This window comes from Paenibacillus silvestris (genome assembly GCF_009882985.1).
Taxonomy (GTDB): domain Bacteria; phylum Bacillota; class Bacilli; order Paenibacillales; family NBRC-103111; genus Paenibacillus_E; species Paenibacillus_E silvestris.
Window position 1 is genome coordinate 57,943 of record NZ_WTUZ01000002.1, and the last position, 57,671, is coordinate 115,613.

The window sequence follows — 57,671 nt, forward strand, 5'->3', positions numbered from 1 at the left end:
CCGGCCAGCAGAGAATAAAGACAATTTCGAAGTGAAGAATGTACGCCTCGTTTTCGCTGACGGTACGGTCGTCTATGACCCGAAATATAGCGATCCTAACAAGGTAATTAAAATCGGGGATTCTTCCGGTCTGTCACCGGTGATTGATTTTAACTTCAACATTCCATCTACGCAATTGGCTTCCAAAGCACATGATTGGAACACGACTTTAACAAGTGATGGCGATCATCAAGTTACGGTTAGTGAGACGACATACGGTTCGGTTACTTCCAACATTAAGGTGGATAATACAGCTCCTGTTGTGGTGCCTTCTATTGAGGAGAAAATGTACCGTGGCAATTTCACGATCGATGCGAACGTAACGGATGCATTGGCCGGTGTAGACAAGGTTGAAGCTACATTAGACGAGCAACCGATTACGCTGCCGATGGCTACTTCATCTGCTCAACTGCCGAGTGGAAAGCATGTTTTTAATGTTAAAGCAACGGATAAAGTTGGTAATGTGAAGGAAGTAACTGTTAATTTCGAAGTGCCCAATGAAATGCCGGATATGCCAGTACAAATTGGTCCGGGTCAAGGAGCGTTTGGTTTAGAAAACTCAGCTTCACTTAGCGTAAAAGTAAGCGATCCGATGAATGATGACTTGAAAGTCACGTTCAATCAAGGATTCAAATACGATGCAAGCACACAGGGAACGTTCAAGGGCTATCGCGGCGCTGCAGATACAGAGCCTCCGAAGCAAGAGAAGCCTGCAACTGAAGCGGCTATGACGCCTGAAGATTATAGCAAAATTAGCAGCGTTGACGGCAACTATCTCACCGATGACGCTGTCGAGAAATTCCCGTATCAACGTTTTGAGATTGCGTTAGACCCTGCGGTTCAAAAAACGGATGAAGTGGTCGTCGACTGGAAAGGGAAATCCCTGGAAGGCCGTAAAGTTTCCTTGTACGCATGGAGTCCAAGTAAGCTGGAATGGAGTCAACTGAAAACCGTTATCGCGGGCAGTGCGGATTTCGAGCTGAAAGCGAGCGTCCTGGCGGGTGATTATGCCAATAACGGGAAAATTCAAGTGATGGTACAGGATGAGATTGCCACCGTTACACAGAATCAAGCCGCTGATAGCGACTATGATTTCTCCTTCGTGTGGATGTCCGATACCCAGTATTACTCCAAGAGCTATCCGTATATCTACCAAAAAATGGTGAAATGGATCTCCGATCACAAAGAAGACAACAAAATTAAATACGTCATTCATACCGGCGACATCGTCGATAATGCTGATCAAGAGTATCAATGGGTTGAAGCCGATAAAGATATGAAAGTTTTGGAAGCGGCAGGAATCCCTTACGGGGTGCTTGCAGGTAACCATGACGTAGGCCACCAAGACAATGATTACAGTTATTACAGCAAGTGGTTCGGTGAGGATCGTTTCAAAAGCCAGCCTACTTACGGCGAATCTTATGATAACAACCGCGGTCACTATGACTTAGTTTCCTCGAACGGTAATGATTTCATCATCGTTTACATGGGTTGGGGTTATGGAGATAAAGAGATTGATTGGATCAACGAAGTGTTGAAAAAGTATCCGAACCGCAAAGCGATTCTGAACTTCCATGAATTCATGCTTGTTTCCAATAACCGTGCACCAATGGCAGAAAAAGTTTTCGAACGTGTTATTAAGCCGAATAAGAACGTAATTGCTGCTCTATCTGGTCACTACCACGACGCTGAGCTGAAAGTCGATCCGATCGACGATAACAACGATGGCGTTCCAGATCGCAATGTGTATCAAATGTTGGCAGACTACCAAGGCGCGCCTGAAGGTGGACTAGGGTATATGCGATTGATGCAATTTGATCTGGCGCATGGCAAAATCAACATGAAGACTTACTCACCGCATTTGGATGATTACAACTTCTATGATCCGGCAGAATATCCTGGGAAAGATGAGTTCAGCCTGGATCTGAATCTGGATGCTGTAATCAAACGCGTAGCTACGGATTATATCGGAGTGAACGTGTATACGAACAAAACGATCGGAAGCGTGGCGAGTGTGAAAAGCGGGGACACTGCCTCAGTAACATGGCCGAACCTTGCTCTAAATATGACCTATCAATGGTACGCTCTCGCAGAAGATCAATATGGTGGATCGAGACAATCTGATATTTGGAAATTCAACACTAGCCATCAAGAAGAGTCAAGCAGTGGCGGTGGTGGCGCGCCAGCGTTGCCTTCGGAAGCAACGATTCCAGTGGACGGTGGTGCAGTAACTTTGGAAGGCGCTAAGATTGTCATTCCAAAAGGTGCGATACCAAGCGACATTAAGGTTACAGTAGCTAAAATTTCCGATGCAGCTTCGCTGCCAGTAGACCCATCATCTAAGCTGATTAGTGATGTGTTCGAAATTAAGAAAGATAAAGATGGTACATTCAGTAAAGCTATCGAAATCACCTTGCCTTATGATAAAAGCAAAGTGGATCTAGAAAAGTCAGACGTAAGCTTGTACTGGTTTAATGAAACAACCAAAGCTTGGGTCCAACTAGATAACATTGCCGTTGATAAAGTGAACGGTACCGTAACTGGTTCGGTCACTCATTTTACGAAATTTGCTGTTATCTCTAACCCGAAACAAGAAACAAAACCTGATGCTGGTGCCATTAAGTTGACTGATATCAAAGGACACTGGGCAGAAAATAACATTCTAGAACTAGTTAAAGCGGGTTCCATTAACGGCTATGAAGATGGCACATTTAAACCGGAAAACCGCATCACACGAGCTGAATTCGTTTCAATCGTTGTGAAATTCCTGAAATTAAACGAGCAAGGCAGCAGCAATAAGTTCGCTGATGCAGCGAATCACTGGGCGAAGAACGCAATTGCCACAGCTGCAGCGCAAGGCATTGTTACAGGCTACACAGATACAACTTTTGGTCCGGATGATTTCATTACCCGTGAGCAAATGGCAGAAATCATGGTTCGTGCCGCTCATTTGGACAAAGTGGCAGGCAATACGAGCTTCACCGATAGTGCTGCAATCTCTGATTGGGCACAAGCGGCAGTAGCTACGTTAACCTCCAAAGGGTTCATGAACGGTTATGAGGATGGTACATTGAAACCGCAAGGATTAACAACTCGCGCGGAAGCATCTACCCTTATTCTAAGAACACTGAAAAAGTAATAATGAAAAGGCTCCTTCGTCTTAAAAGACGGGGAGCCTTTTTTTCGTCACAGGGTCTCGCGGAGAGAAAGGGAACTGCAGGGCGCTATTTTGTCCAAAACAGCGTTTTTAACAGGGAAGGGGAACTGTGGTCCGTTATTCATCCATGCTGGACGGATTGTTGGACGCAGGAGCAGAGATAAGATCCTGTAGTTCCCCTTTGCGCTGTGAAACTCCACATTTCGCCTTAATAAAGGAACGGAGTTCCCTTACGATAAGATTATCTGCGTTTACGCTTAGCTGTTCCGGATTTGGAACCGCCTTTGCGTCTGCGGGCTGGACCGGATTTCTTCCGGCGTTTGCGCTTCGGTTTGAACACTTCAATAGAATCTCCCGAGGCTACTTTCCCTTTGCCCAAGGCCCCGAAGATCGTTTTCACCATTGGAGCCATTTGCTGAAAGCTGGACATGAACTTCTGAACCTTGCCCATCGTGCCGAGGATGCCGTCGATGCCGCCCATCCGCTCAACGAAGCCGGAGATTTGCTTCATGTTGAGGCCGCTCAGCGGGTTAGAGCTGCCGCCTGCAGCGGCGCCACCACCACCGCCTCCTCCGAGGAGGTTGCTGAGGAAGTTACCGCCACCGCCACCTCCTGTGGCACCAGCATTGCCGCCGCCGCCGAAGAAGCCGCCACCACCACCGGCATTACCACCGCCACCGCCGAGTAGTCCACCACCACCGGCATTACCGCCACCGCCGCCGCCAAAAAATCCACCGCCACCGCCGGTATTACCGCCGAATAGATCGCCGCCTCCTTGGAAAGGAGTAGGGAAGCCTCCGCCTTGAGAGAAATCCGAGAATGGATTGCCGCCGCCTAAGCCTGGGTACTGGCCGAATGCGCGATCATCACCAAGTTGTGGGGGTAAAGTTGTGATGCTTCTTGTATGCACTTCAGGACGCTTACCGCCATTACCAATGATTTGTCTAGGGTTATTCACTGGGATTCACGATCCTTTTTATCAGATTTGTCTCCTACAGGATATGTCACTTGCCTAGCATTGGTATGGACGAATGTCACGGGTCCTAGATATTTGTCACAATTCATCCCATTAACGCATAGAAATTTTAACGTTTCGCAATCCTAAAGGGAGGATTTAAAGCGGGCGTGTCGAATGTTACTCTGGAGCTTACTATAATAAGCTAACATGCTTTTCTACCAGGAGTTGATAACGTATGCAATTAAAAAAATTGAATGATAAAGCAATAGACCAACTTTTTGAGGCCATACTGACCCTTAAGGATATAGAGGAGTGCTACGTCTTTTTTGATGACCTATGCACTGTGAACGAGATTCAATCGCTTTCCCAGCGTCTAGAGGTTGCTCGTATGCTGCGCAAAGGGTGCACGTACAATCAGATCGAAGCGGAAACAGGTGCATCTACAGCTACGATTTCCAGAGTTAAGCGCTGCTTGAACTACGGCAATGACGGCTATGTACTGACATTAGATCGTTTAGGACGTTAATTATTCGTATTATAAAAGAATTCAAGATCCTGCATTACCAAGTGTAATGCGGGATTTTTGCTGTTTATTGAGGGCTCAATTGACATGTGGGAACACATTCGTTAGCATAGGATTGTAGCCATGGATAGAACGGGTGGGGAGAACATAATGAGTAAGGTTGGTGTCCTGGTTATAAGCCATGGATCAAGGGATAAAGGCTGGGTTGACCTCGTTGACGAAGCCGTAACTGCGGTTCATTTGCCGGCAGACGTTCCTATTTATGCCTCATATCTGGAGCTGGTGGAAGGTCGGTTGATTCAAGACGGTATTACTAGCTTAGAGGAGCAAGGTGTAACGGATATCATCGTCGTTCCGCTGTTCGTGTCCTCTGGAAGTACACATATTGATGAAATCAGCTACGCCTTAGGAGTCATCGAGCAGCCGCTGCTGGAGACTGACATGAAGCCTTTTGATATCAAAGCACGGATTCATTGTACATCGCCGATTGATGACGATCCTGTTATTGCTGAGATTATTTATGCCAAAATCAAGGAACTGTCCGACTCGCCAACGCAGGAAATCCTTCTGCTGATTGGGCACGGAAGTCAAGAAGAGGGCTTTCATCAGAAGTGGCTTCAAGGCTTAGAGCAGTTAGCAGAGCGTTTGAAAGCTCTAGGCGGCTATGACGAGGCGGATGCTGCTATGCTGTTGCCGGATCAAGTGCATGCGAAAATGACAGAGTGGGCGGATAAGAAGCCTGGACATACTGTTATTGTGGCGCCGCTTTTTCTGAGTGAGGGCTATTTCACGAGTCAAGTAGTCCCTTCCCGTTTGAAGGGATTTGCATATAAATATAATGGACGGGCGCTGTTGCCAAGTCCGCTAATTTCCAAGTGGATGGAGAAGCAGATTGCTTCCGCAAATTCGAGACGGTGAACAGGTGATGAGACACAATGGTCAAAAGAGCAAGACTGATCTATAACCCGACTTCTGGACGGGAAGAAATGAAGAAACGCCTGCCAGAAATCCTTCAGCGCCTAGAGCGCGGCGGCTTCGAAACATCCGCTCACGCGACGATCGGTGAAGGGGACGCCACACTTGCCGCGGCCGAGGCCGTGAATCGTGGCTTTGATCTCATTATCGCCGCAGGCGGAGACGGTACCTTGTGCGAAGTCGTGAACGGGATGGCCGAGAAAGAGGGGCGGCCGCCGCTGGGCATTTTGCCGCTGGGGACGACCAACGATTTTGCCCGCGCACTCGGCATTCCCAAGAATCTGGAGCAGGCATGCGACCTGATCATCCAGCAGTATACGACCGACATTGATGTAGGCAAAATCAACAACCGCTACTTCATTAATATCGCTGGCGGAGGCTCGATGACGGAGTTAACGTACGAAGTCCCGAGTAAACTCAAAACCATGATCGGTCAGTTGGCCTATTATATGAAGGGACTCGAAAAGCTGCCTAGGCTCAAGCCTATCGAGCTGTACGTCAAAGCTGGCGATCTCGAGTTTCACGATGAAGTCATGATGTTCCTTGTTGGCAACACGAACTCCGTCGGCGGCTTCGAGAAGCTCGTTCCGGAAGCCAGAATGAATGACGGGTTGTTTGACGTTTTGATACTGCGCAAGTGTAATCTTGCGGAGTTTATTAGAGTGGTCACACTCGCGCTGCGCGGGGAGCATTTAAGTGACCCGAATCTGATTTATTTTCAGACGAATCATATCGAAATTAATTCTCCGGACTACGTCCAGTTGAACCTGGATGGCGAATTCGGCGGCACGCTGCCCTGCGTCATGACGAATCTGAAGAGTCACCTCCAGATCATCGTCGATGAGTCGGGTCAGTCCATTTATAAGAAGACGCTGATTGAGACGTTGACGACGCCGTTTCATTTGAAGGAACGGCAAAGTGATGAGGAGCAAGAGGGGAATCATCCGCATCAGCCTAGGGAGTAACGGCGCGGAATTTTGGAGATACAGGGAAAGAAGACTTGGCGATACAGGGATAGAAGAGATAAGTGAGGGTATTATGAGCGTAAAAGATAAAAGGACTGCGAAGTCCAACCGTGTAGGAACTGCGGATAGAGGAGCGGGGAATTCTGCAGGGCAAAGAGCAGGTAAACCTACGGGACAAAGAGTAAGGAATACTGCGGAACAAAGAGCAAGGAATTCTGCGCCTAAAGCGGCGCCGGCCTGGATGGCGGATCTGCCGGTGCAGATCGGGCAGCAATACGAGGCTGAGATCATTGGGATCAGCCATGATGGGGAAGGGGTGGGCCGTGTGAACGGCTTTACCCTTTTTGTCGCTGGTGCGCTGCCTGGTGAGCGTGCTCTGGTGCGGGTGGAGCATCTGAAGAAGCAATATGGGCATGCGCGGCTTGTTGAATTGATGGAAGAGAGTGCGGAACGTGTTATGCCGGTTTGCGGTATATATGAGGAGTGCGGCGGCTGTCAACTGCAGCACCTCAGTTATGAGGCGCAGCTTCGTGTGAAGCGGCAGCAGGTGGTGGATAATTTGCAGCGGATTGGGAAGCTGGAAGTGCAATCAACTTCCTCCTCCTCCGAATCTTCATCGGATAAGGGGATAGAAGGGATAGTTGTCCATCCCACTCTTGGGATGTCCGATCCGTGGCGGTACCGGAACAAGGCGCAGGTTCCTTTTGGGGAAGAGCGCGGCGGCCTCATTGGTGGATTCTATGCGCAAGGAAGTCATCGCATCATTGATATGGAGGAGTGCCTGATCCAACACGAAGCGAACGACGAGGTCGTTGCCCGAGTGAAGGAGATTGGTGCTCGGCTGGGCATTCGTGCTTATGATGAAGAGCGTAATGCCGGACTGCTGCGCCATGTCGTCGTCAAAGTCGGCTTCCGCACGGGCGAGATCATGGTGGTCTTGGTGACCAATGGCAGCACGATTCCGCGTGTGGACGAGTGGATTGATGGTATTAGGGCTGCGCTGCCTTCAGTGAAGAGCATTTGTCATAACATTAATGTGAAGCAGACGAATGTTATTTTTGGGGATGAGACTCGTGTCCTGTGGGGCAGCGAGGTCATCTATGACTATATCGGCGATGTGAAATTTGCCATTTCCGCGCGATCCTTCTTTCAAGTGAACCCCGTCCAGACGGAAGTCTTGTACGGGAAGGCCTTGGAGTACGCCGGGTTGACCGGCGATGAAGTGGTTGTCGATGCCTATTGCGGCATCGGGACGATCTCCCTGTTCCTGGCGCAGCGCGCGGGACAGGTCTATGGCGTTGAGATCGTCGAAGAGGCGATCGCGGATGCACGGAAGAATGCCGAGTTAAACGGCATGACGAACGTGCATTTCGAAGCGGGCCCAGCGGAAGTGGTCCTCCCCGAGTGGACACGTCAGGGCATTCGCCCGGACGTGATCGTGGTGGACCCGCCCCGCAAGGGCTGCGACGCCGCGCTGCTCGCGACGATCTTAGAGCTGCAGCCGCGCCGCGTCGTCTATGTGTCGTGCAGCGCATCGACACTGGCTCGCGACTTGCGCGTGCTGGTTGATGGGGGCTACGGCGTCGCGGAGGTGACGCCGGTGGATATGTTTCCGCATACGGTGCATGTGGAGTCGGTGGCTTTATTGAAAAAATAACCACGTAATAATTCATCTTTAAGCAAGTAAAATATATTAGGATTGATAATGATGAAAAAACTTATAACTAAATTAAATGTTTCAAGAAAAATGGAGTCAATCAGAAATAAAGCAACTTGCGGACTGGATGAGAAAAATAAGAGCTTATATGAACAATATTTTACAAACTATAAGACTGCGCGTCTTATGTCTAGCATGATGAGAAGTGTGAATTTAGATGAGATAAGAATCTTAGATCCAGGAGCGGGTATAGGAATATTAACTACAGCTTTAATTGCTAAAATTTGTTCAAAAAAAGTCTTGCCAAAAAAAATAACAGTTTTTTTATATGAAATAGATAACACATTGGAACAATTTTTATATGAGTCTATGGAAATTTGTACCTCAATATGTAATGAAGTAAATGTTGGATTCGAATTTAATATAATATTAGAAGATTTCATAAGTGTTCTTGATAATGAACAAAATAAATTTAATATAATTATAATGAATCCACCTTATAAAAAAATTTCAAGGAATTCAGAAATAAATAAAAGGTTATCTAAGAATGGAATTAATGTAACGAATTATTATGCTGCTTTCATGGCAATTGCTAAAGGAATGTTACAACCGAAGGGCCAATTAATCGGGATTACACCTCGTAGTTTTTGTAATGGGAGATATTACACTGAGTTTAGATTAGATTTCTTATCTGAAATGAGATTTACATGGATTCACTTATATAATTCAAGAAATTCAGTTTTCTCTGAAGATGGTGTATTACAAGAAACGATAGTTTTTCATTGTTATAAAGATGATAGTAAAACTCGCTACATTAGAATAACCTCCAGTGAGAGCGAAAACTTAAGTAAAATAAGGTCGGCAAAAATTCCATATTTTAAAGTTATCTCTCCGGAAGACCCACAAAAGAATATATATATTACAAGGAATGATTTAGAGCAAAAAAATAGAGAGAAAATCGAATATTTGTCTAATACTCTTGAGGATATAGGTATCAGCGTTTCTACTGGAAAAGTTGTTGATTTTAGAGAGCCGCCCGATTGTTTGTCCAAGAAGAACCATTTTAATGGGATTCCCATAATATATCCAGATCATTTCACTAATATGTCGATAGTTTGGCCGCGTCTTAATATTAAAAAGTATAATTATATTAAAATTAATGATAAAAATATTAATCGTATATTACCTTCAGGTAACTATGTCCTGATCAAGAGATTAACATCAAAAGAAGAAAAAAGACGGTTGGTTTCCGCGGTCTATGAAGGTCAGAAATTCAGTGAAGAGGGAGTTGCTTTTGAGAATAAATTAAATTATTTTCATGTAAATAAGAAAGGATTACAGATCACTTTAGCTAGAGGGTTAAGCTTATATTTAAATAGTTCATATGCGGACAACTATTTCCGTTTATTTAGTGGAACAACTCAAGTAAATGTTAATGATTTAAAAAATTTTAAATATCCAAGTTTAGAGCAACTGCTAAATATCGGATCGGAATATAGCGGTGAAATAGATCAAAGTGAAATAGATATGATTATAAAAAAATATTGTTTTTTTTAAAAACATAGATTCTACTAGAATCTTGTTTTTTTTATTGTTATATAATATATAATTGAGAGAAATATCCAATATCGAGGTGAGTAAATGGGGAAAATACCTTTTTTTGTATCTGCAAGAGCTGCTAGATTAATAGGTAGAGAGAATGTTAGTAATGCAGAAGGAGCAATTATTGAATTAGTGAAAAATTGCTATGATGCAGATGCTAATAATGCAATTATTTTTATTGAAAATACGTATACTCATACTCCCGAAGAATTAAATATAACCGAATATAATAATTTGTATAAAGGATTTAAGAGTCTGTCAAATTATTACATAAAATCGGATGATGAAACATTCATTTTGAGTGAAAAGTCTCAGAAAAATACTGACCTTCAAAAATACTTATTTAGTTTGAATAATGTGTATATTCTTGATGATGGTAGCGGAATGAGTGATGAAACAATAAGGTCAGCTTGGATGACTATTGGCACAGATAACAAATCAATAAATTATCAAAGTGAGATGGGTAGAGTTAGAACAGGAGCTAAGGGGATAGGAAGATTCGCATTAGATAGACTAGGTCAATCCGCTGTAATGTGGACAATGGAGAAAAAGTCGAATGATGGTTTTAAATGGTTAGTAAACTGGGGAGATTTTGAAAAGCAAGACACAGTTATAGGAGATGTATACGCTGATATAGATATCTTCAAAAAAGAAGAGTTTAAAAATATCGTAGATGAAGAGCTATTTAGCAAAATAGATTTTTCTAAAGTCGATCCAACTGTGAAAAAGAATTTGTTAGATAGTAAATTCAATAAAGGAACTTTACTTAAGATTTCAGGGTTAAGAGATTCATGGAACGATAGGAATATAAATAAAGTTTATTCTAGCTTGGATTCACTTATTCCGCCTAAAGAAGAGAAGATATATGACATATACTTATTCGCCAAAAATTCTAAAGAAAAGTATGGTGCAGTGAGTTCGTCTGTATGTGATGACTTTGACTATAAAGTCGAAGCAAGCATTGATGAAAAAGAAATTGTTAAAATAAGAGTTACGCGTGATGAGCTAGATCTTAGCAAACTTGATTTTGATTTATTTAATGATGAGGAATTTAAAGCTTTTCCGTTTGATAAAGAAACTTTTCTTAAAAAAACTTTCGAACAACACTTCTCTATAAAAGAGCTTATTCCTAAATATGAGAAAGAAGATCTAATTGATTTAACTAAATTTTCATTCTCCTTTTACTTTATGAAGAGAGATTATGAGGAAGAAAGTAAATTCGGATACAAAACATTTAATGTTTCAAAAAGGAAAAGTTGGCTAGATAGGTATGGTGGTATAAAAATCTTTAGAGATTATTTTCGAGTTAGACCATACGGAGAGAATAACTCTATTTCCTATGATTGGTTAAAGTTAGGGGAGAGATTTAGGCGTAATCCTGCAGGTATTGGTAATGAGAAAAGTCCATGGCATGTTGGTCCCAATCAAATCTCAGGTAATATTTCAATATCGAGGCTTCATAATGTATTCGAAGATAAATCGAATCGTGAAGGATTACAAGAAACAGAGAGTTTTGAATTATTACAAGAGTTAATAAGAAGTATAATTAACTATTTTGAAAGAGATAGACAGAAGACTATGAGAGCTATAAAAAAACTCATGGATGCAAAAGATGAGAAAGAAATTGTACGCCAAGAGGGTAAAAAAATAGCGCAAAAAAATTTGTCGGATGAGAGTAATAAAGATACACAAATAGATATTGAGGATTACAATATTGAAGAAAAATTACAAAAGCTTACAAATGATAATTTAATTCTATCTAAATCATTGCTCACTTATGATGAAGTAATAGAGGAAAAGGAAAATGAGCTGAAATTAATCAGAGCTCTAGCTGGAACGGGGATAGCATTAACTTCATTAGCTCATGAAATAAAGCATCTTAGTGCGCCACTTGTGACTAGGAATACATACCTAAAGAAACTGATATCTAAAGGAAATGTTAATGAAACTCTTAACTTTGTAGAAATGATGATAGAAAAAGATAAAGCACTGAAGGGTTGGCTTGATATATCATTAAACATTGTGTCAAAGGATAAAAGAAAGAGAAAGAACATCAATTTTGTAGAAACCCTTAATAGAATACTTGAAGGTTGGAGTCCATTATTAGCAGAGAAACAGATAGTAGTAAATCTAATTAATAATGTTGACGATGAAGCAATAATGCGTGCTTTTGTAATAGATTTAGAAAGTATTTTTAATAATCTTATTATAAACTCTATATTTGCGCTATTAAGTAAAGAGCAACAGGGGGATAGAAAAATAGATATTGCTGTGACACAACTCGAAAGTGAAGGTATGCTTGAAGTCATATATACCGATTCAGGACCTGGACTTTCAAAAAGTATATCTAATAAAGACATTATTTTCGAACCCTTTTTTACTACACGTGAAGATGGTACTGGTCTAGGTATGTGGATACTAAAGTCTACAATTCAAGAGTATGAAGGTTCTGTTAAAGTTTTGGACTCTAATTTAGGATTTAAAATAAGACTATTGCTACCAATTAACATGTAGGAGAGTTTATTATGTTTAAAGTTGGATTAATTGAGGACGATTTAATGATCCGTGAATTAATAATTGATAAAATGAGTCGTAAATATGAAGAAGATTCTCTTGAAATAAAGGTAATTGAATTTTCTGGTATAACAATAAACCAGATTATTGACTATATTTTTGAAGAAAAGCTTGATGCTGTAGTTGTTGACCATAATTTGAATGGGAGCATTGCAAGAGTAGATTACGACGGTACAGATATTGCATTAGCTCTAGAACAGATGCTTTATTTTTATCCGATATTTATTTTAACCTCATATGATGTAGATGCTGAAAAAAGTGATTATTCAGATGTAAATAAAATTTACAAAAAAGACAAATATATAGAAGATGAAACAGGCGAATTCGTCGACAATATTAATACGAAAATAATTAATCAGATTAAACATTATAAAAACAGATTAAACTTATATGAAGTAGAATTACTTGAACTCTCGAGGGTTGAACAAGCACGAAAACTAAGTAATGCAGAAAAGGATCAGCTTCTATTGATTGATCACCTGTTAGAGACTAGTGTTTGTGGAAGACATGTTACTCCGCTAAACTTAAAGAGAAAAGATCAGGAGTTAGAATTAATAATGAAATTAGCAAAATCATTTATGCAAAATACAGAGAGTGATTCATAGTGATGACAATGAGTAAAATCAAATTTAGAGTTAATGATCCAAAAAAAAGAGAACTTCCATATGCCCCAGAAAGGTCGTATAAATCCTACAGGTCTGAGTTGATGGAAGATTTTCAAGGTAGATGTGGTTATTGCAATTCATATTTTGGAATAATAAAAAAAGATTATCATATTGATCATTTTGTACCTCAGAGGATTATTTTAAAATCCCGAACTCATAATCATCTTTTAAATGACTACAAGAACCTTGTGCTGTCTTGCCCAACATGTAATGGAAGTAAGTCAGGGAAATGGCCTTCAGAAGATCCAGATAAATCTATTGTTTCTGAACAAGGTTTTGTTGATCCATCAGATCAGAGCTATAGCGATATGTTCTTTCGTGATAATAATGGAAGAATCCATCCTAATGAGTCTAATTTAGCAAATTATATACATAAAGAACTAAAGTTGTATCTTAGAAAACATCAAATTGTCTGGTCTATAGAAAATGTGATTTCTATTCTTAAATCAAAAGAATTAAATGATGAAAATGAAATGTTAACTTTGTTATTGTCATTGCTTACGGAACATTTTGAAATAGACAAATTCAATTAAGGTTCTTAACTCTATGCGGAACTGAATATCCACTGTTTTCTAAAAAGTCCAAAACTGAAGAGATTTGGATATGCCCTCCTCCCTCACTTTCTATCCGCACAAGATATTCTAAAGTTGGATCTAAAGGAATACTTATTTTGATTTGTTCTAAGTGTGAATCTTTAGCTGAGTCAGTCATATAAGCCCTCATTTTTAAATTTTAAGTTACATGTATTTTATTCCAAATAATAAGTGATTATACAAATGTGATTTTATTAAATAGACCGTTTCATGACGGTCTATTTTTATAAACATAAAATCTTCAAACTGAAGGTGTAACATGGGAATATCCATAGACATTAAAAATAGTTTTATTCATAAACAAAAATCTTATAAAATAGTGCTCATACTAGCACTCTTAATAGAGATGAAAACCACTGATCAAAGTGAAGTTCCATTACAGCAAATAAAACAACGCTTCCTCTCACTCCTACAGGAGAGAGAATCAAACGGCCTTCCAGTCGATCAACCACCAGAAAAGGCCGGAACAAGCTGGAATAGCATGACCGTTACTAACGTACAGTCAGTAATCACAACCCCAATCGCAGCACTTTCCTCCATCTTGGAGCAAACGAGCGATTCCATAGCTTTCAAGAAAGAACTATACGAGTCGTGGTCTGACGATGTATTAAGTGAACTTTATCACTACGCCCAAACTGAACTGGAGAACTATTATAATCAGCAGAACCAGAGTACTTTATCATTAAAGGAAGCACTATCCGATATTTTATCCACCTACCTAGTTGCAAAAAGGGAAACCTTTGCGGCACATAGATTAGGTAATTTAGTACGTCAATTAATCCCCACTGAACTCAGGAAACTCCCGTTCATGCACCCAGATCTAAAAATCCAAGGATCAGTCGGCCAAGGCAACTGGGCAACGATCCCGTGGATCGCCATCATGGATAAGCGAATCACCGAGACAACACGTCAGGGTGAGTATCTGGTCTATCTTTTCGCGGAAGATATGAAATCTGTGTACCTCACGTTCATGCAAGGAGTAACTATCCCTGTCGAAGCAAAAGGGAAACAAGCAGCCTACCAATACTTCAAACAAAAAGTCCAAGAGATCCGCGACCTACTCCCACTTGAGGGAATGACCAAAGATGATGCCATTTACTTAACATCTGGCGGTCTAGGTCAAGATTATCAAGTATCTACCATCGCGTATTATCGGTACGATATTGATCTTCTGCCAGAGGATGAGCAGCTAATCTCTGATCTTAATAATGCTGTTACCAACTACAACGAGTATGTAAATAAGAGCATCAACTCCAATGAAGAACCAGAACGACTAGTAAGCTTTAACTACACGATAAGCCATCTGTATGCTGGGCAAGGTATTATCCATTACCTATATCACAACGGACCAGAATCGGTCACATTAGATGAACTAATCTCAAACCAAGGCTCAATTCTTCTCTCTGGGGATGATGTCAAGCATCCAAAAGAGCGAATCCGTCATTTAGGAAGAGCTCTACAGGACTTGGGTTTACTTAATATAAATGAGAATAACTTCTCATTAACTGATTTAGGAAAAGAATATGGCAACCATTTTAACGAGAATAAATGGAAACTTAGCAATCCACAAGTTAGGCTAATCCGAGATCAGCTAAGTCGCACTGGAAACCAAACGCCACTTGTAAGAAGCATCAATAAGGCTATAGAGATCTGCCAGCAACTAGGTACTTTCGCATTAGATCAGTTCGTACCGATCTTTATTGATGTTCTCGGCATGCAGCAAACTTGGGGCGAAGTCACCCAGAAGCAACGCTCTATTTTCATGCTCAACTGGGTAGAGATCCTAAAATTCATTTCAAAATCTGGTCAGATGTACATGTACACCGAGTGGGAGGAGACACCTCTTGTGGATTCATTAACTGTGAGTGAGCGAGTAGCCACTATCAAAAATTTCATAGCGAGCAAAGGGTTCATGTATCCAGACCATTGGATCGAAAACTTTTTCCTGTCCCTAAAAGCAAAGCCATTCGTTATACTGGCGGGTGTATCCGGCACGGGGAAAACGAAGTTAGTCAAGCTATTCGCTGAGGCAGTGGGAGCAAGGGCAAGTAATGGCCAATTCTCATTAATTCCAGTCAGACCGGATTGGAGTGATCCTTCAGACCTTTTGGGATATAAAGATTTGTCAGGTGTATTTCGCCCAGGGAAGTTAACGGAAGTGTTGGTTGAGGCCTCGAAGCCAGCCAATCAACATAAGCCTTATTTTATATGCTTAGATGAAATGAATTTGGCCAGGGTTGAACATTATTTCAGCGATTTGCTGAGTGTGCTTGAGACGCAAGAGTGGCACAACCAACGGATTGTGACAACGGCACTCATACATAGAGACTCGTTACAAAGTGAGGCAGATAAGCAACTGTACGGCAACCTCTATCTGCCAGACAATGTGTACATCATCGGAACGGTGAATATGGATGAGACGACGCATCCTTTTAGCAAAAAGGTATTGGACCGCGCCAACACCATCGAGTTCAATTATATTGAGCTTGGTCAATATCCATCTGTTGAGGAAGCAAGTAATACCGAGGTGGCTACTGTTCCTCCTAACTCAGTGTTGCGAAGCGAATATTTGCAGCTTGTCGATGTGTATCGAGACTATAAGCTACTGACGGAAGAGACAACAGAGTTGCTGGTGAAAATAAATAGCATTTTGGAGCAGATTCACTCTCATGTTGGATTCAGGATTAGGGATGCAGTGTGTTTCTATATGATCTATAATGAACGGTTTGCTTTGCTGAGTAAGGAAGCAGCTTTTGATATGCAGTTGTTACAGAAGATTCTGCCTCGCATTCAAGGAAGTAACTTGTCGGTGAAAAAGGCATTACTTCAACTCATGCAGGTTGCACAGGAGCGCAGTTTGCCTATCGCGGAGTATATGGAGGATGCCTCTAAACTGTACCTTTCATACGAAGCATTGGCAGCCTCCAAATATCCACAAAGTGCAAGGAAAATCGCCTTCATGCTACGGAGGTTAGAAGAAGATGGCTTCACTTCATACTGGCTCTCCTAATCAAAGCAGAGAATTGCTGCGGATCGAGACGAATTTGTTTAATCTCTACATTCAGGGGAAACCATTTCACCCAACTGTGGAGACTCTGAATCTTCATCGGGATGAAAGTGAGACCTGGGTGGATGCACATTTTCATGCTGCTACGCTGAAAGATGCGCTTACCATTGAGACAATTTCACTATTTTCACATGAACATGCGGATCTAAGAAATTGGAACTTAGGTGATGCGTGCGCGCCGACGTTTTACGAAACACAAGCTTACGAGCTAGTAATCGAAAAGAAAGCAGATATCTCCCTAACTTTTTATCATGATAACATTCATGTGAGACAGGCCGTTAAGCCGCTTGGGAAGATGATCTTGTCTGGGATTCTTAATTTTCAAAATGAGGTCGGCCACTCAGAACTTGAACTTCGATTGAACGGAGAGGCTGTTTTTCGTCTGCAGTTGGAGATTTTTCCATCCAAAATTGACTATAAAAACGACTACCAGATGATTCTTAATGACGTTAATGAACAGATATATAATTTATCTTTTGACTTTCTTCGCAAGACCTATAACATGACAGGATTAAAAGAGACGAATCATCAGAGTTTAACAGAGTATTTTACAATTCTTCAGCATATTTTTACGCTGCTTGTTCAGGCCGTTGAGCGAATTAAGTTGTCACCTCATTCCAAGCTTCAGAGAGAGAACCGACTTGTAGATGCCGCACGTGTAAAAAGAGCCGGAAAAGAGAACATCGCTTTTCTAGCCAAGCGTCCACATCTTATAGCGAAAGATTCGGTGAATGGGGTTATTGAGGTGGGAGGGCAGCGTTTTACGCCAACGCATTTGCTGGAGAGCAGACGCCATGTTGATTACGATACGGCTGAGAATCGTTTTGTAAGATGGGTACTTGCTCGCGTTAACCAGAAGTTGAAGGATATCAAAATCCGTCTAGCTGAAAAGGGACGTACCAAAGACCCGGAGCTTATGAACAAGCTCAATCGGATGCAAAGTCAGGTGCAGCGGTCATTGCAGCATGATTTTTTGCAAGTTGGTGAGATGCGGCAGTTTTCGATTTCGTTGGTTTTGCAAATGGCATCGGGTTACCGAGAGGTGTATCGCTATTATTTAATGCTGTTAAAAGGTTTGTCGATCCAGAATGATCTGTTCCGTCTATCGATGAAGGATTTGGCTCAGCTCTATGAGTATTGGTGCTTTTTGAAAATTCATCATCTTTTAAGCAAAAAGTATGAACTGCTCAAACAGGATATCATCCGTATCAATCGGAGTGGTTTATTCGTAACATTGGACAAGTCGCAGCAGGCGAAAATGGTGTATAAAAACCCAGTGAATGGGGAGATTTTTACACTGTTTTATAATGCCCTTCCGAAGGGTGATCGGAGCCAGACACTAGCGCAGCGGCCAGATAACGTACTGACTTTGAAGAAGAATGATGCCGCGGCGGAATATAAGTATATTTTTGATGCGAAGTACAGGATTAATCCTGCCTATGAGGGGACGCCTTATTTTCAGAAGTACCAGACGCCTGGCCCGGAAGAGGATGATATTAATACGATGCATCGCTATCGGGATGCGATTGTGTATTCAGAGGGGCAGGGTAAAGAGTACGAGCGGAGCATGTTTGGAGCCTATGTACTATTTCCCTATCATGACGAGGATCGGTTCGTGGATCACAAGTTTTATAAAAGTGTGGAGTTCATTAACATTGGGGCCTTTCCGTTCTTGCCGAATTCCACTAGTTTGATGGAAAAGTTTTTGGACGAGATCATTATGGATAGTCCGGAGAAGGCTTATGAGCGGACAACGCGGCCGCGGGGGACGAAGGAGTATTATGGGAACAAGTTGTCTGGGAAAAATGTGTTGGTTGGGGCTTTGAGTAAACAGTCTCAGTTGGACGCTGCTTTGGACCATGGTTTCTACCATACACCACTTCGTAATATAACCGATCATAAGGTGCTGACGAGATTGGAATTCGTCGCTTTGTATCAGTCGATTCGTTTGTTTGGTTCGGAGGATGCGGGTATATCTTGGTATGGAAGAGTGAAGGATTGGAAGGTTGTTCCACGCTCCACGATAACAGAGATTCCTTCTAACAGGGGCGCTACGGACGAGCTTTATGTGAAGTTTGAGGTAGAAGAATGGGTGAAAAAGAAGAAGGCAATTATTCCCGCGGGGCATGGAATTTATAGGATTTTGTATACGACGGATTATATGCTTAACAGGGCGAATGAGGTTTCGGAGCTGCGTTTGGAAACGGAAGAAGAGTTGAGCGAGTGGAGAGAAAAGCGGCGTGCGGGTAAGGTTCGCGTGACGCTGGATCGGGAGCATTTGGATTTGGGTAGTGCGGTTTTGGGGATTGAATTGAATTAGAGGAAGGAATCTACAAACATGAATAGTGAACTAGGACAACTGATGAATCAAGCTTTACTTTATCCCGTGGTATTTATCGCTGTAAGCATTGCGTTATTTTCACTAATAGGAGTTTTTATTTATTATCGAATACTTGCTAAATGGATACCAGAAAAACTTGCATCTATGATTTGGTTTATAGGCGCTGTTTTTATTTTGATTAAATGTACAGACAACTACGCTGAAATACAAAACATGACTAAAAGCTGGACTGTAGCCAACATTATCATTGGGTTTATAGGTCTGATTGTCTTGATTAGTATAAGTGTAGTCTTGATACCTAAAAAGAAGAGAAGCAAAGGAAAGAAATCCGTAAATAACTCTAGTAGCTCCAATAATACGCAACGACCACGGATGGCACAAAATAGATCAGATGATGAAATCTTGCATAGTTCATTTGATCGCTTATCTGGCGCAGAGTTCGAACGGTTGCTTGCGCTATACTTTCGTGATCAAGGCTACAAGGTTCATGAAGTAGGTGTGGGAGGTAAGGATGGTGGAGTGGATCTTGTAATTATTGACCAACGTGGAGAGAAAACAGCCGTGCAAGCAAAATGCTATGCTGAGCATAACAATGTAGGTGTACAGATCGTCCGAGAGTTAGTTGGGGCTAAGCGGAATCATGATTGCATCCTTTCCCTACTAATCACTACATCAGATCTAACGGATCCGGCTAAGAAAGAGGCGGAACAATTCAAAGTTGATTATTGGCATGGAGCGTTGGTAGAACAGAAACTAAAAGCATGGGGTAAATGGCAGCCAACCAATAAAAAGCAGAAAGCGCAACCCGTAAAACAGATAGCACGAGAGGAAATACAAAGTGCTCAAGCACAAGCTTCTTCTTCGAAAGAAACGATTTGTTCTTGTGGTGCCCCTATGGTTATGAGAAAAGGCAGAGAGGGTAAGCAGTTTTTTGGTTGTTCTACATTTCCTAAATGTAGGCATACGAAATCAGTATAAATTGGAACCCTAGGAGCTCAACGCTGCTAGGGTTCTTTTGATTGTTCTTTAACTTAATTTAATTATTCATCAACCTCAACCATATCAATAATCTCCCGAATATCCTGCAGCTCTAAAGCCTCCGCGATCCTCACAATATGACTGAAATTAATATTCTCCCGTTTCCCATTCGCTAGCTCACTTAGGGCGGCATGTCGCACGTCGGAGAGCCTAGACAACTCACGCAAGGAGATTTTGTGCGTTTTAGTAAGTTCAGATATTTTAACGATTACCTTTTTTGCCATGGTTAGATCACCTTTCGAGCAATCATGTTTTGTTATTGACTATACGCAATAACGTACCATATAATATTTTTATAACTGGTACGCAAATACGTAATAATGGAGGTGGAGGCTATGCATCAAATCCAAACCAAATACGAACAAGTCCTACAAGAAGAAACCGTCCTTATTCAAAGAATCGGCCTCTGCAAAGAGTTCATCGACATCATATTAGAGTATACCTCCCAAAAAGCCGATTCTATACACATCCTCACGGCAGAAGACATCGTCACTGCGGTGCATACCATCGGGCAGGATTTGGATACTGAGCTGCTTCATCTAAGGCTGGAGAAAGGGATACTGGAGAACAAGCTAAGAGGCCTAAGGTCACAGCAAGAATAGGCATTAGTCTTAAAATCATGCTTCCCTCAGGCACATCATGCTGCCCAGTACTCCCGGTTTTTAAAGCGGTTTTGAAGGATTTTATTAAATTTTAACAAAATAAAAGGAAAATTATTCCTTGTGACGAAGTCAGTAGACTTGGTGTTGAATTTATCAAGCGAAGATTGAGTTAGTTTCTTTTGAGACTACAGTAAAGAGGAAAGGTGTGAATCGAAGTGCCAGAGAAGAATAGTCATCTGACTACGCCGGACCCGATAGTAATGAACAAAGATGTATGCGAAAGTATTGTGTATGATTTTTTAAAAGAGAAGGGTTTTCAGTTTAAAGCGGTAGATTCAAGAAATGATGCAGATTTATGTGCTCTGAAATCCGGGTATAAGCTGCTAGTGGAGACACGCGGCAACCAGGCAAAGGCTCACAATGCGGATACGGTATTTGATTCTGCCCAATTATCTATTCATTTAGCAGAACAAGTTCAAGTTCTTTTGAAATTATTCGATCCCGAAAGATCAATTTTAGTATTGGCAAATCCGGATATTCCTCGCATACAGAAACAAGTCGCTAGCATATATAAGGCATTAGAGCATTTGAAAATTGTCTGCTTTTGGGTTCAACCAAACGGAACTATTAGAGTTCAATATCCAACAATTCTAAGTGAGTACATGAGGCTCTTAGATTTGTCATGAAGGGAGCGAAATATGCCGAAAGCGAGGGTCTACAAAGAACAAGTTGTTGCAGAAATGAGAAGATTGAAATTAGAGCAACGGATTGTTCTGCTAAGAACACGGACCAAAATCATATTCAGTAAAGATGATGTTATGCTAGGCACCGTTATCATGACTAATCCGGGGTCTTTCAAGATGGGGAGGCATCTCCAATGGGATGACTTTTCAAAGGGAAAAGGGAATCAAGATATTATTCAAGGTATAGGCACACCCGATACGACTATGCAAAATTTGATAGAGGTCATTCTTAAAGCATTTGAGCCCAATTATCCGAAGGGGTATCTCTCTGTTTTGAATATTACAGCTCTTGTTGAACCAGATGGAGAGAAGATTGTGTCATATCATGGGAAAATGTTAGAGGAGCTTCAAAGGCTTGGTAATGATACCTCGATCTTGTATGACAGTGAAGTTTATCACAAGGATATGTTTCAACAGCATTGTGAGTACTCCCCATTTATCATGATGGGGTTTTTAAATGATATTTTTCATGGTGAAGTCCTTCGTATCAGGGAATGGAGTAAACATTACGAGAGTAAATTGGTTTTTGCATTGGATAAACAAGGGAGATTAGTGCATCCTTTTTGTTGGCGGTTAAAGCCTGAATATAAAGAACAAGCTATAAAACGTTTGAAGGCAGTATTGCAAAATGGGAGCGGGTAGCCAGCTGATTTGTGAGTTACACGGCACGATTCATGTGGTCCGATGCAATAGCAGTTGTAAAATAGGAGGTGCCGTGGCACCTCCTTCTTTATTGAGAATTTAAATTATAAATAATGCAATGAAGCATGTCGTAGTATTAACCCACTAATCAACCAAAAATATTTGTTACGATTTATCTTTTTTTCCAAATATGATAAGATGATATAACTTGTCGTTCTTTATTAAGAACAAAAATACACCCAATGGAGACAACGCGATGCAACTACTCATCTTCTTTATAGCAGTACTTTTATGCATGCTATTAACACCAATTGCGAGAGTCACAGCACTGAGACTAAATATTATTGATTCCCCTAATACGAAATTGAAAACTCACAAGGCACCTGTTCCCTATTTAGGCGGAGTGGCGATTTTCGCTGCGATAGGAATTTCTATGGCGCTTTTCATGGTGGACTCAAACATCTTCTTAAACTCCCAACAGCGTGGTTTATTGTTTAGCACCTTAATAATCTTGGTCGTAGGCTTAATTGACGACATCAAAGGAATCAGACCCGTTATCAAACTCAGCTTACAATTGTTTGCGGCTTACATCGCATGGTTTCATGGGATAAGTTTCATGTTGTTTGATCAATGGTATTTGAATATGGCAATTACGTTGATTTGGATCGCAGCCATGTCAAATGCTATCAATTTGATAGATATTATGGACGGTCTCGCCGCTGGCGTTGCTGGTATATGTGCGTTGTTTGTTGCTCTATTGCTTCACCTTTCTGGAGATCTATTCAGTAGTACATTAATGTTTGTTCTAGCCGGTTCGTGCCTAGCATTTCTTATTTTTAATTTTAAGCCTGCAAGGATCTACATGGGGGATACCGGAAGTTTGCTGCTAGGTTTCTTACTTGCTTGTACGGTAGCACAATGGGCTAGTGGTCAACAATCCGGCCAGCATCTCATTGTACCTATTTTGATTCTCGGAGTTCCGCTATTTGAACTTTTTTTCGTATCGATACTTAGGATGAAAGCTGGGAAGTCCCCGCTTATGGGAAGTCAGGATCATTTCGCCTTAAGGCTTATTAGGATGGGGTTTTCGGTTAAAAGAACGGTCCTTCTAACCTATGCCTGCTCTGTCGCTTTTGGGGCTATTGCTTTTCTAGCTTTATTTTTTCATCGCTTTACTTACGTTCTTGTGGCGCTTACTTTAACGGTTGTGTTCTTCCTAGCACGCAGATTGAGCCAGGTAAAATAAATAAAGCTTAACTTGAGGAGTCGAACTGGATGGCTAAAATTATGCTCATCGTTCCATATGCCAAGTATTACTTGAACTTTTACTGGGATCTTATAGAGTCCTTAGTGCAAGATGGGCATAGTGTGACGGCGGTGGCACCAGATACGGGAGTGGAAAGTGCTTTGGCTTCTATAGGTGTGAGGTTTATTCAAACCCCGATAAAGAATACAGGGCTAAATCCGTTTTACGATATACGCAGCGTTTTCTATTTGACCCGAATTTTACGGAGCGAGCGTCCGGATATCATTTGCTGCTACTCCATCAAGCCTATACTTTATGGCTCTTTGGCCGCTCGAATTACTAGAAGCAAAAGGTTATATGTGACTGTTACAGGGTTAGGCTATTTGTTTACAGGACGAACATGGAAGCAGCGGTTGCTGTTACCTTTTGTCACAACCTTTTATCGTTTTGCTTTTCAGCATTGTGAAGGGGCTTTTTTCGAGAACCCGGATGATTTGCGGTTATTTAAACAGCTTGGCTTGATCAAACAGGACAATACGACAATTATTAATGGCTCGGGTGTTAATCTTGATAAATTTACAATGAAAGCAACTCGCCCGGCTCAGGCCGAAGTACCCTTAACTTTTATACTCATAGCAAGGATGATTAAGGACAAAGGAATTTACGAATACGTCGAGGCGGCGAGGATTTTGAAGACCAAGTATCCTGATGTACATATGTGCCTCTTAGGACCCTTTGACTCGAATCCGAGCTCGATCAACAAATCTCAAGTCACGAAATGGATGGAAGAAGGCGCCGTCAGTTATCTGGGGGAGGCCGTGGATGTACGTCCTTACTTAAGGAATTCCAATATTTTTGTTTTACCGTCATATCGCGAAGGCACACCCAAATCCACCCTAGAAGCGATGGCAATGGGACTGCCTATTATAACGACGGATGTACCTGGTTGCCGAGAGACGGTCATTCAAGGATTTAACGGGCTGATCGTCCCGGTGAAGAATGGGGGAGCGCTCGCCGCAGCGATGGAACGTTTTATCCTGAACCCACAAATGGCAGAAGTCATGGGAGCAAACAGTAGAGAGTTGGCGGCGTCTAAGTATGATGTTCGTAAGGTAATCGGGCAAGTGCGGGGTACTATACAGATTTAGTAGAAAAGGGGAAGAACATGTCCATTTACATCATCGGAGCTGGGGTTACCGGATTGTCATTCGCGTCGGCAATAGGAGGCGGGACTGTGCTGGAGAGGGCTCCAGAGTTAGGAGGGAAAGCTTCCTCGTATTCTGTTCATACATCCGTCGGCAAATTCACTTTCGATATAGGGGGACACTGGTTTCATCTTCAGAATGCGCCCAAAGTCATGCAATTACTGGAGGGCCTTCCTCTTAAGAAACATGTACGCCGAGCATTCGTATATTGGGATGAGGAGTGGTTTGATTTCCCGATCCAGCAGAGTTACAGAACACATCCCGACAGTCGTCTGGTCGATCAAATTGAGCACGAACTAGCTGCCGTTGAGAACGAAGCTGCAATTAGGAGTCATAACTACCTGAATTATTCGGACATGCTGCTCAATTCCTATGGACCAACCTTATTTGAGCATTTCTTTAGAGATTATAACGTGAAAATGTATGGCGTACCGAATCTCTCCCAGATCCAAATCGGCAAATATGAAAAGGTCAGAAATGTTCGCACGAACCAGAGCATAGAGGGTTATAATCATTACTTTTACTATCCGCAAGGTAATTTAGGGGCATCGGAGATTCCTAAGCACTTGGCCAAAAATAAGCAAATCCGATATAATTCCCACGTACAATCGATAAATTTGAATAAAAGAACCATGACCATAAATAATCAGGTCTCGTCTTGGGAAACAATTGTTTCGACTATTCCACTGCCTAAATTGATAGATACCATCGCCGATGTCGATAGTGAGATTGCTCATTTATCCCAGGAATTGCAATCGAGTAGAGGGTTAATTATCAATATGGGCGTTAAAAGAAATCCGATGCATGCCAACAAAAGCTGGATTTATATATCCGATCTGAAGTATCGTTTTTACAGAATCGGTTTCTATAGTAATGTTGAATCCGAAATGGCGCCTAGTGGCTATAGCTCCATGTATGTAGAATGCTCGCCGCTGTATTTTAAGAACCAGCATGAGGCTTTGAACTTAGTGCCGGAAGTCATAAATGACCTGATTGAGATCGGTATTATTGAGGATAAACGGGATATCATGACCTTAAAGCCAATCTATTTGGAGCATAATTACTGTTTGCCGGATATTGAGGTCACTACTCACATTCAAAACTACTTGCGGCAACATGGCATCTACAGTATTGGCAGGTACGGAAGCTGGCATTGGTCTAGTCAGCACGAGGATATGCAGCAGGCGATTAGTCTGGCTGAGGAGTTGGGCGCATATCAAATTCTGGGAATTTATTAGGGTTACAACGAATCTCGACTGAAGCTCTGTCCTAAATAAATGCTGACTGAAAAGTAATGGATCTATAATTAAAAAGAAACGACTAGTACCCAAAGGGGAACTAGTCGTTTCTTTTGGTATCAATTCATCAAACCCCTCTTGCATAGCAAGTTGTATTTATTATGATATCAATGCAGTTTCTAGTTTGGATTTAATGGTATAATGTACCAATTGGGATGGTGAGGTTAGTTATGAAAATCAAATTGATCATTAAAAAGGCGGCCAAGGACATTGAAATTCAAATTCAATAATAATCCTGTATGGTTTAATATAGTCATTGCTCTAACTGTAATCATTCAGATCATTGGATTGTATCATGTACAAAACCAATACTATCGAAGCTTAGGCCAATTTACTATGGCTATTTTTTGTATTTCTTACTCGATTAAAGAAAGAAAAACCAATCTATTTTATGCTTTGTTTTTTTGTATCATCGCTATTGTCTTTCTTTATTTATCATGGAGTACTCTACAACTTCCACAAAAATAAAGATGCAAGAAAGAGAGGTTTGAGAGATGAGCTATTCATTTTCATTAATAACAGCTTTAATGCAAGTAATTTCCTTGTTAATAGCCGTATTGCTGATCGTTGCGTTGATTAGTGGCATAAGGTACTTTAGCTGGAAGAAGAAACATGATGTTGAAATGGCAACGAAGCTTGATAAGGTTATAGAATTGCTTGGTAAGGATGCCTGTTGACCTGTATCGTGTAATAGGTCTCTACATATCAAAACCCAGCCTTCATGAGGGCTGGGCTCTTTGTCTATGCGCGGCACCGGTATCTATCACTTTTAATTGTCCTGCTACGCTTATATTTTCAAACAAGTGCATATATAGTTATATCCCTCCATATTAAACCCTCTTTTTCTATTATGTAGCAGTATCATCACTAATTTAACAATTGATTATTAAATTTGGATAAAGGCAGAGGGGAATTCCTCCTTCTGGCGAAGTCATTAGACTTAGGGGTAAAAAGTCTGAAGTACTGCTCGGTTAATACCAGATAAAGGGTTACATATGAAGGTTAGAAAAGTCGTACTGATTAGCCCAAACTATATATAATTCCAACAGACAATATTGCCCGACCTTACGGCAGAAAGGGAATCGCAATGAGAATATATTTTACCGTAAAAAGCGTCGGCAAAAGAAAGCCCTTCTTAACAAAGAAGGAATACATCCTCTCCTCCGCACCAAGTACTCTCAGAGAGTTGATTACCGAAATCGTCGCTCATCACGTACGAGAATACAAGGAGCGAGCGGAGGAAAGCCAGCTCATAGCATTTCTATCAGAAGAAGAAATTAGCACGAAAGCGACCCAAGGGAAAGTAGGTTTTGGCTCCAAGTATGATGATAGGCAGGCGAACGAAGAAGCATCCATTCAAACGGCTCTTTTAGCTTTCGAGGACGGGTTGTACCGGGTGTTCCTGCATGAAGAAGAGGTGTCGGAACTGAGTTCCAAGATTGACTTTCAGGATGGGGATGACATCACGTTTATTAAATTTACGATGCTATCTGGAAGACTATGGTGATGGAGGGGATTTAGTTGTTATCTATTCAAAGGGAAGATGAAGAAGCCAAGCAACTGGAACAAATAATAGTTGAGAAATTGGACAAGGAGCCTAGAGAAAGGCGTTTGAACTATCAAGAGATCGGTGCACTTCTCGATCATATTCATGCGCAAAGAGCAGGCGATGCTTATTTTGCCCCTTTCATTTCTATCCTCCAACAAAAGGCCGGTGACTATCCCGCTGAGATCATGCGCTACTTATCCACACATATTACTGAGTACCCCTACAGCGTTGGGTATTATCGCAGGCCATTTCGTACGAAGAACCCTCGTGTTCATGTGGAAAATATGGTTCGCAAGCTATTTGCCCTCTACGATCTCACTAGGACCAACTTCTCGCTTATAGAGTACCTCACGACACAAGTCAACCAAATTGATAGTTCGATGGTTTCCTATATACTTGCTTATGAACTAGATCATAACAATCGTGAAGTGTTCGATGCGCTTAAGGAGATTATATTTGGAGATAACAATACGGCCCTGCTGAATCGGGCTATGATACGTGGCATTTTCGTCAGTCATCAAGAAGAGGCCCATCAAATGCTTGGCCAGATGCTGATCGCCGCGAGACTGCAGGAGGGTTTGCGCCAAAGTATCGTTGAGTCCATGGATGAGGGCACGATTGAGGCTTTTATCTATTTCCTGAAAATTATTATCGACAATGACTTCATCCGGTATAGTTCGGTGATTCGAGCACTGGATATATGGACAGGACTTGCACTTGAAGCGGCTAATACTAGGGTCGTCAAGCAATGCATCGAGTATGCTCATACCAGCTTGAACGATGAGGATCTGTGCCAGGAGTGGTCGGAGAGTAAGGATGTCCATAAGCTGTATTTCTCCCTCTGGGCTACGGCTGTCAGAGAAGAGGGGAGTCTACATGACCTAATCCGGCACATTATGGAAAATGGGGCTACCCACCAACAAATCGCAGCTCAATACTTCTTGTCACAAAGTCAGAATGATGAGGTTCGTTTTTTCCTTTCCGTTCCCTATATAGCTCAATCCGATTTGGAGCTGCAGTCGCTTGTCATTACCAATTATGTGTATAAGTGGTCAAGCATATGGAGAGGTCATCTGGATTATGACGCTATCAAGAATAAGCCAATCGTCGAACGAGTCGCCATGTTAGAGGGGAAAGAGGAGAGGGTCAGGCAATTCGAGCTATTTAAAATCATGCTGATCCAAATGCCGAAACTTGAGGTGGCAGAAAAGTCGAGGGTTTTTGAATGGATGGGATACTCTCACTCCACGGATGCAATCGCGAATAAGATGCTTTATCTCGCGGCTTATGATCTGGATGCTGATATGATCGCTCAGATGATTAGCCTTAAAGATCGGGTCAGTCCCGACCTTCGTGGTGCTCTGATTCGCTCCTTTACGAGCGATGTAACCAACTCTGTGCAAAGACAATATTTGTTTGATTCCTTATCGGACAAGAGTGTATCCAATCGAGAAGCGGCGTTAACTAGAGTTGGCGAAATGAAGCTTACACCGCTGGATGCTGAGATGATTCATGGGCTTTTGAAATTAAAGACTGGAGCCCTTCGGCAAAGCGCAATCATAATTCTTCTTAAGCAGGAGTTGGAGCAGCTTGACCATTCCATCGAAACGCTACTCGATAGCCCAGCTGAGCTGCAGCGTCTAGGCGCATTGGAAATGCTCTGTGTGTTGAAGGAGGATGACGAGCGAGCTGACCAATTTGAGCGGGTAAAGGCTCATATTGCCTCTATCAAGGAGCCTTCGGATAAAGAGCGTACGCTGATCGATCGTTTGCTGCTGAAGGAGCAGAAGGGTCTCCATAACGGATTCGGTTTATTCGACCCCAATAGGGAGCAGGAACTCTACAAGCTACCGGACTATCCAGATGTTCGCGTAAAAGACTTTTTTGATATGCCGTTTGATAAGGTCAAAGCATTTCTACAAGGTTTATCTGATTTGGTCCATAAACATCGGGAATTTGAATATGTCGTGGAAAGGTATGCTGGCAGTAAGGAGAATAATCTGCTGGGAGCAAGGTTGTATCGCCTGAATGGGTATCAGAAGCAAGAGCATGAAAAGACACATCTGGAAGGATATCCGCTTGCAGAAGTATGGGAGCGTTACTTAGAAGATAACGCGTGTATACCTCGAGAACTTGCTCAGATCACTTTTTATTTTGCAACAGAAGGCCTTTATAAGTACTTTACAAGTAAATTGGAGAGCTGGGAGATAAGTCGCTATAAGTCATTGGAAGGGTGGGGGAAGGACTTCTTATCGGAATTGTATCCGATGGATACAATCCTTGCTTTCTATAAATTTATTGAGGACCTGCCATACCTCCAACAAGTTCGGCAAATCCTTTTTGCCTACTTCCATGATAGTGATACGGAAGAACGGTTCTCTATGTCCAGCAAAATTTTAAATAAAATCTTCACCGCTTTACTGAAAATGGAGTTAGAGGAAAACTCCCATGCGTGGTCTATCCTTTCATCACCATGGAGCTCTTGGTCAGGCAGTCTTATTTATGATGATCATTCGTTCATTGAGTATTTCGCTATGATGCTGAATCTCGATAGGCTTACTCTTTATGATAATTTTCACCCAGAGCTACACGAGTTTGTTAGAGCACATAATTTAGGACTCATTCATGATGATGAACTTTATGAAGAACTCATGACCCGAAATCGAAGAAGTCAACAGCGTATTAGAACGATCACCGAGAAAAGGGTGGATTTCGTGAATCAACATCCCTCGATCCAGCGGTTTAAGGAGAAAGTCCTCTCCGTGATCCTCGAATTGGAACTGAATCGTGGTGAATTACCAACGGATGTATCAGACCTAGCGATGGGAATCACTTATTATGAGGGAATCGAATATTTCATTGCGATTCTATCTGCCCTTGATCAGGATACGTTTGTGCGCGGATATATTTATGGCAGTCGGACTAAGAAGGAAGCACTTAGCTATCTCCTTCGCGTCTGTCATCCGAAAGAAGGCGACGATGCCCGGAAGCTGGCAGAAATGCTGAAAGGGAAGCGTATCTCGGAGAAGCGGCTGCTAGAGGCAGCGATGTACGCCCCGCAATGGATCGAGCTTGTATCCGAGCATTTGGAGTGGAATGGACTGCGAAGCGCCGCGTGGTACTTCCATGCCCATGTGAATGACAGCTTCTCGGCAGAAAAAGAAACGATAGTCGCCCACTATTCACCGATCTCGCCAGTTGAATTCAACGATGGTGCATTAGATATCCGTTGGTTCATGGAAGCTTATCAGGAATTGGGCGAGCAACGATTCGACGTGCTGTATCAATGTGCCAAGTATATTTCGGCAGGGGCCAATCACCGCAGATCACAGCTATTCGCGGATGCTGTTCTTGGCAAGTTGGACCTGAACGAAATCCGGGGTTCTGTGGAGGCTAAGCGGAATAAAGACCATTTACTATGTTACAGCTTAATTCCAATCGGCCAAGATCAAGACCGGGATGTGCTCGGCAGATATGAGTATATTCAACAATTTCTCAAAGAGAGTAAGAAATTCGGTGCGCAACGTAGTGCAAGCGAAGCAAAAGCAGCAGCTATTGCCCTCGATAATTTATCCCGCAACGCAGGGTACCAAGATGTAATTCGGCTCAAATGGGATATGGAAGCGCGCAAAATGGAAGAGATCCTTCATCTTCTCGAACCGATGGCGATTGAGGATATTGAGGTGAAGCTCGTTATCGACGATTCAGGTCGCGCTGACATGGAGGTGGTTAAGCAAGGTAAGATACTGAAATCTTTGCCGTCCAAGTACAGCAAGCACCCGTATATTGTTTCTTTAAAAGAAAGCATCGCTAGTTTAAGGGATCAATATAAACGGGCGAAGAGCGAGTTCGAGAAATGTATGGAATCGGAAAGCACTTTTACCTATACAGAGCTTATGAATTTAATGAAGAATCCTACGATTGCTCCGCTTCTTCGCACACTTGTCTTTAAAGCTGGTGACAGATTCGGGTTCTATGAAAACGGTCAATTAGTCAGTGTTGATGACGATGAAACCTATGCTTTGTCCACAGAGGATATCCTTTGCATTGCGCACCCCCTCCATCTGTACAAAAGTGCGGAATGGAGCCTGTACCAGAAGTTCCTTTTTGATAAACAAGTGAAGCAGCCTTTCAAACAAGTATTTAGAGAACTGTATTTGCCAAACAAAGATGAGCTCGACAGCGGTACTGTTTCGAAACGCTACGCTGGCCATCAGATTCAGCCGAAGCGGGCAGCTGCTCTATTGAAAACGCGTCTTTGGACTGTTAGTTATGAAGAGGGATTGCAGAAGGTCTATCATAAGGAGAATATCATTGCTCAGGTGTATGCCTTAGCGGACTGGTTCTCTCCTTCTGATATCGAGGCGCCTACGCTTGAGACTGTATCGTTTATAGATCGCAAGACATATAAGCCGCTTGAACTTAGCAGTATTCCTGGCATTATCTTCTCGGAAATTATGCGAGATGTGGATTTGGTCGTGAGTACAGCGCACGCTGGAGGTGTTGATCCTGAGGCGAGCCTAACAACGATTGAACTTCGAAAAGCAATTGTCACTGAATCTTTGAGGCTTATGAAGATTACGAATGTACGTCTAGAAGGGAACTTTGCCCGAATTGCAGGTACTCTTGGCGAATACGGAGTTCACCTTGGAAGCGGTACGGTGCAGAAGCAGGCTGCTGGTACTCTGTATATACTACCAGTGCATTCCCAGCATCGCGGCAAGTTATTCCTACCGTTTATGGATGAAGACCCCAAGACATCAGAGATCCTGTCCAAAATCGTCATTCTAGCGCAAGATACGAAAATCAAAGATCCACATATTCTAGACCAGCTTAATGGGATACAGCACGTTTAAGAAACCGCGGAGCGGGTTAAACATTACTCGCTCTTTTGTGTTGCGCAGGTTCATATACAACCATTATTTAAGCTTATTAATTATCGGTAAGGAAGTGCACATATGTCGAAACTGTTTTATTATTTTGCAGGACTGTTTTTTATAATCTCTCTTTTCACTATGAATCCAGGGAATATCAGAGCAGAAGATGCTCCTATTCGCGTGGTTCTTGATGCATATCGAGTAGAGTTTAGTGCTCCTCCTGTTATTGAAAACGAGTCTACGCTTGTTCCATTTAGGCCTATTTTTGAAAGGATGGGTCTAGAAATAACTTGGGATGCAGCTACTCGCACGATAACAGGTCACAAACCAGACATTGATATCGAATTACAAATTGACAACCCTATCGCAAAAGTGAATGGCAAATTGATCATGTTATCCGCGGCACCGAAGATAAGAGATGGTAACACTTTTGTTCCCTTGCGTTTTATTTCAGAGGCTGTTGGAGCTAAGGTAGAGTGGGATGAGGTTCAACGAACTGTAGTAATCTATAGCAAGAAAGAGTATACCAGTATGGATAATAAGTTTCGCTTTACTGCTTATGGTCTGTGGGGAAACATGGCTGGAATTGATCAAATGAAACCCGAAGTGGATGAGAGGGTTCAGGATTTCAGTACCGTTGAGGATATGGAGAACATCCAGATAGCTATGCGATATTTCAACTTCACCATGTTGTTTATCTCTACTGAGCAAAAGGTGAACGAGACGAAGGACATGAGTTTGATTCAATACTTGGACCGTGCTAAGCAAAAGGGAGCTATTACAAAAGAGGATATTATTGATGAAAAACAAATGAAATTGTTTGGATTCGACGCTTTCCAATTAACTTATGTAAATAATCGTGATTGGGACAAAAGAATTGATACTTTAATTATATTCAAATCGGGATCACAATTTTATAGCATTAGAAATTCTTCCTATGAAGTTACATATAAAAGTTCAATTCAGGATTTTCAAGGTTTACTGGGGAGCATGAGGTTTAACGATAAGGAATAAAATGTTGACGGCAACGAATTTAATATGTTTGTAAGTAAAAAAGCCTTAGAGAGTATTCTCTGAGGCTTTTTAGCCTGGCTTAAGGTTTTAACAAAAATTCGGATAACCCCGCAGTCGCTCTTTTCACATTCACACAACACCAAACCTCCACATATAAAAATAGGTGAATCACACTTACTTCATTATGAGGAGAAGCTCATGATCTTAATCGAAGGTACCAGCTATATAACCTTTGGAGAAGGAACGCTGACAGAGTTAGAACTGGCTATTTTTAAAAAGAAGCAAACCAGCCCCTATGAGTATCAGTATGACTCGATTCATGCTCTGCTCTTTGAGCTGCACATGCGAATGCAGATTATGAAATCTGCGAAAGCGCTGAGTAGAGCAGGTGTCTATTTTGCGGGGTTCGAAAGAACGCTATGCAACCCGTCCTATTGGCACTTAACGGATGAAGGCAGGTTCCAGCTGAAAAGTGGAGTGGCTCCGCAGGATGCGATAAGGGATATATTCACAAATGGCGGTTCTTACGGCTTCGAATGTTCCATGGCTGTCATCGTTGTTTTGTATCACGCATTATTACAATCGATAGATCCCGGTCAATTCGACCTATTATTTGCGGATCTCTTATTATTTGATTGGGATTCCAATAGCAAATTGAACCTCATCGACCGGACCCATACCGAGGAGGCTGTGATGGGGGATGTGCTTTATTTTGAAAATCCCGACGTTGAACAGCTGCTGCCTTGGTGGAAAGGGGAGAACGTTGTGTTGCTGGAAAACGACCTGTTTTATGGACATGGTCATGGCCTCGGTATTGCTTCTGGGGAGGAAGTCATTAATGTCCTAAATAAATATAGAATCCCTGGCAGCATGAAATCCGCATTTCTGACGGATCGTTATGTTCATCCTGATTTCTCCTGCTTCTCAGAGTATCAGCGTCCTTCAAAAGAGAGACCCATTACGGCGAGAATAGGTGATTGGATTCATGTCCGCAAAGTTGGATATCTAATAAATTAGGATGAATGAGCCCAATTTCTATAGACATATACCCTAATTGAGAAACCATGCATAGGATGACGTATTGACATATGCCTATCTCAGGAGGGACCAAGAAGATGCCAAAAGACAGCAGATCAACAGAGGATAGCTTACCTATCTATCATGTCGGAACAAGAACGGAGAAACTCCATCCCGTTCAAAAAGCGCAACCGGTTCTACCAGCTCAACCCGTGCAACCGGTGCAGCCCGTACAACCAGTTCAACAAGCACAGCCTGTGCAACCAGTTCAACCCGTGCAACCCGTGCAGCCAGCTCCGAAATGGACGGGAGATAACCTGCCTATCTATCAGCAACCTATCGTAGCACCCGTAGTTCATTCTCCAGCGCAGCCGCATCATACGCATACTCAAGCTCAGGCTCAGGCTCATTACGTTCAGCCTCATCAAGTTTATCATCCGCAGCATCATTATGCTCATCACCCGCACCATGTCTATCATCCTATGCATCATGTTCCTTACCACCCGATGCATCATTATGTTGCCTATGTTCCACATCCTTATCATGCTTATCTGCACCATCATCCGATGCACCACCAACAGCACCACCACCAACAACACCATGGTCAGCACACTCAACACACTGGGCAGCATCATAATACGGGGCAAAATCAACAACACTATACGCCTACACAATCCAATTAGTGCGGGCATGAAATACCAAATAAACCCTGAGGCGCTAAGCTTCCAGGGTTTTTTCCATTCACGAACCGCTTACTCCGACAATATTCGAGGGAAATGATAGAAAAATAGACAAATTTACTTTCTTCCACTTTGCATAAAAGCTAGGATCTGATAGTATATAAGAAATACCCGATGGATTTAGTAAGAATTAAAAGGAGGCACCTTTCCATGCAAAAACTGATGCTTGATTCCATACAAGAAATGACGCATCTGGATCAACTCGAAGCTGAAGCGATTTATATTATCCGAGAAGTAGCCGCGGAATGCGAAAACCCTGTGATGCTGTATTCGATCGGGAAGGATAGTTCCGTGATGCTGCATTTGGCGCTGAAGGCTTTCTATCCCGAGAAGCCGCCATTTCCTTTCATGCATATCGATACAACATGGAAATTCAAAGAGATGATCGAATTCCGCGACCGCAAAGCCAAAGAATTCGGAATCAAGATGATCGTTCACTCCAATCAAGAGGGAATTGATCAAGGAATTAACCCATTTGATCACGGTTCCGCGTACACAGATATTATGAAAACCCAAGCTCTGAAAGAGGGATTGGACAAGTACGGGTTTACGGCAGCATTTGGCGGCGGAAGACGTGACGAGGAGAAGTCGCGCGCGAAGGAGCGGATTTTCTCATTCCGGAATAAGAATCATGCCTGGGATCCGAAGAACCAACGGCCGGAAATGTGGAAGCTTTTTAACACAAGAATTAATAAAGGCGAAAGCATTCGTGTCTTCCCAATATCCAACTGGACGGAAAAAGATATTTGGCAATACATTCGCAGAGAAAACATTGATATTGTGCCTCTCTATTTTGCACAGGAAAGACCCGTTCTTGAACGCGATGGCCATCTCATCATGGTCGATGATGATCGCTTGAAACTCGAACCTCATGAGAAAATTGAAATGAAGAAGATGCGATTCCGCACACTAGGCTGCTATCCTCTTACTGGCGGAGCCGAGTCGGAAGCGGATACGCTGGATGCCATCATCGAGGAAACGCTTGGCGCTGTTTCATCCGAACGAACCACTAGGGTTATTGACCAAGAAGCGGCTGGAAGTATGGAACGACGCAAACGGGAGGGTTATTTCTAAAATGAAAAGTCTGCTTAAATTTATTACATGCGGAAGTGTAGACGACGGAAAATCCACCTTAATTGGACATATGTTATATGAAGCCAAGCTTCTATTCGCTGACCAGGAGAGAGCTCTAGAGCTAGACAGCAGACTTGGCAGTCGCGGCGGCAAAATTGACTATTCCTTGCTGCTTGATGGGTTGCTGGCTGAGCGTGAACAAGGAATAACGATTGATGTGGCCTATCGGTATTTTACGACGGATCACCGTTCATTCATTGTAGCGGACACGCCGGGGCACGAAGAGTATACACGTAATATGGCAGTAGGCGCATCCTTTGCGGATCTTGCGGTGATTCTTGTGGACGCTACCAAAGGAATCATTACCCAAACGAAGCGCCATACCCGAATTTGCGCACTTATGGGCATTAAACATCTAGTCTTAGCTGTGAACAAAATGGATTTAGTTCATTTTGAACAAAAGATTTTTGAAGAGATTAAAGATGCGTTCTTCCAAACAGCTGGTGAATTTCATTTCCAAAGCATAGAGGTTATTCCTGTTTCTGCGACAGAAGGGGATAACATTACGAAACGATCAGAACATACCCCTTGGTATGAGGGCCTTCCTTTATTATCTTACTTAGAAAATGTGGATGTTCTTGAAACGAATGACGCGAAAGCGTTCATGATGCCAATTCAGCGTGTATGCCGACCGGACCATACGTTCCGCGGTTTCCAGGGCCAGATTGAGGCTGGACGTATCGCAGTCGATGATGAGTTGACCATTCTGCCAAGTCGTGAGAAAGCGAAAGTCAAACGCATCTTAGTGACAGATCAAGATAGAGAATCGGCCTATGCTGGACAACCCGTAACCATACAATTGGATCGGGAAGTCGACGTTTCACGCGGCTGTGTATTCACGAAAGATGATCAAATTAAAGAAGCTGATCGCTTTACCGCGACCATTCTTTGGATGGATGATTCCGTACTGACCCCTGGTAAGAATTATTTGGTCAAAGTAGGAACGAAAGTCCTGCCTGGTACCGTGACGGCAATTACGCATAAGATCGATATTAATACAGGAAATACCGTTCCAGCCGATCAAATTGTCAAAAATGAAGTGGCGAAATGCGAGTTTTCTTTATCGGACGACATCGTTTTTGATTCTTTTGAACAGTATAAAAGCATTGGTGGATTCATTCTGATCGATCGTGTCACGAACATGACCTCCGCTTGCGGAGTGATTGACCAAGCTCTGCAAAGCTCCGACAGCGTTGTACGTTTAGATGCGGAAGTCACTAGAAACGTACGTGCTGAGCAAAAAGGACAAAGTCCGTTAACCCTTTGGTTGACTGGTTCAGTTGCGGATAATTTAGCTGTAGCGAAGGATGTCGAGAAACGTTTGGTATCGACAGGCTACCATACAATGTTGCTCGAGAATAGCCAAGGCGAATCGTCGCGGCGTATAGTCGAGGTTGCCAAATTGATGAACGATGCGGGACTTATTGCCGTGGTATCGAATGATTCCACTGGCGATAATGATCGAGAAGCTGCGCGAGACATCATTGGTAAAGAGTTTATGGAAGTTGAGATCGATACAAGCAAGCATTCGATTGAAGTGGTTGCGAGTGATGTTGTGAAGCAGGTTATGCGGTATTTGATTCATTAGAAGTAAACATTAAAATCGAAAAAGTATCCCTACATCTCTGATGTAGAGATACTTTTTTTGTTTTCGCGGCTTGGGGTTTGTTTGTTGCGATAAGCACCGCGTAATTTCGAAATTATTGTCATTTTTTATTGTCGATTATTGGGTAATGAATTATTAATTTTTTACAAAGTTAGAGGATAATTGGTGGATGTAACGAACTCATTAGCAATTGACATAGCAATCAAGTCTGCTTATTCAGGGAGGAAACGCACAAAATTTAATCTTGAAGGGAGATGCAGTCTCGCAATTATAAGATAAGCTGGATAATTTGTAGTAAATAATTTATAAAAATAACTTTAGAACAATGTTGTCGGAGTTCAAAGTAGGAGGATCATTTTTCATGCATTCTAGAACGTACAAGAGGTTATTAAATAAAAGAATATCTATAGTCCTATTGGCTATCTTGTTGGTTCTTTCATCTGCTTTACTCCCTGAGATAAAAAGTAAAGCTTACGCCGAAGCATCTCCGTCAAGCACTACGCTGCAGAAACCGATCCGGGAATGGATAATGGATGAAGCGAAAGGATATATCTATGCTGTCTCTAGTGAGGCTAACAGTTTACTTTTTATTCGAATGAGTGATCTTCAGATAGAGAAGCAAGTCACGCTTACTGCACCTTCAGATTTAGTACAATCTGGCGGAAAGCTTTATGTTGCTTTGTCAGGAACAACGGCCATTGCTATTGTAGATATTGCGCGAAAGGAAGTAACTGGCTCGATAACAACGTCCATAAAGCCTTACGATCTGGCTATCGACGGTGATAAGCTGTTTTATGCAGAGCTCCACAGTTGGTCTAGTGTAGCGGCATACAATTTAACAACGCAAACAGAGACAGTGCTGAATGGGGCGATTAACGGTGAATTTAGTGATCCTGATCTAGCCATTGATACAGCAAACCATATTTTATTTGTTGGTGAGTCGGGATCGAGTGGTTCCAATCTTTATTCATACAGCAGTTCTACTTTGCAACCACTTTCAAGAACTACGTATGACAAAAACTACGGATTTGGTTATCCTGACAGAAAAGTAATTGTTGATGGCAATCAGGTTTTTTATGCGGGCTACCGATTTAAGAATACTGATTTAGCCTCTATTCAAGGTACTTATCAAGATGACGCGATGTATGTTAAAGGCAACGCGGTGTTTACCAGCCATGCTTTTAATTCCGGAAATGCCGCACCAGACCATAGCTACGTGTATGATCGAGAAGGATTTACTCAAATTGCAGAACTTCCTGTGGCATCACGAAAAATTTTAATGGATAGTAAGAATCATATTTACTCGTATACGGGATCTGATGCGTGGAGCTCTAACATTCCAAATGTTATACAGATCATTAATGTGAATCTGGTGCCCTCCACTCCTCCTATATCATGGCAAACTGTCGGTCAAAAGCTGACTCTGGATAAATCGGTGACCGATCTCGTATACAGCAATGATGGTGAGAGCCTGTTTGCCATTTCCTCAGCTAGCAATCAGTTGATGAGAATTCGAGCAAGTGATATGACCGTTCAAGAAACCAGAACCATAGGATCTAACCCTAATTCGATATTTATTGATCATGACGAGCTATATATTAGTAATGCATCAGCCACACAAATACTAAGAGTAGATACACTTGGGGGAACAAGTGTCAACGGAACTGTCTTTTCATGGGATGTCGGCAGCTTTGTCAGCCAAGTTGTATATGGCAATCAAAAGCTGATCTACACGGCATCAAATATGAGTGTTTTTGGTTATCCGGGGATTCAAGTCCTTGATACTGCAACTGGAACTAAGGCTAATTACGCTGAAAACCTTAATCAAGGTCGTATGGTCCTTAGTCTAGATGACAATGCCTTATACTTCGGAGAAAAGCCGAAGTATTCCACAAGTACGGCTTTTAAGTTTAATCTAACTAATTTTTCACAGCAAGCCGTTTCCCAAGTATACAGCAACGCAGTAGGCGAGATCACAATGAGCGGAAATGATCTATACTATGCGAGTAATCTTTTGAATAAAAATACACTTGTTCAGATTCCGGCATGGAAGAGTTATTTCGGAGCTGCAATTATTGCGGCTAAAGGAGCTAATGTTTTTGCACAGGACACCGTTTGGGATCGGGATTCGTATACCATGCAATACCATCTGCCATTCATCGCGAAAAATGTGCTGACACTGCCAAGCGGTCAAATTGTTATGCTTTCTGAAGATGGGAAAACCATACAGAAGTTCAATTCTATGCAGGCACTTCACGATAGCGCACCAGAATTTAATCCACCAGCGCTTCAAGTGTACGATGTTTATTTTAATGATAACGACGCTACAGCTGGGGAGATAAGCGGAAACATTAGTTGGTACACCCCTTTGAGCACCTTAGTAACCAGTTATACCGTTTATTTCTTAGATCAAAATAAGAATAAAATCGGTAATAAGGTGGCTGAAATTCCCTATACGGTAAGCAATTATTACAACAACAGCCTTCCTGAAACGAGTATACCTTCGGGAGCAATGTATTTAGGCGTTTATGCAAAGAATGCGATAGGAGAAAGCTCTTCCGCCGCTACTAGTGCATTCTGGGATTATGTTTCCCCTCCAACTGGAGGTGGAGGTGGAGGTTCCTATTACGAGTATACATTCGAAGATCAAGAACCTACACGGGGAAGAATCCATCCATTGGTAAAATGGATAACAGCAATTGAAACTTACTATACTGGCTACCAGTTAAGTTTTACTGACGCTTCAGGAAAGATGCTTGGTAATCCCTATAGCGTTCCCAAGCATGAAACGCCTAGTTTAACTTATCAAGTTGATATTGCTGAAAATGTAGTGCCGGTTGGAGCCATTTATATCGATCTGCGACCAAAGGAATTGTCCGGGGCTATAAGTAAAGAGTTGTACCGTATGCAAATTTTCGACAATACTACGAGCAGCCCTATTATTGTAGGAACGAATTCGACGATCCCAGCTCCCAACCTTGGGATCATTAGTTACCTAGACAACGACAATGATCTGTCTCGTGGAAATTTTGGGGGCTCAATTAGTTGGTCTGATTTTTCTTCAGATGGAGTTGCAACAAGCTATGATCTCTATTTTGTCGATAGAAATAATGCAAAACTTCAATCCATTGCTGAAGTTACTAAAAACAAGCTTATTCGTCCAGGCCAATGGTCTGATAATCCGACTTATGAAATCACTTTTTCTAAAGGCACTACGATTCCGGCTGGTACCGAGAGGATCGGAGTTTTCGGCAAAAATAATCAAGGTGAAGGGACAAATGGATATTATTTTGGATTTTGGGATAGCATTGACTACGATCCTGGTAGTTATTATTTTGAAGACCAGGATACTCATATTAAGAATGTTAAAGGAGTATTACATTGGGTTCCTAAGGTTGATGAGTCGAGCATAAAAGAATATGTTGTTAGATTCATAGATTCAAGAATGGAGGCAATCGGCAGCCCGTTTGCGCAAATCAGTAAAGGGCAGCAGCAATATAATGTATCCATTCAAGATACACAAATTCCAGCAGATGCGCTGAGCCTGAGACTGTCGGCAGTCAATTCAGCAAATGATGAAATAATATTGGCAACTTATAATTTGGTGAATAACATAGCAGATGAGCCTGTTTCTACTTTGCCCACAGATAATCAACTTCCTGTCGAGTCAATATACCAGTTGGATAGTGATGGAGACGTAGGGGAAGTAGGAGGCCTCTTAAACTTCTCTGCAAATAGTAGCCTCAATACGTTGCATTACGAGGTTTACTTCGTCAATGATCAACTGAAAATGCTTAAACCTATTGTGAGTGTGCCAGTAAATTCAAATAGATACTATCAGACCAATATTCCAATGAATACACAGATTCCGTTAGGTGCGACTAAGATAGCCGTTTATGCGGTTTCTGCGACTGGGATTAGCCCTGCTAGAACGACTAGCTTATATGATTGGCATTATGGACGTTCGTTGACACCCAATCAAATTCAAATTACTAATAATAAGTCCGGCACCGCCGATACGATTACGGTCTCGAGTTTAAGTCCTGGTGATATCGTTCGAGTGTACCGCAATTCAAACTCTGCTAATTCATTCTTAAGGCAAGTAATTGCTGGTAATGAGACTTCAGTTAACTTTAGCATTCCGCAGTTGGGAACAGAGGCTGGAAGTCTTTACTTCTCAGTACAACAAGCCGTCAATATACCAAGCTTGAAGATTGAAAAAACGTATAATGCCGAGCCTGTACCTAGTGGTGGAGGAGGAGGAGGTGGAGGAGGCAGTGGTGGCAGCAAAAGCCTTCCAAAGCCTGATGCTAACGGTAAGATGACGTATGATGTTCAGCCAGCTCATATAGATATGCTGATTGATCTTTCTAATTCTGCGAAGTCACAGCTTGTTTTGGATGCGACAACTGACCAACACATTGACATCACGACAGTTAGTTTCGATGCTGACATTGTTAAAATAGCTGCCGACAAAGGTAAGCCAATTGTTGTCAAGACAAACGATGTTCAACTGACCTTCCCTGTGAATGCTTTGGTTGTTAAGGACATGAGTAACATCATGGAACTTAAGATTTGGAGTGGGGAGTTCTCGGCGTTGAGTAACTTCCATACAGTCTCTCCACTGGTAGAGTTCACATTAACAGAGCAGGATAAAGCTATCACTGATTTTAATAGTCCAGTTGAAGTTGTATTCCACTATGATCCGTCCAAAGTAAAAGATACTAGCAAATTAGGTGTTTATTGGTTAGATAAGGCGACTAATACTTGGACTTACGTTGGTGGTACAGTGAATGGGGATGGTACGATCACCGCATCGCTGCCACACTTCTCCAAGTACGCAGTTCTTGAGAAAAATGCACAATCATTGACCACTTTTGCTGATATTCAAGGTCATTGGGCGCAAGCGGATATTGAGCAGCTGGTCAGCAAGCAAATCGTTGACGGCATGGATGCGAACTCGTTCCAACCGAACAGCAACATGACTCGTGCACAGTTTGTTACGATTCTTAAAAAAGCAATGAATCTGCCGGTTCAAACAGCTACTAAATCGTTTGCAGACGTTGCTGATGATTCGTGGTATAGGGATGCTGTATTTGCTGCTTATGCTGCGAATATTACAGGTGGCACAAGCGATAGCACATTTGCTCCAGAAGATAATGTTACGCGTGAACAGTTGGCTGTCATGATAGTGGGCGCGTACCTGAACGCTACGGGTAAGCAACTGAGTGATCTCGCTGCAGCTGAATCGCTCAACTACGCTGATGCAAGTAGCATCAGCGATTGGGCTAAGCAATACGTTGCAGTTGCTACATCTCTCGGATTGCTGAACGGTATGGATGTCACTCATTTCGCACCGTCTCAAAATAGCACACGGGCACAGGTCGCTACTGTTGTAGTGCGTATGCTGAAACAAATTAGCGGCGTGAAATAAGTTTTATTGCAAATAAACTCTACATCAATGATGTAGAGTTATTTGCGTATTTCCATTCCAGCTCAAGGACATATACTTGGGTAAAATGGAAAAATTACGCAACGTCGTAATACTTTCACCATGTTCGTTATTTGGAGAATAAGCGAAGATAGAACCTGTAAGGCTTACACTGTTTCTTATCCGGGCGGTCGTAACGAGGCGAGGATATCGAGATATCCCGCAGTGCCGTGCATCGTATGTTACGGTATCCTGTACGATTGTTTCGGTGAGAAACCACCATTTGGGGTTCGATTCCCCAATCGCATAATGAGCGATTTTGGTAAAATACTCGACTTCCCATCGAGCGATGAAATCTCTAGTAGACCTGTTAGTGGGAATCCTCAGTCTGGATTTAATTAGGCACTGAGAAAGCAGCTTTGCGGCCTGTGGATGCCGATTCGAAAACAAAGTACTTGGCCACGTTATGGCAAGGTGAGTGAGTGCGGGATGAAAGGGAGAACGCATCGCCATCAGAAAGTTTCGTACGCAGGTACCGATTTTCCAATCTTAAGCGGGCTCCGCTTCTTAATCAGGAGGCTTCCCTAATAAAGGTCACAACACCCCACAAAGTTTCAATGAAATGAGGATATATATATGTTAAAGAAAATTATTGTTAAAGCTGATGAAAGAGGATTACTGTTCAAGAGAGGCAGTTATGTGAAGCACTTGCAACCAGGTGTTTATCGACTTGCACCATTTTCAGATGATGAAATTGTGTTGATGAATGTCACCAAACCATTCGTCGTGCAAGGGAAGGATCTAAATTTATTTCTTCAGGACGAACGGTTGCTTGAGGAGATTACTGTTATTAATGTTCAGGATCATGAGTACGTTCTTCATTATGAGGATGGAAAGTTCGTATCGCTTATGACAGCCGGTAAATACGCTTTCTGGAATGTGATGAAACAGCATGACTTCACGCGAGTCGATATTCGCCAACCAGAGGTTGGTGTAGAAATAGATAGAGCTATATTTGCGAAAGTTGCAGGTTATCTTTATGTTTCGGAAGTGGCCAGCCACGAGACAGGGGTGCTTTTTTATAACAACGTCATGCAGAAGGAACTTGCCCCAGGAAAATACTACTTCTGGAAGGGGCCGGTGATCGCAACGATAAAAACCGTGGATTTACGGCAGCAACAGCTGGATATGACCGGTCAGGAAATGATGACGGAGGATAAGGTAACGCTGCGCTTAAATTTCGTCTGTCAGTACAAGATTATCAATCCGCTGCGTGCACTGGAAATCAAAGCTTTTGAAGATCAGGTGTATATTCTATTGCAGCTTATTCTGCGTGAATACGTCGGGACGTTGAAGCTTGATGACTTGTTGCGGATGAAGCAAGAAATTGCGACATTTGTACTGTCGCGTCTGAACGAAAAAAGTGAGGATTACGGGGTCAAATTCTTTGCTGCCGGTGTAAAGGATATTATTCTACCTGGAGATATTAAAGAGATACTTAATACAGTGCTGTTAGCAGAGAAGAAAGCTCAAGCAAATCTGATAACCCGTCGTGAGGAAACCGCTTCTACTCGAAGTCTGCTTAACACAGCTAAGTTGATGGACGAGAATCAGACCCTATTTCGCTTGAAGGAGCTTGAATTTCTTGAGAAAATTTGTGAGAAAATCGGGACGATTTCGCTCACTGGCAGAGACAACCTGCTGGAACAGCTGAATTCTCTTCTTGGAGGAGCTAAATAATAACGTAACGCGGCTAATCGGCAGGTTCGAATAGAGAATCCCTACGTCATTGTGATGTAGGGATTTTTTCATTAAATAAACCAAACCATTATTATCCATATTTTAATCATCAAGACAACCCCCAACCAAATACATATAAGGGCATAGCATTATTTGGAGCTGAAACGCCTTGGCTTTGTTCGGGGAGGTGGAGTGGGAGAAAGCAAACATTCCAAAGGGGGGCAGAGTCTTTACATGATTAAATAATTACATATAAATGCGAATGAGATTGCAAATAGGGAAGCCTTTTTATCGATCCAAGTTGGTGAATATGAAGGAGGTTTACACATGGAATGGTATTCGAAGGTGCTGAAGAATTACGTAGGATTTTCAGGCAGGGCGCAGCGTAAGGAGTACTGGATGTTTGTGCTTTTCAATCTGATCATCTCCATCATCCTTGCCATATTGGAATCCCTGCTCGGGATTACAAATGTTTTAACCGGCCTCTACTCTTTAGCCGTCTTATTGCCATCCTTGGCCGTTGCATTCCGGAGACTCCATGATACGGGGAGAAGTGCTTGGTGGATACTGATTGGTTTAATTCCACTTATCGGTGCGATTATTCTTATTGTATTTTACTGCCAAGATAGTGATCCTAATGAAAATCAGCATGGGCCTAATCCTAAGCAATAAGTAGGAATAGCGCAAAAGCTAACCCCCATCCTAAGTAGGTGGGGGCTTTTTGGCATTTGTTTATTACCTGCACATTAAGAAATTGCTATAGTTAATTTATTTCTGTAAACTAAGGAAGAATAAGCTGACGGTTGATAATGTTGAATGGGGACGCGACGTGATGGAGCATATTATCAAAATGTTTTCGAATTTAACTGTAAGGCGTTTTTCTATCCTTATCCTTATTGTTCTATTAGTAATCGCTTTAAGGGACATGCTTAATCTAGTGCTCTTAACATTTTTAATGGCATTCCTTATGAGCAGTATTCAAAATTTTCTGACTAGAAGGCTTAGTAGATACATTAAGGTTAATAGTAAAGTCATTCTCATTTTGCTATATCTAATTATGATTACTGTATTCGTTGTTTCAATTATTAATTACTTACCGAAGGTATTTGTTCAAATCTTGCAATTAAAAGAAATTCTGGTCGGGCTAACGAATTTGCCCGTACCTCAAGATGAAGCTTCTCGGTATCTATATAAAACTTTAAAGGATTTAAACTTACAAGCCTATGTTAAGCAAGGATTTGAATATATTCTTAGAATTAGCAATTGGGGAACCACTTTTATTTTAGCAATGATCTTAAGTTTCTTCTTCATCCTGGAGAGGAAAAGAATCGTTGCCTTTACTTCCAGATTAAGAGAAAGTAAAATTTCTTGGCTATACAAAGAATTGGAATATTTCGGTCAGAAGTTCGTCTTATCTTTTGGCAAAGTTATCGAAGCACAACTCCTAATCGCCCTTTTTAATACGGTGTTTACAGTGATTGGTCTTTGGATACTTGGCTTTCCTTATCTTTTTGCGCTAGGCATTATGATTTTCCTGCTTAGTTTAATTCCCGTAGCGGGCTTTCTTATTTCTTTACTTCCTTTAGGCATCATTGCCTTTAATTTAGGCGGATATCTGATGGTGATCTATGTGATCTCTATGATCATGGTGCTTCACTTCCTGGAAGGGTATTTCTTAAATCCCAAACTGATGTCTTCCAAAATGAATCTTCCGATGTTCTACACGTTCATTATTCTGATTTTCTCTGAGCATTATCTGGGTACATGGGGTTTAATCGTAGGTATTCCTATCTTTATTTTCTTGTTGGATATTATCGATGTAGATACAGCCAAAAAAGTGGACTGATCCTGTGACTATGACATAAACGACCCAAAGACACCCTCACAGGTGTCTTTTTTCATTTCTCCACATCCCCTTACTTACGCCAACGTTACTAACTGACAACTTTTTCAGTTCTTATGCAGCTTTTCCTTTGCCTGTATAATAACAAGTGTAAGTAAAACAGTGGATGGAGGACTGAAGATGAACAATAGAACTCTTGGAAAAACGGGACTGCAGATATCAGAAATCGGATACGGCGCATGGGGAATCGGTAAAACGGCTTGGATCGGCGCTTCCGATGAGGAATCCATTCAAGCACTGAATCGTTCGATTGAGCTGGGCTTGAATTTTATTGATACAGCTTTGGGCTATGGCGATGGCCACAGTGAACGACTTGTCGGGCAAGTGGTGAAAGCCCACGATAAGCCGATTTATGTGGCAACCAAAATCCCTCCAAAAAATAGACAATGGCCAGCACGTGATGGCGTGCCTGTGGAAGAGACTTTCACGGCAGAGCATGTTATTGCGAGCACAGAGCAAAGCTTACGCAATCTCGGCCTAGAGACGATTGATGTGCAGCAGTTCCACGTCTGGTCGGACGAGTGGGTAGGTCAAGGAGACTGGCTGGAAGGGATCCGCAAGCTGAAAGAGCAAGGTAAAATCCAGCATTTCGGCATCTCGATCAACGATCATCAACCGAACAATGCGCTCAAGCTGATTGAAACGGGGCTCGTGGATACGGTGCAGGTTATTTATAACATTTTCGATCAAAGTCCGGAAGATCAATTGCTTCCTGCCTGTGCAGAGCACAATGTTGGCGTTATTGTCAGAGTTTCGCTGGATGAAGGCGGTCTGACGGGGCGCATTACACCGGACACGACGTTTAGCGAAGGTGATTTCCGCAATAGCTATTTCCGAGGCGATCGCAAGCAGCAGGTGTATGACCGCGTTCAGCAAATAACGGCTGATTTGGATATTTCGGTCGAGCAAATGCCGGAAATTGCACTGCGCTATGTGTTGAGCCATCCTGCGGTATCAACGGTCATTCCGGGCATGCGCTCCGTACGAAACGTGGAGTCTAATATGCGTGTTGGTGACGGCCAGGGCCTGACCAAGGAACAACTTGAGAAGCTGAAGGCGCATCGCTGGATTCGGGATTTTTATAGAGGCTGATTAGACCTAAGGAGGATGACGGATTCATGGAGAAAAAACGGATCATTGTAACTGGCGGCAGCGGCAAAGCGGGTCAGTGGATTTTAAAGCATTTTGTAGAAAATAATTATGATGTCATTAATTTAGATGTGAAGGCTCCAGCTGAGCCGATCTGCCGGACGATTATTACGGACCTTAATGATTTGGGGCAGGTACATAATGCACTTTCGCAATTCAGTACTGGCAGTCGGAAAGAGGTTGCGGGAATTGTGCATTTTGCTGCTATCCCTCAAGCTTACACGCATACCAATGAGGTCTGTTTCCGCAATAATGTGATGAGCACATACAATATTCTGGAGGCGGCGGCCAACTTGGGCGTCAAGAAGGTTGTGCTCGCGTCGAGTGAGTCGTCGTATGGGATCTGTTTTGCCAGCGAGTTCTTCGAGCCTCAGTATATTCCGATCGATGAAGAGCATCCACAATTGCCGGAGGACAGCTACGGCTTGTCCAAGGTGGTGAACGAAGTCACTGCTCAGGCGTTCAATCGACGTACCGGCATGCAGGTGGTCAGTTTCCGCTTAGGCAACATTCTTGTTCCGGAGAGCTATGAGCAGCTAAAAGCTAATTTCGATAATACGGACGCACGTTTGCGTATTCTGTGGTCTTACATCGACGCAAGGGACGTAGCTTCTGCTTGTCTCAAAGCAATTGAGGTCGATGGACTTGGCGCTGAAGCGCTAATCATTGCAGCAGATGATAGCTCGTCGGATCGGTTAACTCGGGATTTAGTGGCGAAGTACCTTCCCGGTGTGAAAGAAATTCGCTCCTCGCTTGAGGGAAGAGCTTCTCTCATTTCCAACGCGAAGGCGAAAAGATTGTTGGGCTGGGAACCACAGATTAAGATAATGGAGCAGTGATGAGTGCGGCCAATCCTTTGGGATTGGTCGTTTTTTTATTAGCCGGAGCAGGCTGCAGGTGTTAGTTTGTGTGGGGATGATTTCAAGCAAGCACCGTTTTAAGCACCGCGGACTGTGATATAATGGTAATAATAGAGGTGCAGGAGGGGTTTTATGAACTTCGATAATATTGATCGTTTGAAAAAAGAATTGGATGAACTCAGACCTCTGCCTGCGGCTGCTTTGAGAAATTTGGATGAGGTTTACCGAATCGAGTGGACGTATAACTCTAATGCAATTGAAGGTAATACACTGACTCTTCTGGAAACTAAACTTGTTCTTGAAGAAGGATTAACCATAGGCGGTAAAAAGTTACGGGAGCACTTTGAGGTTGTTAACCATTCAGAGGCGATATATTATGTGCAAGATGTTGTACATAGGAATATAGAATTGACTGAGTATGTCGTTAAATCTATTCATCAATTAGTGCTTAAAAATATTGAAGATGAGAACGCTGGCCGATATCGGATGATTAACGTTTTAATATCAGGCTCACAGCATGTCCCTCCGCACTTTACCGTGCTTTCCAGTAAGATGGAGCACCTAATGGAGTGGTACAATGATCATAAAGATACTATACATCCCGTTGAACTAGCTGCAGAGTTTCACTTCCGATTTGTTTATATTCATCCTTTTTCTGATGGTAATGGACGTACAGCGAGACTACTAATGAATTTAATTTTAATGAAATTCGGATTTCCTCCTGCCATAGTGAAAGCAGCAAATAACGATCGTTTAAAATACTATGAGACTTTAGAAATAGCTAGCATAAATACAAATCTACAACCATTCGTGCAATTAATTGCTGGGTGTGTAGAAGAGAGCTTGCAGAGATACATTGGTGCGGTCAAATGACCTAAAAAGGAGAACCCATGAAAGAAAAAATCTCATACACATCTATCGATGAGTACATCGCTGCCTTTCCACCAGAGATTCAGGAGATCCTCCAGAAGTTAAGAGAAGTGATCAAAGAGTCAGCCCCAGACGCCAAAGAAAGGATCAGTTATGCGATGCCTACATTTGAGCAGCATGGGAATTTGGTGCATTTTGCAGCTTTTAAAAATCATATCGGATTTTACCCTGCACCGGATGGAATTAATCAATTTCAAGATGAGGTAGCAGAGTACCATGCGTCAAAAGGAACTTTGCAATTTCCACTTGGAAAGCCGATACCTTATGAGTTGATCAGCCGGATTGTGAAGTATAGGGTTGCTCGGAATTTGGAAAAGGCGAAGAGTGGGAAAAAGAAGTGAATGGTTTTATTAGTTTAAAATAAATAATTCATGTATTGAACTAAGAAGTCGCACAGGGATGTGCGGCTTTATTTAGTTTGTACTAATATTAATCAAAATTTTATGAATTTAGACAAAAAACTACAATTAAATTCGTTTTGATTTAGTATACTTCAATAGAATGTGATGCCCAAATGGAAGTGAGGATAACGAGATAATATAGATTTGAACTATTTTTCCTAAGATAAATTAAGAGGAGTGTTAAGAGTATGTCGCATAGATTAGTACTATTTATTAGTAAGGTTTCATTGTTTGTTATCATGGGACTAATGATTTTTCCGATTATTTCAAACGCTTTAAACGTATATGTTCCCTCTTCAATTACATATAATCCTGCTACAGGAAGAGTTACTGGAACAGTGTATTCCTACGAATCGCAAATTCGTGTTGACTTTCGAAATCGATTCGGTGGTCTGTTAAACACGGTTGGAACATACTCACCAGATAGTGTCGTGAATGGTTACGAGCCTACTATGAAAATTAACCAGTTTAATATTGATGCTATAACGGGTACAAATTATAACCCACAAACTATTAACATTGAAACAAAAACTTACAATGATTTTGATAAAATCTCAGAAGCATCAGGTATATATAGCTACTTTGGTGAAAGTGGCATATTAAAAAATTTTGTAATAGGTTTACCTGAAACCATGTATACGGGTGTCAACAATGTTCCATTCACACAATATATAGGAGGCAGTACAGCTTATTACGGAAATCCATTTCAAAAAGAAGGATATACCTACATGGGAGGTTTTGATATTAAACCCTGCCAAATAACTTCCTCTAACCCCGCTATTGCTAGTATTAGTGATTATGGTCAAATTACAACGAGAGCTCCTGGAAGTACGATAATTACAGCCGTGTGTAATGGGATCAGTCGTTCTCAAGATATTAAGGTCATGGAAGGATCATACAAAGGCTTGACCATGCCGTTTCCATTCGACGTATACGTGAAAGGGTATGATAACAACTATTTCATGGTCAACGCTTATGATCAAAATGGAGTTCCCCAAGATGTAACTCAATATGCTTCTTATTCGTATTCGAAGAACTCGATTCTTAGCATTGATCCGGCTAATCATAAAGCTATTGCTACGGCTGAGGGCTATACAGTAATAACAGCTACTTATAAGGATTTAACCGCTTCTACACCCGTTATGGTGGTTGGAAACAGTGATCCTAATATTGCTTATACCGCTTACTCAACGAATACTCAGGCCACATTGATGAATAAAAACTTCGATGCAGGAACGACTATTCGTCCTGAACTATTAGCGTATAAGCTTGATAAACAGGCGTATACAGATGTTACAAGTGAAGCAATTTTTGTTTTGGAAGATGATAATAAAGGAGTTGTTAACCGAGATCACTCCATCACGTTAACTACTTCAGGACCAATAACAATCATTGCAATTTATAAGAATCATTATGAAAAGTTATATGTAAATCCACTTAAACTCACTTCTGTTAAGTTCAGTGCGGATCGGTACACCGTAAATGCAGGTGAGAACCTTGACACCGTTCTACTGGCAACTTATTCGGATATGACAAAAAAAGATGTTACAAATGCTGCACACTACACCACATCAAATCCTAATGTGGTAAAAATTAATCAGAATGGTGTCATAACAGGGAATAAGCCTGGTATTGCTCAAATCGCAGCTGTCTACCTTTCGAATGATGGAGGATTTTATACAAATACTGAAGTGGAAGTTCGTCCGGCTCCAGGGCCAGTTGATACCGTGTCTCCAGAATGGCCAGCTAACACGACTACAAGTGCGACAGACATCACTTCAAGCAGCGCTACCTTACATTGGACTGCAGGAACTGATAACGTTGGTATCACAGGTTATAAGTTGTACACAGTAAGCAATAGTACGTATAGTGAGTTGGTTTCAATATCAGGCACGACAACTCGCTATAATTTAACTAAATTAAGTTCGAATACGGATTACAGGTATGCGCTTAAGGCTGTTGATGCAGCAGGAAATACAAGCGAATATAGTCCATTTATAGATATCCATACCTCTGCCAGTGTAGGCGGTGGAGGTGGCGGCGGCGGAGGCCCAACAGGCCCAACCGAATCCTTCAAGTGGGAAATCGTCAACAAAAATGGCGCAATCCGTGTCACTTCGAGCATCACGCCAGATCAGCTTAAGAAGCTAGTAGAAGATCAAACCAAATCAGGTAACAATGAAATTCCTATCGATTTAAAGACAAGTGCTGATGGCTACGACTTCCAGATGAATGCTGGCCAAATCAATGAGATTACGAATAAGCAAGAAGACGCTATTTTAGTTTTCAATACAACCGTAGGGACAGCGAGAATCCCTTTTGATGTGTTGCAAGAAGCATTGAAAGCTAACGGCGGAAAAGACTGGATGAATCTTAGAATTAGCGTTGATAAGCTCCCACTAGCTGACCAACAGAATCTGCAGAAAATGATTGCTTCAAATGGGGGAGAGAGCGTAGGTCAAGCTCTATCCTATGAACTTTCGCTTCTGAACGACAGCAATAGCCTGATTACTACCATTGATTCCTTTTCTGAATTTGTTGGGCATGTGATTCTTTTGCCAAAAGATTTCAAATTAAACCCTGGTGAGAAGTTAAACGGAGCTGTATGGGATCCTGCATCGAGAACGTTGATTTCCGTGCCCATGACCGTGACTTTGGATAAGGACGGTAAGCCGGCATCCGCAACACTTTGGAAGAAAGGGAACTCCATCTATACGGTTTATAAATCGCAAAAGCAGTTCGCCGATGTAAAAGAGGACTATTTTGCCAAAGATGACATTGAGACTTTAGCGGCTAGCAACGTGATTCAAGGCTTTGAAGATGGGTCCTTCCGCGCTGACGCGAGTGTAACCCGTGCGGAGTTTGCGACACTTTTAGTTAGAGGCTTGGGTATGAAGATAGTTAGTAGCATAGATAAAGGATTTTCAGACGTGAGCGATGCAGATTGGTTTAGTCAAGCAGTCTATACGGCAGTAGGCGCGGGTCTCATTAGTGGGTATGAGGATGAAACCTTCCGTCCAGCGCAAAGTATTACGCATCAAGAAGCGATTACGATGATTAGCAATGCGCTGAAATTCATTAATGCTGCTACGAAATTAAATGATTCAGAGCGAGCTCGATATGCACAGCGCATGAGTGAATTGTCTTTGCAGGTTGATGAGTGGGCAAGCGATGCTGTCGCTATGGCTCTGAAACGTAATATTTTGAATGCAAGCAATGGATTCTCTTTTGAAAAGGATGCCAAGACTACGCGTGGGCAGACCGCTCTATTGATTAATAAGCTGCTTCAGAATGCGGCTTGGCCAAAGTAATGAACATATTTGTCTCATTCATCGCATATCCATTAACAAAAGCATAAAACAGGCAAAGGTGCCTCAGGTCCAAGAACGTCGAGCGTTCTCCGAACCGAGGCATCTTTTTGCTTTCATCACTGAAGCGAAGAGGTGAAAGGGGTGGCCCCTCACGTAAACGCACAACCGATACGCGCCGTACCGCTCGCCGTCCGGATCATCCCGAACGTCGACGCCGGGCTCGCGCAGCAGCTAGAGCTGAAGCCGGGCATCCGCAGCCTCGGCCTACTTACTTCTTCCATCGACGATGTAGGTTACACCGCAATCGATGAAGCAACGAAGAACGCAGCGGTAGAGGTAGTGTATGCCCGCTCGTTCTATGCAGGATCAGGACATGCGTCGGGGCCGCTGTCCGGCGAATTTATCGGCATCATCGGCGGCGCCTCGCCGGACGAAGTGCGAAGCGGGCTGGATGCCGCTATCCAAGTGATGCAGACCGGCGCTTGCTTCTACGCGCTGAATGCCGACGCCACACATGCGTATTATGCGCATGTCATTTCCCGCACGGGTTCGTACCTCTCCAAGGAAGCGGGAGTCCAAGAAGGAGAACCGCTTGCTTACTTAATCGCTCCTCCGTTAGAAGCCATCTACAGCCTGGATGCGGCACTTAAAGCCGCTGATGTGCGCTTGTGCAAATTCTACGGCCCTCCGACGGAGACGAATTTTGCGGGAGGATTACTGACAGGCAGCCAATCGGCTTGTGCGGCAGCGGCAGAAGCTTTTGCGGAGGCCGTTCAAACTATCGCTAGAGATCCGAAAAAAATAGGCTAGCAGGAGGCAGGTGTCTGAAATGATGGAACAAAAGCTAGCCTTGGGCATGATCGAAACCTACGGCTTGCCGGCATTGATTGCCGCCGCCGATGCTGCAGCGAAAACGGCGGATGTGAAGGTCACGATGTACGAGAAAGTGGATGCCGGCATCGTAACGGTTTATATCTGGGGCGATGTGGCAGCAGTCAAAGCGGCTGTAGACGCTGGCGCAGAAGAAGCGAAGCGGGTGGGTAAGCTGCTCGGCGTACAAGTGATTCCGCGTCCTGATCCTTCCGTCTACAAGATGCTGCAGAGTGCCCAAGAGAAGGAGCAAGCCGTACGATCAGCACCAGAAGCACCCAAGCAGGAAGCGCCCCCTGCCACCAAGAACTGGAGCAAAATGACGGTCGCCCAGCTCAGAGAGCTCGCCCAAAGCATGCCAAAGTTCCCTCTGGCCGGACGAGATATTCAGCTGGTTAGCAAAGCGGAGCTTGTCCGACTCTTCACGGAGCTGCCCTCTGAAGGAGGAGGTCCGCCGACATGAAGCTGGACAGCGATTTGCAAGCCATACAGGAGGTCCGCAACTGCCTTCAAGAAGCGAAGGCAGCTCAGAAGCTTCTGGAAAAAATGACGCAGCCACAAATCGATGCGATCGTATTCGCCATGGCGGAAGCGGCGGAGCAGCACGCTGAGCGGCTCGGCGCTATGGCTGTCCACGAGACGGGCTTCGGGAAAGTCGCCGATAAAAAGGCGAAGAATTTGTTCGTCGCGCGGGACATTTATGCAGCGATAAAGGACATGCAAACGGTTGGAATCATCCGCAAGGACAACGCCAAGCAGGTCTGGGAAATCGCCCAGCCCGTCGGAACCATTGCAGCAATCATTCCCTCAACGAACCCGACTTCTACGGTGCTGTTCAAATGCCTGATCGCGCTGAAAGCACGCAACGCGATTGTGATCTCCCCGCACCCGTCAGCGCTTCGCTGCTCGCAAGAGTCAGCCGCCGTCATGCGGGTTGCGGCAGAGAGTGCGGGAGCCCCGCCGGGGCTCATTCATTGCCTCTCGCATCCTTCTTTGGAGGCTAGCGGGGAGCTCATGCGGCACCAGCTGACGGATCTCATCTTGGCTACAGGCGGAACCGCCATGGTGAAGGCCGCCTACAGCTCCGGCAAACCCGCCTATGGTGTCGGGCCTGGCAATGTGCCAGTGTACATCCACCAGAGTGCTAACATCCCAAATACGGTGAGCCACATTTTGCAGAGTAAAACCTTCGACTACGGCACGATCTGCGCTTCAGAGCAAGCACTTGTGGTGGATCAATCTATCAAACCACGCCTAATTCAAGAATTACAGCGACAAGGCGCCTATTTCCTCAACGAGCAGGATAAACAAAAGGTCTCCTCTCTCCTCACCGTAGCGAAGGGAATGAATCCGCAAGTAGTCGGCCGATCACCGCAGGCCATTGCGAGCAAAGCGGGTATCACCGTCCCGGATAGTGCGCAAATTTTGATCGCGGAAGAGTCGGAGGTCGGGCACAACTACCCTTTTTCCATGGAGAAGCTATGTCCAGTCCTTGCCTTATACACGGTGAACGACTGGCAGGAAGGCTGCCAAACTTGCATTGAGCTGTTAACACTCGGCGGCTTAGGCCATACGCTCGGCATTCATGCTGAGGATCAATCGGTTATCGAAGCTTTCGGACTGGAAAAGCCGGCATCACGCATTGTCGTCAACACGGGAACAACGTTCGGCGGTATTGGTGCTACGACTGGGATTTTCCCCTCCATGACACTCGGGTGTGGAACTTTCGGTAATAACATTACATCGGATAATATTGGGCCGCAGCATTTGCTGAACATCAAGCGGGTTGCTTTTGGTATTAAAGAAATGCCCGTGCCTAAGGAGCCTGTGACGACGAATACTGACCCTAACCATGTCGCGAGCCAAGTGGCGGATAGCCTAATCAAAGCGAATCAGCTCGGCATTACGCGCGAGGAAGTGGCTCAGATCATCAGAAAGGTCCTTACCGATATGCAATTGTCTTAATCCAAGGAGGAGAGCGCAATGGCAGGTGAATTGGCCGCATTAGGTTTAGTGGAAACGAGAGGTTTGGTAGGTTCAATTGAAGCAGCGGATGCGATGGTGAAGGCGGCGAATGTCAGATTGGTGGGGAAAGTGCATGTAGGCGGCGGGCTGGTGACCGTGATGGTCAGGGGAGATGTTGGTGCCGTCAAAGCAGCCACGGATGCAGGGGCAGCAGCTGCGGAGAAGGTGGGAGAGCTGGTTTCGGTGCATGTGATTCCCCGTCCGCACTCAGACATTGAGTTCATTCTTCCTAAGCTTGAAGGGTAAAATATGGCTCTCATTACGGAAACGTATCTGCGCGCACAACTGATCAAAGGGTTGGCCAACCCTTTCCCAGTCACAGAGGGGGATAAGCTGACCCCGGCAGCCGCCGATTTCCTGAAGGAGCGCGGAATTCCTTTGCTGCGTGTGGCACCCGTACCATCCGGACCTTCGTCTATGCAGTTCATCCCTGTTGGAGTATCCAATAGGCACGTGCACCTCGCACCAGATCACATCGAGGCGCTGTTCGGCAAGGGTTACAAGCTGACGCCATTGCGCGAACTCTCCCAGAAGGGGCAATTTGCTGCTCGTGAAACCGTGACACTCAAAGGTCCGCACGGCAGCCTTTCTAACGTCCGCATTCTTGGCCCTTCACGTGGCGTGACGCAAGTGGAGATTTCGCGCACAGACGGATTCGAGCTTGGCGTTCATCCGCCGATTCGTCTCTCCGGCGATCTTGCAGGCACACCAGGAATTACCCTGGTGGGGACTGTAGGAACGGTCGTTTTATCCCAAGGGCTGATTATAGCCAAAAATCACGTGCATGCATCCCCGGATGAAGCCCAGTCTATGCGCCTGAATCACGGGGACCACATTTTGCTGCAAGCGATGGGGGAGCGGCCGCTTATTTTTGCCGATGTGATCGTGAGGGTGAGCCCGAAGTATTCACTGGATTTCCATATTGATCGAGATGAGGCGAATGCAGCTCATGTAAGTACAGGCGATACGGTTCAGATCATCCATAAGAATGCTGAAGGGAGGCTGCGCTAGGTGGAGATCAAGCAAATGGTCGAGGCGATCGTTCGTGAGATGTTGAGCCAGCAGGTTAAAAGGCCGAAGGTGCTCTACCTGTTTTATGACAGCACCTCGCATGAGGCCTTCACTGATCATTTTATAGCATTAAATATTCACGGCATTGACCATGATCTAATGTTCCTGGACGGCGAAGCCTCCTGCTGGCTCGGCAAGCACAAGATTGAATGC

Annotated in this window: 44 protein-coding genes (2 of these 44 only partly in view); 41 read left to right on the plus strand and 3 right to left on the minus strand. The window is 43.1% G+C overall.

The annotated features are described in order from the left end of the window. On the plus strand, positions 1 to 3,178 hold the 3' portion of the coding sequence (locus GQF01_RS00695) for an S-layer homology domain-containing protein (RefSeq protein WP_161404802.1). It extends 2,264 nt beyond the left edge of the window; only the last 3,178 of its 5,442 coding nucleotides appear in the window; its start codon lies off the left edge, out of view; the stop codon is at positions 3,176 to 3,178. A 259-nt stretch (positions 3,179 to 3,437) separates the two neighbouring features. Here GQF01_RS00695 and GQF01_RS35810 read toward each other — a convergent pair whose 3' ends face one another. Next, positions 3,438 to 4,154, minus strand: a complete 717-nt coding sequence (locus GQF01_RS35810) for an aminotransferase (protein WP_202555944.1) — start codon at positions 4,152 to 4,154, stop codon at positions 3,438 to 3,440. Between the two features lie 235 nt (positions 4,155 to 4,389). Between GQF01_RS35810 and GQF01_RS00705 the strand changes: the two genes are divergently transcribed. The 8 genes from GQF01_RS00705 to GQF01_RS00740 all read left to right on the plus strand — a co-directional run bounded on the left by GQF01_RS00705 (position 4,390) and on the right by GQF01_RS00740 (position 13,648). Next, positions 4,390 to 4,680, plus strand: coding sequence for a YerC/YecD family TrpR-related protein (locus tag GQF01_RS00705; RefSeq protein ID WP_079414635.1), 291 nt, complete (start codon positions 4,390 to 4,392; stop codon positions 4,678 to 4,680). Between the two features lie 147 nt (positions 4,681 to 4,827). Next, entirely contained in the window at positions 4,828 to 5,595 is a 768-nt protein-coding gene (locus GQF01_RS00710) for a sirohydrochlorin chelatase (RefSeq protein WP_161404804.1), read from the plus strand. Positions 5,596 to 5,612: 17 nt separating this feature from the next. Next, on the plus strand, positions 5,613 to 6,617 hold the full coding sequence (locus GQF01_RS00715) for a diacylglycerol kinase (protein ID WP_161404806.1): 1,005 nt from the start codon (positions 5,613 to 5,615) through the stop codon (positions 6,615 to 6,617). Between the two features lie 73 nt (positions 6,618 to 6,690). Then, positions 6,691 to 8,274 carry a 23S rRNA (uracil(1939)-C(5))-methyltransferase RlmD gene (gene rlmD, locus GQF01_RS00720; RefSeq protein ID WP_161404808.1) on the plus strand — a complete coding sequence of 528 codons (1,584 nt, stop codon included), beginning with the start codon at positions 6,691 to 6,693 and terminating at the stop codon, positions 8,272 to 8,274. A 51-nt stretch (positions 8,275 to 8,325) separates the two neighbouring features. After that, on the plus strand, positions 8,326 to 9,831 hold the full coding sequence (locus GQF01_RS00725) for an Eco57I restriction-modification methylase domain-containing protein (protein ID WP_161404810.1): 1,506 nt from the start codon (positions 8,326 to 8,328) through the stop codon (positions 9,829 to 9,831). Between the two features lie 84 nt (positions 9,832 to 9,915). Then, on the plus strand, positions 9,916 to 12,390 hold the full coding sequence (locus tag GQF01_RS00730) for a sensor histidine kinase (protein WP_161404812.1): 2,475 nt from the start codon (positions 9,916 to 9,918) through the stop codon (positions 12,388 to 12,390). 11 nt (positions 12,391 to 12,401) lie between these two features. After that, the gene (locus GQF01_RS00735) at positions 12,402 to 13,055 is read left to right on the plus strand and encodes a response regulator (protein ID WP_161404814.1); all 654 of its coding nucleotides are present in this window, start codon (positions 12,402 to 12,404) and stop codon (positions 13,053 to 13,055) included. Positions 13,056 to 13,063: 8 nt separating this feature from the next. Beyond that, positions 13,064 to 13,648 carry an HNH endonuclease gene (locus GQF01_RS00740; RefSeq protein ID WP_161404816.1) on the plus strand — a complete coding sequence of 195 codons (585 nt, stop codon included), beginning with the start codon at positions 13,064 to 13,066 and terminating at the stop codon, positions 13,646 to 13,648. Here GQF01_RS00740 and GQF01_RS00745 read toward each other — a convergent pair. Beyond that, complete coding sequence (locus GQF01_RS00745; RefSeq protein WP_161404818.1) at positions 13,641 to 13,826, minus strand: hypothetical protein; 186 nt, start codon at positions 13,824 to 13,826, stop codon at positions 13,641 to 13,643. The two genes, GQF01_RS00740 and GQF01_RS00745, sit on opposite strands and share 8 nt — an antisense overlap. A 141-nt stretch (positions 13,827 to 13,967) precedes the next feature. On the opposite strand from GQF01_RS00745, the gene GQF01_RS00750 reads away from it, so the two are divergent. Genes GQF01_RS00750 through GQF01_RS00760 form a run of 3 tightly spaced genes read left to right on the plus strand, consistent with a single transcriptional unit; the run spans position 13,968 to position 20,094 of the window. Further along, the gene (locus GQF01_RS00750) at positions 13,968 to 16,718 is read left to right on the plus strand and encodes an MrcB family domain-containing protein (RefSeq protein WP_161404820.1); all 2,751 of its coding nucleotides are present in this window, start codon (positions 13,968 to 13,970) and stop codon (positions 16,716 to 16,718) included. Beyond that, a complete protein-coding gene (locus GQF01_RS00755) occupies positions 16,690 to 19,095 on the plus strand; it encodes a restriction endonuclease-like protein (protein ID WP_161404822.1) in 2,406 nt (801 codons plus the stop codon). Before GQF01_RS00750 ends, GQF01_RS00755 begins: the two co-directional genes overlap by 29 nt. An 18-nt stretch (positions 19,096 to 19,113) precedes the next feature. Then, positions 19,114 to 20,094 carry a restriction endonuclease gene (locus GQF01_RS00760; RefSeq protein ID WP_235958718.1) on the plus strand — a complete coding sequence of 327 codons (981 nt, stop codon included), beginning with the start codon at positions 19,114 to 19,116 and terminating at the stop codon, positions 20,092 to 20,094. A 62-nt stretch (positions 20,095 to 20,156) separates the two neighbouring features. Here the strand turns inward: GQF01_RS00760 and GQF01_RS00765 are convergent, their stop codons facing one another. Continuing rightward, positions 20,157 to 20,378 (minus strand): helix-turn-helix domain-containing protein, encoded by a 222-nt coding sequence (locus tag GQF01_RS00765; RefSeq protein WP_161404824.1) that lies wholly within the window; start codon positions 20,376 to 20,378, stop codon positions 20,157 to 20,159. A 111-nt stretch (positions 20,379 to 20,489) separates the two neighbouring features. On the opposite strand from GQF01_RS00765, the gene GQF01_RS00770 reads away from it, so the two are divergent. The 29 genes from GQF01_RS00770 to GQF01_RS00905 form a co-directional block, all read left to right on the plus strand. Continuing rightward, entirely contained in the window at positions 20,490 to 20,756 is a 267-nt protein-coding gene (locus GQF01_RS00770; protein WP_161404826.1) for a hypothetical protein, read from the plus strand. A 215-nt stretch (positions 20,757 to 20,971) separates the two neighbouring features. Then, positions 20,972 to 21,442, plus strand: a complete 471-nt coding sequence (locus GQF01_RS00775; RefSeq protein ID WP_161404828.1) for a hypothetical protein — start codon at positions 20,972 to 20,974, stop codon at positions 21,440 to 21,442. Positions 21,443 to 21,496: 54 nt separating this feature from the next. Beyond that, positions 21,497 to 22,141, plus strand: coding sequence for a hypothetical protein (locus GQF01_RS00780; protein ID WP_235958720.1), 645 nt, complete (start codon positions 21,497 to 21,499; stop codon positions 22,139 to 22,141). A 256-nt stretch (positions 22,142 to 22,397) separates the two neighbouring features. Then, on the plus strand, positions 22,398 to 23,387 hold the full coding sequence (locus GQF01_RS00785) for a glycosyltransferase family 4 protein (protein WP_161404832.1): 990 nt from the start codon (positions 22,398 to 22,400) through the stop codon (positions 23,385 to 23,387). 29 nt (positions 23,388 to 23,416) lie between these two features. Next, entirely contained in the window at positions 23,417 to 24,535 is a 1,119-nt protein-coding gene (locus GQF01_RS00790; protein ID WP_161404834.1) for a glycosyltransferase family 4 protein, read from the plus strand. 17 nt (positions 24,536 to 24,552) lie between these two features. Further along, positions 24,553 to 25,830, plus strand: a complete 1,278-nt coding sequence (locus tag GQF01_RS00795; RefSeq protein WP_161404836.1) for a protoporphyrinogen/coproporphyrinogen oxidase — start codon at positions 24,553 to 24,555, stop codon at positions 25,828 to 25,830. 554 nt (positions 25,831 to 26,384) lie between these two features. After that, a complete protein-coding gene (locus GQF01_RS00800; RefSeq protein ID WP_161404838.1) occupies positions 26,385 to 26,567 on the plus strand; it encodes a DUF4083 family protein in 183 nt (60 codons plus the stop codon). Positions 26,568 to 26,977: 410 nt separating this feature from the next. Then, the gene (locus tag GQF01_RS00805) at positions 26,978 to 27,397 is read left to right on the plus strand and encodes a hypothetical protein (protein WP_161404840.1); all 420 of its coding nucleotides are present in this window, start codon (positions 26,978 to 26,980) and stop codon (positions 27,395 to 27,397) included. Positions 27,398 to 27,411: 14 nt separating this feature from the next. Further along, complete coding sequence (locus GQF01_RS00810) at positions 27,412 to 32,295, plus strand: DUF4132 domain-containing protein (protein WP_161404842.1); 4,884 nt, start codon at positions 27,412 to 27,414, stop codon at positions 32,293 to 32,295. 102 nt (positions 32,296 to 32,397) lie between these two features. Next, positions 32,398 to 33,330, plus strand: coding sequence for a copper amine oxidase N-terminal domain-containing protein (locus GQF01_RS00815; protein WP_161404844.1), 933 nt, complete (start codon positions 32,398 to 32,400; stop codon positions 33,328 to 33,330). A 198-nt stretch (positions 33,331 to 33,528) separates the two neighbouring features. Beyond that, positions 33,529 to 34,347 (plus strand): protein-glutamine gamma-glutamyltransferase, encoded by an 819-nt coding sequence (locus tag GQF01_RS00820; protein WP_161404846.1) that lies wholly within the window; start codon positions 33,529 to 33,531, stop codon positions 34,345 to 34,347. Between the two features lie 98 nt (positions 34,348 to 34,445). Then, positions 34,446 to 35,030 carry a hypothetical protein gene (locus tag GQF01_RS35815; protein WP_202555946.1) on the plus strand — a complete coding sequence of 195 codons (585 nt, stop codon included), beginning with the start codon at positions 34,446 to 34,448 and terminating at the stop codon, positions 35,028 to 35,030. Between the two features lie 207 nt (positions 35,031 to 35,237). Then, positions 35,238 to 36,161, plus strand: a complete 924-nt coding sequence (cysD, locus tag GQF01_RS00825; RefSeq protein ID WP_161404848.1) for a sulfate adenylyltransferase subunit CysD — start codon at positions 35,238 to 35,240, stop codon at positions 36,159 to 36,161. Between the two features lies 1 nt (position 36,162). Continuing rightward, positions 36,163 to 37,809, plus strand: a complete 1,647-nt coding sequence (locus tag GQF01_RS00830) for a GTP-binding protein (protein ID WP_161404850.1) — start codon at positions 36,163 to 36,165, stop codon at positions 37,807 to 37,809. Between the two features lie 379 nt (positions 37,810 to 38,188). After that, a complete protein-coding gene (locus GQF01_RS00835; protein ID WP_161404852.1) occupies positions 38,189 to 43,261 on the plus strand; it encodes an S-layer homology domain-containing protein in 5,073 nt (1,690 codons plus the stop codon). Between the two features lie 633 nt (positions 43,262 to 43,894). Further along, entirely contained in the window at positions 43,895 to 44,998 is a 1,104-nt protein-coding gene (locus tag GQF01_RS00840) for a slipin family protein (RefSeq protein ID WP_161404854.1), read from the plus strand. A 327-nt stretch (positions 44,999 to 45,325) separates the two neighbouring features. After that, on the plus strand, positions 45,326 to 45,670 hold the full coding sequence (locus tag GQF01_RS00845; RefSeq protein ID WP_161404856.1) for a DUF805 domain-containing protein: 345 nt from the start codon (positions 45,326 to 45,328) through the stop codon (positions 45,668 to 45,670). 178 nt (positions 45,671 to 45,848) lie between these two features. After that, the gene (locus GQF01_RS00850) at positions 45,849 to 46,844 is read left to right on the plus strand and encodes an AI-2E family transporter (protein WP_407945381.1); all 996 of its coding nucleotides are present in this window, start codon (positions 45,849 to 45,851) and stop codon (positions 46,842 to 46,844) included. A 177-nt stretch (positions 46,845 to 47,021) separates the two neighbouring features. After that, a complete protein-coding gene (locus tag GQF01_RS00855; protein ID WP_161404858.1) occupies positions 47,022 to 47,993 on the plus strand; it encodes an aldo/keto reductase in 972 nt (323 codons plus the stop codon). A gap of 26 nt (positions 47,994 to 48,019) precedes the next feature. Then, complete coding sequence (locus GQF01_RS00860) at positions 48,020 to 48,889, plus strand: NAD-dependent epimerase/dehydratase family protein (RefSeq protein ID WP_161404860.1); 870 nt, start codon at positions 48,020 to 48,022, stop codon at positions 48,887 to 48,889. A gap of 153 nt (positions 48,890 to 49,042) precedes the next feature. Further along, complete coding sequence (locus tag GQF01_RS00865) at positions 49,043 to 49,783, plus strand: Fic family protein (protein WP_161404862.1); 741 nt, start codon at positions 49,043 to 49,045, stop codon at positions 49,781 to 49,783. Positions 49,784 to 49,800: 17 nt separating this feature from the next. Continuing rightward, positions 49,801 to 50,181 (plus strand): iron chaperone, encoded by a 381-nt coding sequence (locus tag GQF01_RS00870; protein WP_161404864.1) that lies wholly within the window; start codon positions 49,801 to 49,803, stop codon positions 50,179 to 50,181. Positions 50,182 to 50,429: 248 nt separating this feature from the next. Next, positions 50,430 to 53,552 carry an S-layer homology domain-containing protein gene (locus tag GQF01_RS00875; protein ID WP_161404866.1) on the plus strand — a complete coding sequence of 1,041 codons (3,123 nt, stop codon included), beginning with the start codon at positions 50,430 to 50,432 and terminating at the stop codon, positions 53,550 to 53,552. Between the two features lie 141 nt (positions 53,553 to 53,693). Next, complete coding sequence (gene eutL, locus GQF01_RS00880; RefSeq protein ID WP_161404868.1) at positions 53,694 to 54,362, plus strand: ethanolamine utilization microcompartment protein EutL; 669 nt, start codon at positions 53,694 to 53,696, stop codon at positions 54,360 to 54,362. 19 nt (positions 54,363 to 54,381) lie between these two features. Then, positions 54,382 to 54,885, plus strand: a complete 504-nt coding sequence (locus GQF01_RS36795; protein ID WP_328803374.1) for a BMC domain-containing protein — start codon at positions 54,382 to 54,384, stop codon at positions 54,883 to 54,885. After that, a complete protein-coding gene (locus GQF01_RS00890; protein WP_161404870.1) occupies positions 54,882 to 56,387 on the plus strand; it encodes an acetaldehyde dehydrogenase (acetylating) in 1,506 nt (501 codons plus the stop codon). Before GQF01_RS36795 ends, GQF01_RS00890 begins: the two co-directional genes overlap by 4 nt. Before the next feature lie 18 nt (positions 56,388 to 56,405). After that, on the plus strand, positions 56,406 to 56,693 hold the full coding sequence (locus GQF01_RS00895; RefSeq protein WP_145668697.1) for a BMC domain-containing protein: 288 nt from the start codon (positions 56,406 to 56,408) through the stop codon (positions 56,691 to 56,693). 3 nt (positions 56,694 to 56,696) lie between these two features. Then, complete coding sequence (gene pduL, locus GQF01_RS00900) at positions 56,697 to 57,458, plus strand: phosphate propanoyltransferase (protein WP_161404872.1); 762 nt, start codon at positions 56,697 to 56,699, stop codon at positions 57,456 to 57,458. Continuing rightward, positions 57,459 to 57,671, plus strand: partial view of a hypothetical protein gene (locus GQF01_RS00905; RefSeq protein WP_161404874.1) — the beginning only. It continues 615 nt past the right edge of the window; only the first 213 of its 828 coding nucleotides appear in the window; the start codon lies at positions 57,459 to 57,461; its stop codon lies off the right edge, out of view.

Bases quoted from the DNA above. Each gene is read 5' to 3' on its own strand.
- GQF01_RS00710 (WP_161404804.1), top strand. From the start codon at position 4,828: ATGAGTAAGGTTGGTGTCCTGGTTATAAGCCATGGATCAAGGGATAAA.
- GQF01_RS00730 (WP_161404812.1), top strand. From the start codon at position 9,916: ATGGGGAAAATACCTTTTTTTGTATCTGCAAGAGCTGCTAGATTAATA.
- GQF01_RS00770 (WP_161404826.1), top strand. From the start codon at position 20,490: ATGCATCAAATCCAAACCAAATACGAACAAGTCCTACAAGAAGAAACC.
- GQF01_RS00740 (WP_161404816.1), top strand. From the start codon at position 13,064: ATGAGTAAAATCAAATTTAGAGTTAATGATCCAAAAAAAAGAGAACTT.
- GQF01_RS00780 (WP_235958720.1), top strand. From the start codon at position 21,497: ATGAGAAGATTGAAATTAGAGCAACGGATTGTTCTGCTAAGAACACGG.
- GQF01_RS00855 (WP_161404858.1), top strand. From the start codon at position 47,022: ATGAACAATAGAACTCTTGGAAAAACGGGACTGCAGATATCAGAAATC.
- GQF01_RS00890 (WP_161404870.1), top strand. From the start codon at position 54,882: ATGAAGCTGGACAGCGATTTGCAAGCCATACAGGAGGTCCGCAACTGC.
- GQF01_RS00800 (WP_161404838.1), top strand. From the start codon at position 26,385: ATGAGCTATTCATTTTCATTAATAACAGCTTTAATGCAAGTAATTTCC.
- GQF01_RS00875 (WP_161404866.1), top strand. From the start codon at position 50,430: ATGTCGCATAGATTAGTACTATTTATTAGTAAGGTTTCATTGTTTGTT.
- GQF01_RS00750 (WP_161404820.1), top strand. From the start codon at position 13,968: ATGGGAATATCCATAGACATTAAAAATAGTTTTATTCATAAACAAAAA.
- GQF01_RS00840 (WP_161404854.1), top strand. From the start codon at position 43,895: ATGTTAAAGAAAATTATTGTTAAAGCTGATGAAAGAGGATTACTGTTC.
- GQF01_RS00860 (WP_161404860.1), top strand. From the start codon at position 48,020: ATGGAGAAAAAACGGATCATTGTAACTGGCGGCAGCGGCAAAGCGGGT.
- GQF01_RS00805 (WP_161404840.1), top strand. From the start codon at position 26,978: ATGAGAATATATTTTACCGTAAAAAGCGTCGGCAAAAGAAAGCCCTTC.
- GQF01_RS00755 (WP_161404822.1), top strand. From the start codon at position 16,690: ATGGCTTCACTTCATACTGGCTCTCCTAATCAAAGCAGAGAATTGCTG.
- rlmD (WP_161404808.1), top strand. From the start codon at position 6,691: ATGAGCGTAAAAGATAAAAGGACTGCGAAGTCCAACCGTGTAGGAACT.
- GQF01_RS00820 (WP_161404846.1), top strand. From the start codon at position 33,529: ATGATCTTAATCGAAGGTACCAGCTATATAACCTTTGGAGAAGGAACG.
- GQF01_RS00850 (WP_407945381.1), top strand. From the start codon at position 45,849: ATGTTTTCGAATTTAACTGTAAGGCGTTTTTCTATCCTTATCCTTATT.
- GQF01_RS36795 (WP_328803374.1), top strand. From the start codon at position 54,382: ATGATGGAACAAAAGCTAGCCTTGGGCATGATCGAAACCTACGGCTTG.
- GQF01_RS00845 (WP_161404856.1), top strand. From the start codon at position 45,326: ATGGAATGGTATTCGAAGGTGCTGAAGAATTACGTAGGATTTTCAGGC.
- GQF01_RS00830 (WP_161404850.1), top strand. From the start codon at position 36,163: ATGAAAAGTCTGCTTAAATTTATTACATGCGGAAGTGTAGACGACGGA.
- GQF01_RS00705 (WP_079414635.1), top strand. From the start codon at position 4,390: ATGCAATTAAAAAAATTGAATGATAAAGCAATAGACCAACTTTTTGAG.
- pduL (WP_161404872.1), top strand. From the start codon at position 56,697: ATGGCTCTCATTACGGAAACGTATCTGCGCGCACAACTGATCAAAGGG.
- GQF01_RS00815 (WP_161404844.1), top strand. From the start codon at position 32,398: ATGTCGAAACTGTTTTATTATTTTGCAGGACTGTTTTTTATAATCTCT.
- GQF01_RS00735 (WP_161404814.1), top strand. From the start codon at position 12,402: ATGTTTAAAGTTGGATTAATTGAGGACGATTTAATGATCCGTGAATTA.
- GQF01_RS00790 (WP_161404834.1), top strand. From the start codon at position 23,417: ATGGCTAAAATTATGCTCATCGTTCCATATGCCAAGTATTACTTGAAC.
- GQF01_RS00870 (WP_161404864.1), top strand. From the start codon at position 49,801: ATGAAAGAAAAAATCTCATACACATCTATCGATGAGTACATCGCTGCC.
- GQF01_RS00760 (WP_235958718.1), top strand. From the start codon at position 19,114: ATGAATAGTGAACTAGGACAACTGATGAATCAAGCTTTACTTTATCCC.
- GQF01_RS00765 (WP_161404824.1), bottom strand. From the start codon at position 20,378: ATGGCAAAAAAGGTAATCGTTAAAATATCTGAACTTACTAAAACGCAC.
- GQF01_RS00725 (WP_161404810.1), top strand. From the start codon at position 8,326: ATGAAAAAACTTATAACTAAATTAAATGTTTCAAGAAAAATGGAGTCA.
- GQF01_RS00715 (WP_161404806.1), top strand. From the start codon at position 5,613: ATGGTCAAAAGAGCAAGACTGATCTATAACCCGACTTCTGGACGGGAA.
- GQF01_RS00785 (WP_161404832.1), top strand. From the start codon at position 22,398: ATGCAACTACTCATCTTCTTTATAGCAGTACTTTTATGCATGCTATTA.
- GQF01_RS00865 (WP_161404862.1), top strand. From the start codon at position 49,043: ATGAACTTCGATAATATTGATCGTTTGAAAAAAGAATTGGATGAACTC.
- GQF01_RS00745 (WP_161404818.1), bottom strand. From the start codon at position 13,826: ATGACTGACTCAGCTAAAGATTCACACTTAGAACAAATCAAAATAAGT.
- GQF01_RS00895 (WP_145668697.1), top strand. From the start codon at position 56,406: ATGGCAGGTGAATTGGCCGCATTAGGTTTAGTGGAAACGAGAGGTTTG.
- GQF01_RS35815 (WP_202555946.1), top strand. From the start codon at position 34,446: ATGCCAAAAGACAGCAGATCAACAGAGGATAGCTTACCTATCTATCAT.
- cysD (WP_161404848.1), top strand. From the start codon at position 35,238: ATGCAAAAACTGATGCTTGATTCCATACAAGAAATGACGCATCTGGAT.
- GQF01_RS00795 (WP_161404836.1), top strand. From the start codon at position 24,553: ATGTCCATTTACATCATCGGAGCTGGGGTTACCGGATTGTCATTCGCG.
- GQF01_RS00835 (WP_161404852.1), top strand. From the start codon at position 38,189: ATGCATTCTAGAACGTACAAGAGGTTATTAAATAAAAGAATATCTATA.